Origin of the sequence: Marinobacter sp. KM021, from assembly GCF_050707965.1 — a bacterium.
In the GTDB taxonomy this organism is placed as follows: domain Bacteria; phylum Pseudomonadota; class Gammaproteobacteria; order Pseudomonadales; family Oleiphilaceae; genus Marinobacter; species Marinobacter shengliensis.
In genome coordinates, this window is the sequence record NZ_CP136129.1 from 3,323,914 (window position 1) to 3,381,584 (window position 57,671).

Annotated in this window: 54 protein-coding genes (2 of these 54 only partly in view); 35 read left to right on the top strand and 19 right to left on the bottom strand. The window is 59.3% G+C overall.

All coding sequences use genetic code 11. The features are described 5' to 3' along the window. From rpoH to ftsY, 4 genes are all read right to left on the bottom strand, one after another. Positions 1-437: the 5' portion of an RNA polymerase sigma factor RpoH gene (gene rpoH, locus RVM24_RS15560; RefSeq protein WP_058090758.1), read on the bottom strand. The gene continues 424 nt to the left of window position 1, outside the view; 437 of the gene's 861 nt are visible here — the first part of the coding sequence; the start codon lies at positions 435-437; its stop codon lies off the left edge, out of view. A 192-nt stretch (positions 438-629) separates the two neighbouring features. Next, a complete protein-coding gene (gene ftsX / locus RVM24_RS15565) occupies positions 630-1,637 on the bottom strand; it encodes a permease-like cell division protein FtsX (protein WP_058090943.1) in 1,008 nt (335 codons plus the stop codon). Next, positions 1,627-2,319 (bottom strand): cell division ATP-binding protein FtsE, encoded by a 693-nt coding sequence (gene ftsE, locus RVM24_RS15570; protein WP_058090759.1) that lies wholly within the window; start codon positions 2,317-2,319, stop codon positions 1,627-1,629. Before ftsE ends, ftsX begins: the two co-directional genes overlap by 11 nt. Positions 2,320-2,347: 28 nt before the next feature. Next, positions 2,348-3,571, bottom strand: a complete 1,224-nt coding sequence (ftsY, locus tag RVM24_RS15575; protein WP_431474334.1) for a signal recognition particle-docking protein FtsY — start codon at positions 3,569-3,571, stop codon at positions 2,348-2,350. Between the two features lie 159 nt (positions 3,572-3,730). Here ftsY and rsmD point away from each other — a divergent pair, with 159 nt between their 5' ends. Beyond that, a complete protein-coding gene (gene rsmD / locus RVM24_RS15580; RefSeq protein WP_431474335.1) occupies positions 3,731-4,363 on the top strand; it encodes a 16S rRNA (guanine(966)-N(2))-methyltransferase RsmD in 633 nt (210 codons plus the stop codon). A gap of 75 nt (positions 4,364-4,438) precedes the next feature. On the opposite strand, the gene RVM24_RS15585 is transcribed toward rsmD, so the two are convergent. Then, complete coding sequence (locus RVM24_RS15585) at positions 4,439-5,617, bottom strand: DesA family fatty acid desaturase (RefSeq protein WP_106696061.1); 1,179 nt, start codon at positions 5,615-5,617, stop codon at positions 4,439-4,441. A gap of 185 nt (positions 5,618-5,802) precedes the next feature. Here RVM24_RS15585 and mutM point away from each other — a divergent pair, with 185 nt between their 5' ends. From mutM to RVM24_RS15615, 6 genes are all read left to right on the top strand, one after another. Continuing rightward, on the top strand, positions 5,803-6,615 hold the full coding sequence (gene mutM / locus RVM24_RS15590) for a bifunctional DNA-formamidopyrimidine glycosylase/DNA-(apurinic or apyrimidinic site) lyase (RefSeq protein WP_106696062.1): 813 nt from the start codon (positions 5,803-5,805) through the stop codon (positions 6,613-6,615). A gap of 105 nt (positions 6,616-6,720) precedes the next feature. Then, entirely contained in the window at positions 6,721-7,053 is a 333-nt protein-coding gene (locus RVM24_RS15595; protein ID WP_072675996.1) for a hypothetical protein, read from the top strand. 88 nt (positions 7,054-7,141) lie between these two features. Then, on the top strand, positions 7,142-7,828 hold the full coding sequence (gene yrfG / locus RVM24_RS15600) for a GMP/IMP nucleotidase (RefSeq protein ID WP_286252462.1): 687 nt from the start codon (positions 7,142-7,144) through the stop codon (positions 7,826-7,828). A gap of 62 nt (positions 7,829-7,890) precedes the next feature. Beyond that, positions 7,891-8,298, top strand: a complete 408-nt coding sequence (hslR, locus tag RVM24_RS15605; RefSeq protein ID WP_058090766.1) for a ribosome-associated heat shock protein Hsp15 — start codon at positions 7,891-7,893, stop codon at positions 8,296-8,298. 97 nt (positions 8,299-8,395) lie between these two features. Next, a complete protein-coding gene (gene hslO, locus RVM24_RS15610; RefSeq protein ID WP_072675993.1) occupies positions 8,396-9,250 on the top strand; it encodes an Hsp33 family molecular chaperone HslO in 855 nt (284 codons plus the stop codon). A 178-nt stretch (positions 9,251-9,428) separates the two neighbouring features. Next, a complete protein-coding gene (locus RVM24_RS15615) occupies positions 9,429-10,964 on the top strand; it encodes a phosphoenolpyruvate carboxykinase (RefSeq protein WP_058090768.1) in 1,536 nt (511 codons plus the stop codon). Between the two features lie 83 nt (positions 10,965-11,047). Here the strand turns inward: RVM24_RS15615 and RVM24_RS15620 are convergent, their stop codons facing one another. Both RVM24_RS15620 and RVM24_RS15625 read right to left on the bottom strand, forming a co-directional pair. Beyond that, on the bottom strand, positions 11,048-13,114 hold the full coding sequence (locus RVM24_RS15620; RefSeq protein ID WP_106696066.1) for a TRAP transporter large permease subunit: 2,067 nt from the start codon (positions 13,112-13,114) through the stop codon (positions 11,048-11,050). A gap of 26 nt (positions 13,115-13,140) precedes the next feature. Then, a complete protein-coding gene (locus RVM24_RS15625) occupies positions 13,141-14,184 on the bottom strand; it encodes a hypothetical protein (protein ID WP_431474336.1) in 1,044 nt (347 codons plus the stop codon). Between the two features lie 273 nt (positions 14,185-14,457). Between RVM24_RS15625 and RVM24_RS15630 the strand changes: the two genes are divergently transcribed. Continuing rightward, complete coding sequence (locus RVM24_RS15630) at positions 14,458-14,730, top strand: HU family DNA-binding protein (protein ID WP_058090771.1); 273 nt, start codon at positions 14,458-14,460, stop codon at positions 14,728-14,730. A gap of 65 nt (positions 14,731-14,795) precedes the next feature. Here the strand turns inward: RVM24_RS15630 and RVM24_RS15635 are convergent, their stop codons facing one another. The 8 genes from RVM24_RS15635 to gshB all read right to left on the bottom strand — a co-directional run bounded on the left by RVM24_RS15635 (position 14,796) and on the right by gshB (position 21,742). Continuing rightward, positions 14,796-15,815 (bottom strand): putative solute-binding protein, encoded by a 1,020-nt coding sequence (locus RVM24_RS15635; RefSeq protein ID WP_374812660.1) that lies wholly within the window; start codon positions 15,813-15,815, stop codon positions 14,796-14,798. 206 nt (positions 15,816-16,021) lie between these two features. Then, positions 16,022-17,317, bottom strand: coding sequence for a dihydroorotase (locus tag RVM24_RS15640; RefSeq protein WP_374812661.1), 1,296 nt, complete (start codon positions 17,315-17,317; stop codon positions 16,022-16,024). Next, entirely contained in the window at positions 17,314-18,333 is a 1,020-nt protein-coding gene (locus tag RVM24_RS15645; protein WP_061331960.1) for an aspartate carbamoyltransferase catalytic subunit, read from the bottom strand. Before RVM24_RS15645 ends, RVM24_RS15640 begins: the two co-directional genes overlap by 4 nt. A 26-nt stretch (positions 18,334-18,359) precedes the next feature. Next, positions 18,360-18,869 carry a bifunctional pyr operon transcriptional regulator/uracil phosphoribosyltransferase PyrR gene (gene pyrR, locus RVM24_RS15650; protein WP_058090775.1) on the bottom strand — a complete coding sequence of 170 codons (510 nt, stop codon included), beginning with the start codon at positions 18,867-18,869 and terminating at the stop codon, positions 18,360-18,362. A gap of 19 nt (positions 18,870-18,888) precedes the next feature. Continuing rightward, positions 18,889-19,320 carry a Holliday junction resolvase RuvX gene (gene ruvX / locus RVM24_RS15655; protein WP_374812663.1) on the bottom strand — a complete coding sequence of 144 codons (432 nt, stop codon included), beginning with the start codon at positions 19,318-19,320 and terminating at the stop codon, positions 18,889-18,891. Further along, a complete protein-coding gene (locus RVM24_RS15660; RefSeq protein ID WP_061331963.1) occupies positions 19,313-19,879 on the bottom strand; it encodes a YqgE/AlgH family protein in 567 nt (188 codons plus the stop codon). The genes ruvX and RVM24_RS15660 overlap by 8 nt, the downstream gene beginning before the upstream one ends. After that, on the bottom strand, positions 19,876-20,742 hold the full coding sequence (locus tag RVM24_RS15665) for an energy transducer TonB (protein WP_286921386.1): 867 nt from the start codon (positions 20,740-20,742) through the stop codon (positions 19,876-19,878). The genes RVM24_RS15660 and RVM24_RS15665 overlap by 4 nt, the downstream gene beginning before the upstream one ends. 46 nt (positions 20,743-20,788) lie before the next feature. Next, a complete protein-coding gene (gene gshB, locus RVM24_RS15670; protein WP_061331965.1) occupies positions 20,789-21,742 on the bottom strand; it encodes a glutathione synthase in 954 nt (317 codons plus the stop codon). A 291-nt stretch (positions 21,743-22,033) separates the two neighbouring features. Here gshB and pilG point away from each other — a divergent pair, with 291 nt between their 5' ends. From pilG to RVM24_RS15730, 12 genes are all read left to right on the top strand, one after another. Then, positions 22,034-22,426, top strand: coding sequence for a twitching motility response regulator PilG (gene pilG, locus RVM24_RS15675; RefSeq protein WP_058090780.1), 393 nt, complete (start codon positions 22,034-22,036; stop codon positions 22,424-22,426). A 32-nt stretch (positions 22,427-22,458) separates the two neighbouring features. Then, complete coding sequence (gene pilH, locus RVM24_RS15680; protein ID WP_011787171.1) at positions 22,459-22,821, top strand: twitching motility response regulator PilH; 363 nt, start codon at positions 22,459-22,461, stop codon at positions 22,819-22,821. 20 nt (positions 22,822-22,841) lie between these two features. Further along, the gene (locus tag RVM24_RS15685) at positions 22,842-23,387 is read left to right on the top strand and encodes a chemotaxis protein CheW (RefSeq protein ID WP_061331966.1); all 546 of its coding nucleotides are present in this window, start codon (positions 22,842-22,844) and stop codon (positions 23,385-23,387) included. Between the two features lie 94 nt (positions 23,388-23,481). Then, positions 23,482-25,557: a methyl-accepting chemotaxis protein gene (locus RVM24_RS15690; protein ID WP_230715101.1), complete on the top strand. Its 2,076-nt coding sequence runs from the start codon at positions 23,482-23,484 to the stop codon at positions 25,555-25,557. 27 nt (positions 25,558-25,584) lie between these two features. Further along, the gene (locus tag RVM24_RS15695) at positions 25,585-26,484 is read left to right on the top strand and encodes a CheR family methyltransferase (protein ID WP_061331967.1); all 900 of its coding nucleotides are present in this window, start codon (positions 25,585-25,587) and stop codon (positions 26,482-26,484) included. A gap of 11 nt (positions 26,485-26,495) precedes the next feature. Continuing rightward, complete coding sequence (locus tag RVM24_RS15700; protein ID WP_431474337.1) at positions 26,496-34,094, top strand: Hpt domain-containing protein; 7,599 nt, start codon at positions 26,496-26,498, stop codon at positions 34,092-34,094. Beyond that, positions 34,094-35,146 carry a chemotaxis protein CheB gene (locus tag RVM24_RS15705; RefSeq protein WP_230715098.1) on the top strand — a complete coding sequence of 351 codons (1,053 nt, stop codon included), beginning with the start codon at positions 34,094-34,096 and terminating at the stop codon, positions 35,144-35,146. Before RVM24_RS15700 ends, RVM24_RS15705 begins: the two co-directional genes overlap by 1 nt. An 11-nt stretch (positions 35,147-35,157) precedes the next feature. Beyond that, positions 35,158-35,619, top strand: a complete 462-nt coding sequence (locus tag RVM24_RS15710) for a chemotaxis protein CheW (RefSeq protein WP_061331970.1) — start codon at positions 35,158-35,160, stop codon at positions 35,617-35,619. Positions 35,620-35,693: 74 nt separating this feature from the next. Next, positions 35,694-36,185 (top strand): Fur family transcriptional regulator, encoded by a 492-nt coding sequence (locus RVM24_RS15715; protein ID WP_286921390.1) that lies wholly within the window; start codon positions 35,694-35,696, stop codon positions 36,183-36,185. Continuing rightward, complete coding sequence (gene znuC / locus RVM24_RS15720; RefSeq protein ID WP_431474338.1) at positions 36,178-36,951, top strand: zinc ABC transporter ATP-binding protein ZnuC; 774 nt, start codon at positions 36,178-36,180, stop codon at positions 36,949-36,951. Before RVM24_RS15715 ends, znuC begins: the two co-directional genes overlap by 8 nt. Beyond that, a complete protein-coding gene (locus RVM24_RS15725) occupies positions 36,938-37,750 on the top strand; it encodes an iron chelate uptake ABC transporter family permease subunit (RefSeq protein ID WP_286921391.1) in 813 nt (270 codons plus the stop codon). Before znuC ends, RVM24_RS15725 begins: the two co-directional genes overlap by 14 nt. A gap of 82 nt (positions 37,751-37,832) precedes the next feature. Continuing rightward, positions 37,833-38,849, top strand: coding sequence for a PAS domain-containing protein (locus RVM24_RS15730; RefSeq protein ID WP_431474339.1), 1,017 nt, complete (start codon positions 37,833-37,835; stop codon positions 38,847-38,849). Here RVM24_RS15730 and RVM24_RS15735 read toward each other — a convergent pair. Further along, entirely contained in the window at positions 38,837-39,919 is a 1,083-nt protein-coding gene (locus tag RVM24_RS15735; RefSeq protein ID WP_058090791.1) for a patatin-like phospholipase family protein, read from the bottom strand. The two genes, RVM24_RS15730 and RVM24_RS15735, sit on opposite strands and share 13 nt — an antisense overlap. Positions 39,920-40,058: 139 nt before the next feature. Here RVM24_RS15735 and RVM24_RS15740 point away from each other — a divergent pair, with 139 nt between their 5' ends. Beyond that, positions 40,059-41,138, top strand: a complete 1,080-nt coding sequence (locus tag RVM24_RS15740; RefSeq protein WP_227510153.1) for a GGDEF domain-containing protein — start codon at positions 40,059-40,061, stop codon at positions 41,136-41,138. Positions 41,139-41,144: 6 nt separating this feature from the next. Here RVM24_RS15740 and RVM24_RS15745 read toward each other — a convergent pair whose 3' ends face one another. Next, positions 41,145-42,065: an alpha/beta fold hydrolase gene (locus RVM24_RS15745; protein ID WP_230715096.1), complete on the bottom strand. Its 921-nt coding sequence runs from the start codon at positions 42,063-42,065 to the stop codon at positions 41,145-41,147. A gap of 178 nt (positions 42,066-42,243) precedes the next feature. Between RVM24_RS15745 and folE the strand changes: the two genes are divergently transcribed. From folE to RVM24_RS15800, 11 genes are all read left to right on the top strand, one after another. Then, positions 42,244-42,813 carry a GTP cyclohydrolase I FolE gene (gene folE, locus RVM24_RS15750; RefSeq protein ID WP_058090792.1) on the top strand — a complete coding sequence of 190 codons (570 nt, stop codon included), beginning with the start codon at positions 42,244-42,246 and terminating at the stop codon, positions 42,811-42,813. Between the two features lie 25 nt (positions 42,814-42,838). Continuing rightward, entirely contained in the window at positions 42,839-43,213 is a 375-nt protein-coding gene (gene folX, locus RVM24_RS15755; RefSeq protein WP_230715094.1) for a dihydroneopterin triphosphate 2'-epimerase, read from the top strand. Between the two features lie 19 nt (positions 43,214-43,232). Then, positions 43,233-43,670, top strand: a complete 438-nt coding sequence (locus tag RVM24_RS15760) for a CoA-binding protein (RefSeq protein ID WP_072675971.1) — start codon at positions 43,233-43,235, stop codon at positions 43,668-43,670. Between the two features lie 151 nt (positions 43,671-43,821). Then, the gene (locus RVM24_RS15765; RefSeq protein ID WP_431474340.1) at positions 43,822-46,089 is read left to right on the top strand and encodes a bifunctional diguanylate cyclase/phosphodiesterase; all 2,268 of its coding nucleotides are present in this window, start codon (positions 43,822-43,824) and stop codon (positions 46,087-46,089) included. Positions 46,090-46,142: 53 nt separating this feature from the next. After that, on the top strand, positions 46,143-46,463 hold the full coding sequence (locus tag RVM24_RS15770; protein ID WP_106696083.1) for a hypothetical protein: 321 nt from the start codon (positions 46,143-46,145) through the stop codon (positions 46,461-46,463). Positions 46,464-46,710: 247 nt separating this feature from the next. Further along, the gene (locus RVM24_RS15775) at positions 46,711-47,151 is read left to right on the top strand and encodes a MerR family transcriptional regulator (RefSeq protein ID WP_431474341.1); all 441 of its coding nucleotides are present in this window, start codon (positions 46,711-46,713) and stop codon (positions 47,149-47,151) included. Next, the gene (locus RVM24_RS15780) at positions 47,148-49,736 is read left to right on the top strand and encodes a heavy metal translocating P-type ATPase (protein ID WP_431474342.1); all 2,589 of its coding nucleotides are present in this window, start codon (positions 47,148-47,150) and stop codon (positions 49,734-49,736) included. Before RVM24_RS15775 ends, RVM24_RS15780 begins: the two co-directional genes overlap by 4 nt. A 132-nt stretch (positions 49,737-49,868) precedes the next feature. Next, positions 49,869-50,318: a DUF411 domain-containing protein gene (locus tag RVM24_RS15785; protein ID WP_058090796.1), complete on the top strand. Its 450-nt coding sequence runs from the start codon at positions 49,869-49,871 to the stop codon at positions 50,316-50,318. Between the two features lie 157 nt (positions 50,319-50,475). Then, entirely contained in the window at positions 50,476-50,721 is a 246-nt protein-coding gene (locus RVM24_RS15790) for a hypothetical protein (RefSeq protein ID WP_431474343.1), read from the top strand. 72 nt (positions 50,722-50,793) lie between these two features. Continuing rightward, on the top strand, positions 50,794-52,779 hold the full coding sequence (locus tag RVM24_RS15795; RefSeq protein ID WP_431474344.1) for a ribonuclease R family protein: 1,986 nt from the start codon (positions 50,794-50,796) through the stop codon (positions 52,777-52,779). Positions 52,780-52,840: 61 nt separating this feature from the next. Next, a complete protein-coding gene (locus RVM24_RS15800; RefSeq protein WP_061331983.1) occupies positions 52,841-53,044 on the top strand; it encodes a hypothetical protein in 204 nt (67 codons plus the stop codon). Between the two features lie 10 nt (positions 53,045-53,054). On the opposite strand, the gene RVM24_RS15805 is transcribed toward RVM24_RS15800, so the two are convergent. Continuing rightward, positions 53,055-53,954 carry an acyltransferase gene (locus RVM24_RS15805; protein ID WP_431474345.1) on the bottom strand — a complete coding sequence of 300 codons (900 nt, stop codon included), beginning with the start codon at positions 53,952-53,954 and terminating at the stop codon, positions 53,055-53,057. 180 nt (positions 53,955-54,134) lie between these two features. On the opposite strand from RVM24_RS15805, the gene RVM24_RS15810 reads away from it, so the two are divergent. Further along, positions 54,135-55,286, top strand: coding sequence for an alpha/beta fold hydrolase (locus tag RVM24_RS15810; protein WP_431474346.1), 1,152 nt, complete (start codon positions 54,135-54,137; stop codon positions 55,284-55,286). Positions 55,287-55,420: 134 nt separating this feature from the next. On the opposite strand, the gene RVM24_RS15815 is transcribed toward RVM24_RS15810, so the two are convergent. Then, on the bottom strand, positions 55,421-56,098 hold the full coding sequence (locus RVM24_RS15815; protein WP_431474347.1) for a haloacid dehalogenase type II: 678 nt from the start codon (positions 56,096-56,098) through the stop codon (positions 55,421-55,423). Positions 56,099-56,237: 139 nt separating this feature from the next. Between RVM24_RS15815 and RVM24_RS15820 the strand changes: the two genes are divergently transcribed. Next, positions 56,238-57,149 carry a LysR family transcriptional regulator gene (locus RVM24_RS15820; protein ID WP_138436064.1) on the top strand — a complete coding sequence of 304 codons (912 nt, stop codon included), beginning with the start codon at positions 56,238-56,240 and terminating at the stop codon, positions 57,147-57,149. A 228-nt stretch (positions 57,150-57,377) separates the two neighbouring features. Next, on the top strand, positions 57,378-57,671 hold the start of the coding sequence (locus RVM24_RS15825) for a multidrug effflux MFS transporter (protein WP_431474348.1). Its footprint extends 927 nt past the window's final position; only the first 294 of its 1,221 coding nucleotides appear in the window; it begins with the start codon at positions 57,378-57,380; its stop codon lies beyond the right edge, outside the window.

Genomic DNA, 57,671 nt, shown 5'->3' on the forward strand with positions numbered 1-57,671 from the left:
TTCTTCTTCTGACTGCGAAGGTTGAAGAACAGCTTACGCTGAGCCTTGGTAGTAGCGACCTTCACAATACGCCAGTTGCGCAGAATGAACTCATGGATCTCGGCCTTTATCCAGTGCACCGCAAACGACACCAGACGCACGCCATACTCAGGATTGAAGCGCTTGACGGCCTTCATCAGGCCCACGTTACCTTCCTGGATCAAATCCGCCTGAGCCAGGCCGTAGCCGGAATAGCTCCGGGCAATATGAATCACAAATCGCAGGTGCGACAGCACCAGCTGGCGGGCGGCTTCCACATCGCCATCATAGTGCAGGCGCTCAGCAAGCTCCCGCTCCTCATCCACGGAAAGCACCGGAATGCGACTTGCCGCCTGAATATAAGACTCAAGGTTGGCACCCGGAACCAGTCTGTCAGCCAGCTGTAAACTCGTACCCATGTATTAACCTCCGAACCTGACAGCCATTAAATATAACAACTAAAACTTAGACCGCCAAGAACTTGATTAGTTCCCGAACTTTCCAGTAAAACGTTACAAAACAACAACCTGAAAAGTCCACTGTGGCTTTTCTGACCCTTAAGCTACGCCAGAACAAACTCTCTCTTCAATACGGTTTTCCCGATACCGGGATCACCCGCCGGCAATATCACCCGGCTCAATGTCATCCAGATGGCGCTTTACCGCGAGCCAAGCGCCTAGCCAGCCTAGCAGCATTGCGATGATAATCAATGCCAATGCACCGTCAAAGCCCGGCCCCTGCAGCGAGAATTCGCTGCGGTAAAGGCCTGCCAGCCGCTCAATGGGCCCGTTCAGCCACCACAAGGAAACCTGGATCAACAACCAGGCAACCACCCCACCTCCAAGGCCAAACCAGGCCCCGGTGTACAGAAACGGCCGGCGGACAAAGGCATCGGTGCCGCCCACCAGCTTGGCTACCAGAATTTCATCCCGCCGGTTTTCAATCGCCAGGCGCACGGTATTGCCAATCACCAGAATGACCGCCGAGCCAAGCAACAGCGCCAGGGCCCAGACCGCCCGGGCCAGAATGTCGGTCATGGCATTGAGCCGCTGCAGCCAGCCAAGATCCACCTGCACCTGCTCAATGCCATCCATTCCATCAACAAACCGCACCAGGGCCTGCACGCCATCAGCGGAGCGGGCGCTGTCCTGGGGGGTAATCAAAAGGGTATGAGGCAGCGGATTGTCATCCAGGAAATCCAGGGCATCGTCCAGGCCGGACGATGCGCGAAACTCCTCCAGGGCCTGGTCCCGATCCACCAGCTGAACCGACAGGACCCGGCCATCGCCCCGGACCTCCTCCGCCAGTTCCCCGGCTTGCTCCAAAGAGACATCCATGGCCAGGTAGGCAGTAATCCTGGCACTGCTCTCCCAGCCGGCACTCACGCCCTGCAAACTGCCCAACAGCAGCAACAGTGCGACGGGCAAGGCGAGCGCCACGCCCATCACGGTCCAGGTCATCATACTGGCCACCGGTGTTTGCCAAAGACGCCGGGCGGAATCCCGGGCCACCTTCCGGTGATGCTCCAGATAGCTACGGGCCTGGGCGTTCACCGGAGACTTCCCCCGATTGGCAGCCCCGCGCCGGTTATCCTGCTTGTGCCGGGGTTCAGTAGCCACTGGCACCTCCCGCTGCCGGGGCATGCCCACCGGCGATCAGCTGGCCATGATCCAGGGTCAGCTTTCGCCGTCCCATCTCATTGATCAGGGCAATGTCGTGGGTGGCAATCAGTACGGTCACGCCCACCTGGCTGAACTCGGTAAACAAATGCATGATATCTGCAGACAGCTCCGGATCCAGGTTACCGGTCGGCTCATCCGCCAACAACACAGGCGGTTTGTTAACCACGGCCCTGGCAATGCCAACACGTTGTTGCTCACCGCCGGATAACTGCAGCGGGTTCATTTTCTCCTTGTTCAGCAGCCCCACCTTATCCAACGCCGCCCGCACCCGACGGCCGATGTCATTGGGCGAGGCGCCCATCACCTCCAATGGCATCGCGACGTTATCGAATACAGTGCGATCAAACAGTAGCTGGTGATTCTGGAACACCACGCCGATATGCCGGCGGATGTAGGGGATCTGGCGCCGTGGCAAACTATTCAGGCGTTGGCCACCGACGATCAGCTCACCGGCCGTGGGGCGCTCCATGACCATGATCAGCTTTAGCAGGGTACTTTTGCCCGCGCCGGAGTGCCCGGTCAGAAACGCCAGTTCCCCCCGGTCCAGGTGAAAATTCACCTGGCGCAAAGCGGTGTGATCGCTGTCATAGCGTTTGGTAACTTGGCGAAACTCGATCATTTCGGGCGCGGGCTCCGTAGCCGGTGCTTCAGTCGTCGAACAGGGCGTCGACAAAGGTTTCCGCATCAAAACTGCGCAGGTCTTCGGCCTGCTCGCCCACACCGATAAAGCGGATAGGCAGCTGCAGCTGGCGGGCAATGGCAAATACAATACCGCCTTTTGCGGTGCCGTCCAGTTTCGTCAGGGTAATACCGCTGACGCCCACCGCCTGCTGGAAGACCTGGGCCTGGCTCAAGGCATTCTGGCCGGTACCGGCGTCCAGCACCAGCATCACTTCGTGGGGCGCCGATTCATCGAGCTTTTTCATCACACGGACAACCTTGGTCAATTCGTTCATCAGGTTGTCTTTGTTCTGCAGGCGACCGGCGGTGTCGGCAATCACCACATCGGTACCCCGGGCCTGGGCGGACTGGATAGCGTCAAAAATCACCGAAGCACTGTCGGCACCGGTATGCTGGGCCACCACCGGCACGTTATTGCGCTCTCCCCACACCTGCAACTGCTCCACCGCGGCCGCACGGAAGGTATCACCGGCCGCAAGCATGACGGATTTGCCCTCCGCCTGGAACTTCCGGGTGAGCTTGCCAATGGTGGTGGTCTTGCCGACGCCGTTCACGCCCACCATCAGGATGACGTAAGGCTTGTTGTCGGTGTGGATATCCAGCGGCTTGGTGACGTCCTTCAGCAGGCCATGCAGCTCGTCACGCAAGGCCTTACGCAGGGCCGCACCGTCCTTGAGTTGGTTGCGCTCAAGTTTGTCGGTGAGCGACTCAATGATCTCGGAAGTGGCGGTAACGCCCACATCGGCCATCAACAGGGTGGTTTCGATTTCCTCCAGCAAGTCTTCATCGATCTTCTTGCCCACCGAGAACAGGTCTGCCAGGCCGCCGGTCAGGCTGGCGCGGGTTTTACCGAGGCCCTTCCTGATTCGCTCAAAAACACTGACTTGGGCTTCCGGCTCGGGAGCCGGTTCTGGCTCCTGGGCTAACTCGGCCGCCGGCACTTCCTTGGCCGGCTCTGCCTCCGCAGCGGCTGCCTCGGGTTGCGCCTCGGCCACCGGCGCTTCTTGCGCGGCTTCCGGTTCTTCCCGGGCTGGTTCTGGTTCCGCGGGAGCCGGGCCCCGAGCTACCTCAGGTTTACGCTGAACCACCGCTTTCGGCCGGGGGGCACGCTTACGGTTACCGGCGATATCCAGTACAAAGAACAGAACTAGAAGGGCCAACAGGCCGATTGAAATCCACTCTGCCGTCATAGTCTTACCATCAGTCTGAAAGGGGCGGGCGAAAATAAAGCGCACATTCTAACAGACCTGCAGGCCTAAGTGAGGGGCTGGCCCATTATCCCCTGCCGGCTGCTTTCCGGTAACATAATCGCCCACAATTCAACCTGTTCAGAACTCCGGAGCACTACCATGGCCAGACGCAAACCGGCAAACCGCAAAACCGGCCCGACGCCTGCGGCGCGCGCGCTCTCCAGCGGTACCGGGGAGCTGCGTATTATCGGCGGCGACTGGCGCAGCCGAAAACTGAGATTTCCGGATGCCGGCGGTGTTCGCCCCAGCCCTGCACGTACCCGCGAAACCCTGTTTAACTGGCTCAACTTCCAGATTGCCGGCAGCGATTGTCTGGACCTGTTTGCCGGCTCCGGGGCCCTGGGCCTGGAGGCGCTTTCCCGCGGTGCTGCCAGCACCACGCTGGTCGACCATACCCCGGCACTGGCCAGCGCCCTGCGAGACAATCTCCGGTTATTGAAATCTGACAAGGGAGTGGTGGTGTGTCAGGACGCAGAAAGTTTTCTGGCCAATCGGCAGCGCCCACCCTTCGACATCGTTTTCATGGACCCACCGTTCCGACAGGACTGGCTGGAACGATTATTTCCGCTTCTGGAATCCGGCCAATGGATCAAACCGGGTGGCTGGGTGTACGTGGAACATGAGAGCGAACGGGCAACACCGCCGGTGCCCACCGGCTGGTTGCTACATCGGCAGAAAACCGCGGGCCAGGTGACCTACAGCCTGTACCGGGTTAACCCGGAAACGGATTAGTGCTGTCGCGATAAAACAAAAAAGCCAGATGAGCGAATCCATCTGGCTTTTTTGGTACCTCAACGGCGGGGCGCGTCAGGCAACCGGACGCAGGGAGTAGGCCCGCAGGTGCGCCGCGAACTCTTCCAGGTAGCGAATGCCGCTGGCTTCCGCCTCTTTGCACCATTCCATCAGCGCCTGCAGTTTTTCCTGGGGTTTCAGCCCGCGCTGACGCCACAACCGTTGCAGTTCGTGGCTCTTCTCGTAGATTTGGCGCAGGATTTCGTGGCGCTCCAGTACCGTTTCCAGCTGTTCTTTGTCCTTGGGCTTGATCAGCGTAGCTTCTCGGGATAACAGCTGCTTCAGCTTCCGGTAGCGGGGACGAATTTCGTCGTCCATCAGTGAACGCTGCTGGCGCAAGACCGGCTCCATGACCCGCTTGCGGTACTGACGCATGATGTCGAAACGGCTGTTGGTGATGGCCTGAACGGTTTCCACATCCATCTCCTGCTTGCCCGGAACGTAATGAGCAATCGGCCGGTAGCCCTTGGGCTTGGCAAGACCAAACAACTGGAACAGGCGAATATAGCCCCAGCCGATATCCACTTCGTACCAACGGCGGGACAGCTTGGCGGAATTCGGATAGGTGTGATGGTTGTTGTGGAGTTCTTCGCCGCCGATCAGGATGCCCCAGGGCGAGATATTGCGGGCATTATCGGCACATTCGAAATTGCGGTAACCCAGATAATGGCCAACGCCATTGACCACGCCTGCGGCCCATACCGGGATCCACATCATCTGTACCGCCCAGATCCAGATCCCGTGGACGCCAAACAGTGCCAGATTGAGTACCGCCATCAGCATGATGCCCAGCATCTTGTATCGGCTATAGACGTTGCGCTCGATCCAGTCCTCCGGGGTGCGCTGCCCATAGCGCTCGAGGGTTTCCGGGGTGGCCGCCTCGGCGTAAAGCTCTGCGCCTTCCAGCAGGACCTTGCGGATACCCAGGACCACCGGGCTATGGGGGTCTTCCTCGGTTTCACACTTGGCGTGGTGTTTGCGGTGGATCGCGGTCCACTCTTTGGTGTTCTGCGCAGTGGTCATCCACAGCCAGAAGCGAAAAAAGTGCTTGAGCACCGGATGCAGATCCAGGGCGTTATGGGCCGAGTGACGGTGTAGATAGAGCGTAACACTGACAATGGTGATATGGGTGAGCACCAGGGTGACCGCTATCAACTGCCATACCGAGAGGTCAAGGAGACCGTTAAACCACATAAATTATCCTCAAGAATTCATCAACTTCGAAAGGCGATACTGCGGAGGGAGATTCGCAAACACTCGAAGGGAATATGCTTGACCAACTTTAGCGTACAGCTGTACGCGTCAACAACACCGTTTGGTGGCTTTTTTGTTACTGTTTACACTTATGGCCCCAGAATACGTTTGCCAGCGGAGGCTTCGTGCCCGAATTACCCGAAGTAGAAACCACTCGTCAGGGCATTGCGCCCCACTGTGAAGGCCAGAAGATAAACGGGGTAGTGATTCGTAATGCCCGGCTGCGCTGGCCGATTCCCGAGGATTTACCGGAGCGCCTGCAGGGTCAGGTTATCCGGTCCGTAGACCGCCGGGCGAAATATCTGTTCCTGCACCTGGATGGCGGCACTGTTATTGTACACTTGGGCATGTCCGGCAGCCTGCGGGTGATCACCGACGGCAGCCCGGCCGCCGCCCATGACCACGTTGATGTCTGTCTCGCCAACGGCCGCACCCTGCGCTTCAATGATCCCCGGCGCTTTGGCTGCTGGCTGTGGTCCGACGACTGCACCCTGCACCCACTGATACGGGATCTTGGCCCGGAACCGCTGTCGCCGGAATTTGGTGGTGCCTGGCTGTTCCGGCTGTCCCGGGGCAAACAGAGCCCGATCAAATCCTTCATCATGGACAATCATGTGGTGGTCGGGGTTGGCAACATCTACGCCAACGAAGCACTGTTCAAAGCCGGCATACACCCGAAACGGAAGGCGGGCCGGATCAGCCTGGACCGCTATCACCGGCTGGCTGAAGCCATAAAGGAAACCCTGAGCGCAGCCATCCTGATGGGCGGCACCACCTTGCGGGATTTCGTTAACAGCGACGGCAAGCCGGGTTATTTTGCCCAGTCATTGCTGGTATATGGGCATGGTGGCGCCCCCTGCCCGGAATGTAACACCGTACTGAAGGAAATCCGGATGAACAATCGCTCCACCGTGTACTGCCCTCGTTGCCAACGCTGAAACTGCAAACCAACATCACACAACTCACACAATACAAACAAAAACCGTTTGAAATTCAGGCAATATGATTCATAGTTAACAGAGAATTAACAGGAGAGAATCGTCATGACCCGCAAGATTTCCCGCACTCTGGTTGCAACGGTGGCAGCCTGTCTGCTGGCTTTTTCATCTTTGGGCCACGCCAGAGCGGTCGATGAGAGCCCCTCGGCGCTGGCCATGACGGCCGATGCGGTTCTGCTGCGACCTGCCCTACTGGCCACCACCATTGTTGGCAGTGCCGTCTATCTGGTATCTCTGCCATTCTCCGCCCTCGGCGGCAACGCCGGTGAGGCTGGCGAAGTGCTGGTTGTTGGCCCTGCCAAGGCTACCTTCGTTCGCTGCCTGGGCTGCTCGCGCACCGGCCGCAAGCCAGAAACGGTTGAACAAGCTGCTGACTGAGCCTACTCCGGCGATCAGTAGAATCCCGGCTTGCCAGCCGCCGGAATCTGAGGCAGCCTGAAGGAAACCCTTCAGGCTGTTTTTGTTTATGGTGGATTGGTCAACCCTCGATACCGTGTTCCTGGATATGGATGGAACACTGCTGGATCTTCACTTCGACTCGCACTTCTGGCTCGAGCACTTGCCCAGACGTTACGCCGAACAGTACGACCTGCATCCCCAACAGGCGAAAGAGACCCTGGTGGCCATGATCATGGCGGAACGGGGGTCACTGAACTGGTACTGCACCGACTACTGGAGCGAACGGCTCTCGGTGAATATCAACCAGCTGAAGGCGGAAGTCAGTGATCGCATCGGCTACCGCCCCCACGTGCCCGACTTTCTGTCTTCGTTGCGCCAAGCCGGCCTGCGCTCGGTCATTGTGACCAACTGCCACCCGGACCCCCTGGCACTGAAACTGGAGCGCACCGGCCTGGACCAACATGTGGATGCCATCGTTTCCAGCCATGAATTCGGCAAACCCAAGGAAGATCGGGATTTCTGGCGAGACCTCGGCAGAAAAGTCCCGTACCGGCAAGACAAAACCCTGATGGTGGACGACAGTTTTCCCGTGCTGGAGAGTGCCCGCCAGGCAGGCATCGGCCAATGCCTGGCCATTCTTGAGCCCGACAGCACCCAGGCACCCAATGCACAGCACCCTGAGATCCCCGGCATTCGCCATTTTGATGAAGTGCTGCCATCACTGCGTTCGCAACAGCCCCTGCCATCCCGATGACGAGCCGGTTATAATCTGGTTAACACAAAGCCCGACGGCAGGTGCCAACCCGGTGAGGAGATATGACGGCAACCAGCGCTGACGAACAAAAGGTACGGCTCGACAAATGGCTCTGGGCCGCGCGCTTCTACAAGACCCGTTCCCTGGCGAAAGAAGCCATCGAAGGCGGCAAGGTGCACTACAATAGCCAGCGAACAAAGCCCGGCAAGATTGTCGAAGCTGGCGCCAGGGTTACCTTGCGCCTGGGCTGGCAGGAAAAAATCGTGATCGTGGATGAAATAAGCGACCGGCGCAGGGGTGCTCCAGAGGCCCAGAAGCTTTACCACGAAACCAGTGACAGCGTGAAAAAACGCGAAGAACTGGCCTGGCAGCGCAAGACCATGCAGGCAGCCCAATTACCACCCGCCCGCCGGCCGAGCAAGAAAGACCGCCGGGATATTCAGCGGTTCCGGGACCAGAACGGCCTGTAAAACCGGATCACACCACAGCTCGTAAAGAGTACGCCCGCCTCAATTACCCTCCGCGCGGGCAGTACCATCAACCCCACAGACAGCGTCAGGAGACACCATGGCATCCCGAGATCAATTCCAGCGTTTTATTTTCGAACACAGCCAGGTTCGGGGTGCCTGGGTTCAACTGGGTAACAGTTTCAGTGACATCAGCACCCAGGCCCCTTACCCCGAATCCGTTCGCCGTTTACTGGGCGAATCGCTGGTGGCCAGCGTGTTGATGAGCAGCAGCCTGAAGTTCAAGGGTACCCTGTCCTTGCAGGCGGCCGGCGAAGGCTCGTTGCGCACACTGATGGCCGAATGCAGCCACGACCGCCATATCCGGGGCCTTGCCCGCCATGACGATCAGGCCGTTACCGGCGATACCCTGAACGAACTTCTGGGAACCGGCCGCATGGCCATCACCATCACCCCGGACCAGGGCCAACGTTATCAGGGCGTGGTGCCCAGGGAAGCCGATACTCTGGCCGGCTGTCTGGAAGAGTATTTCGAGCGGTCCGAGCAGATTGCCACCAGCCTGTTCCTGTTCGCCAACGAAGACACCGCCGCCGGCCTGATGCTGCAGCGGTTGCCGGGCCATACCGAAGAAGACGATGATTTGTGGAACCGGGTCAATCACCTGGCGCGCACTGTCGAGGCCGAAGAGTTGCTGACGCTCGACAGCGAAACCCTGCTGCACCGGCTGTTCCACGAGGAAACCGTGCGGCTGTTCGATCCCGAACCGGTGGCCTTTCGCTGCAGCTGCTCCAGGGAGCGCACCCTCGCCGCCCTCGAGGCCATCGGCAAAGACGAGTGTTACAGCATCCTCGACGAGCAGGGCAGCATCAACATGGACTGCCAGTTCTGTCACGCAAACTATCGCTTCAATAGAAATGACATTGATCACCTTTTCACCGGTCATACGTTACACTAAGCAGTCACTCAACTTGCCCGGAAGCCGCATCTGGCGCGGCTTTCAGGGCAGTCGTTTTTTACCGGCGTCTCTGGCATAATAGCGCGCCTGAATTGACCCGATTGTTCAGATTTCCGTCAATTTTTTTTCGGGGGGACGGCCTGAGCAATCACGAAGACATCCCGAGGGCGAGGTCGAAGTGAGCAACACTTATAATGATCTGAGTACAGCAAGACTGGTTGAAGTGGCACTGGCCAGAAATGAAGGACAACTGGCAGCCAACGGTTCCCTGGTGGTCACCACCGGCGAACGTACCGGCCGGTCTCCCATGGACCGTTTTATCGTCGAGGAGCCCAGCACCGCTGACGACATCCATTGGGGCCCGATCAACCGCCCGTTCGACGCCGACAAGTTCGACGCCCTCTGGGATCGTGTTGAAGCCTACATTGCTGAAAAAGACAGTTTTGTCTCCCACGTTCACGTCGGCTCTGACCCCGAACACTACCTGCCGGTCAAAATGACCACGGAAACCGCCTGGCAGAACCTGTTTGGCCGCAACCTGTTTATCCGCCCGGATGACTACAACCCGGCCGACAAGCAGGAATGGCAGATCCTCAACGCCGCCAACTTCGAGTGTGTGCCCGAGCGTGACGGCACCAACTCCAATGGCTGCGTGATCATCAACTTTGCCAAGCGCAAAGTATTGCTGGCAGGCATGCACTACGCCGGCGAAATGAAAAAAGCCATGTTCTCTGTACAGAACTTCCTGCTGCCAGAGAAAGACGTACTGCCGATGCACTGCTCCGCCAACGTCAGCGAGAACGGCGAAACCTGCCTGTTCTTCGGCCTGTCCGGTACCGGCAAGACCACCCTGTCTGCCGATCCGCACCGTTTCCTGATCGGTGACGACGAGCACGGCTGGGGCCCCGGCACGGTATTCAACATTGAGGGTGGCTGCTACGCCAAATGCATCGACCTGAGCCAGAAGAACGAGCCGATCATCTGGGATGCCATCCGTTTTGGCGCCATCGTTGAAAACGTGATGATCGATCCGGAAACCCGTGAGCCGGATTACACCGATGTTTCCCTCACCGAAAACTCCCGCTGCGCCTACCCGCTGGAGCACGTGGAGAAGCGGGTTCTGGAGAACCGCGCCGGCGAGCCGTCGCACATTATCTTCCTGACCTGTGATATGACTGGCGTTCTGCCCCCGGTCTCCATCCTGAGCCGTGAAGCGGCCGCTTACCACTTCCTGAGTGGTTACACCGCACTGGTTGGTTCAACCGAGATGGGCTCTTCGTCCAAGCTGAAGTCCACCTTCTCAACCTGCTTTGGCGCCCCCTTCTTCCCGCGTCCGGCCGGCGTATACGCCGAGCTGCTGATGAAGCGGATCGACGAGTTCGGCAGCAAGGTATTCCTGGTCAACACTGGCTGGACCGGCGGCCCCTATGGCGAAGGCAAGCGTTTCAGCATTCCGACCACGCGCGCCATCATTGCCGCCATCCAGAATGGCGATCTGGATGACGTGGAAACCGAGCATCTGGACGCCCTGAACCTGGACGTGCCCAAGCACATCCCTGGTGTCGACACCGAACTGCTGAACCCACGCAACACCTGGACCAGCCCGGAATACTATGACGGCAAGGCCCAGGAGCTGATTGCCCAGTTCGTGGAAAACTTCAAGAAGTTCGATGTGGCAGACGCCATCGTCGAGGCCGGCCCGAAACTGAGCTGAGCCTGCCCCAACAAAAAAGCGCCCTGCGAGAGCACGGCGCTTTTTTTGTTGTCTGATACTGGCAGGGGCCGAAGCCCCTCGGGTCAGGTGGCGTAGAACAACAGCGGCACGAAGGCCACCAGCAGCAGGGAAATACCCATGGCAATCAGCGGCATGATGATACGCTCATGGCGCTGGTAGAAGGTGCCACCTTCACGCTGGGCAGCCAGCACCTCGGCCTCACCCACCACCTGACGGGTCAGCAGGTGATTGAGTGCCACCGGTGGGCTCAGGTAACCCAGTTCGAAGGCCACCAGCGTCACCATCCAGAAGTGGATCGGGTGAATACCACTGGAATAGGCAATGGTGGCTACGGTAGCAGTGACCAGAATCACGGCACCGAAAGCATCCATGATCATACCCAGGATTACCAGGATGACCACCATCAGCAACATGGCAGACCAGGCGCTATCGAAGGCCTGCGGGAAGGCTTCCATGATGTGGGAACGCTCGATGACACCACCAATGCTGACTGACAGGCCAAGGAGCAACAGCAGTGCTCCGATTTCAGCGGTGGTATCGTTGGTTGCGCCACGAATACTGCGCTCGAGGCCCGGATGGCGAGCCTGCCCTGGTTCCGGGCTGGTCCGCTTCTTCAGACTGACATGCTCATAGACCAGAATCGCCAGCATGATCACCGGCAGCAACCGTGGCGCGGAGAACTCATCCATCTTCACGTCCAGGGCGAACCGATACACCAGAACAACACCGGCGATCACCAGGGCGTAGGGCAGCAGTGGCCGGAGTGCCCGGAACGAGGCCGGGAAAGCCTGAGCGGTCGGCGCCAGGTCGAATTTGCTCTGCCGGTTGACCGACATCGCCACCAGACCAAACATGGTCGCGGTCAGGACAAATACCCAGATACCCCAACCGAACAATTCGTCGGTCGTCACTTCCCGGTTCAGGTAGGCGATCACCACCACCAGCAGGCATGGCCTCAGAACCACGCCCAACGAACCGGACATGGCCGTGGCGGCCAAGGCGAGGTGCCGTCTCGCGCCCGCGGCCCGCAGTTCGCTGTAAATCACGGCGCCGGCTGCGATGACAAAGATCCCGGAAGCACCGGTATAAGCCGTCGGCACAGCGGCCACCAATACAGCAACAACCGCCAGCATTTCCGGGGGCATGCGCCAGGGCCGGAATACGTTGAACACGAGGGTCGCCAGACGGGTCTGCTTGAGCATCATGCCTACCCAAACGTACAGCCCAACGTTCAGGAACATGTCCGCCAGCTCCATCATCTTACCCAGGTAGATACCAATACCCGAGGAGTGGCCGATCATCGCAAAATAAGTGCCGGAGATCAGGCACATGACGGTATACAATGGCACCGCAAGGAAGGCCTGCCCGAGCCGACCACCCTCCTGTAGATTGGAGGGCACCCGAAACAGCCGATACAGGCTAGCCAGGGTGAGACAGGCAAAACCGACAATCCACAGATTGTGGAGCATCAGCTCCTCACCGGAAACCGCAGTACTGCTACCCAGGCTGGATTGACGGAAGATGGCACTGGAGCCCAACAGCATGGCGTTGGCAATGGTCTGCAGGGTATGGGAAACGATGTAATCGAGCCTGGTTTCCATCGCCCGCATGGCGATGTGGTGTCGGGTCAGGGTTGCGGTAACCGCACACAGCATCACCAGAATGACCAGGATATAACGCTGGCCCGCCAGGCCGAAGGCGATCAGATCAGCCACGAACAATTCCACCGCACGATAGGCTTTCACCCCGGGCGTCAATTGATCCTGCAGCTCAAGATAGCTGGCATGGGCCGCCTGACACTCACCGACTGATCGCTCGATGGCCAGCCGGACATCCGCCGGATTCTTTTCATGTGCACCAAGCAAAGCCGCCATGGGGTCATCGTCTGGAGCCCCTGCCGCCATTTCCTCCGCAACCGCAGCTTCAATATCCCGGTCCGGGTTGCACTCCGGTTGCACCGGATCCATGCGGAGTTTGTAGTATCCACTCCAGAGCTGCTCACCACCGCGCAGCATCTGGTTATGGATATCACTGCTGGTCGAGAACAACACCACAGCCAGCAGCAACAGACACGCCGGCAAGGAAGAGAACCATTCCAGCCCAGAACGTTGCAGACCACCCTTAGTCATAAAACCTACCCTGGAATTTGAAGGAGTTACAGCAGATCATCCAGATCCATGGTTTCGACCGGCGCCCGCTGATCATCCCAGAAGCTGCCGAATTGACCGATGGGGGTTCGGTGGCCGGTGTTCTCGACCCACAAACGATCAGAAATGGCCACCAGCATGTTGCTGGCCATGGCATCAACAAACCGCCACTGGTCGCTGGACGAGTCATTCTTCAACGATTCGGCGTGGTCCCGGATCACCGATTTGATCAAGGCTTCGTCGTTCTTGTTTACTGCGGCGATCGCGTGGAAAACGTGGCCGAGCCTGACGCCCGCCTCTTCGCCCTGCTTGCTGGCGATAGCCAGTCGTTCAAAGGCGTCTTCACCTTCCGGCTGGGTGCCCGGAATCATGGCCCAGACCGTTGCCCGCAGCCCCATCGGCGCGCCCCACCATTTCTTGTTGTCCAGGCACTGGGTCGCCCGGCCAACCACTGAACCGGTATTGAATGGCACACCAATTGAGGACGATGCCTGTATCTGGGCATTCAATGCCTGCAACCCGGACAACAAGCCGGCCAGGTAAATGAACTCATCCAGATCGTCTTTGAATTTGGGGCATTCGCCGCCGTCCGGGTCACCGTAATGGGCGTGGTGATGCTGCCAGCCCTTCAGGTATCGTTTCGCTGCCTGGGTATGGGCCCGTTTCTGCCGGATCATCGCATCCTGGGCCTCACCGGCGTTCATGGAATACATTGCCCGCGCCGCAGCCAGCTCATGCTCCCTGGCCTGCTCCTCCGCACAACCGCCCGCCGAGAGGTACAGCATAACCGCAAGCTGGTCCGGTTCGCGGGTCACGCGGCCAAACGACATCAGCAGGGGGGCAGTGGCCTGACTCATGGAGCAACCCATGGCCAGGTCATCGGATTCCAGCAGGTAAGGCACCGTGTGATTGCGTGAGAACCCTTGCATCACATCACCGGTGGTTTTGTAGATCATGTGATTGACGGCACCACAACCGGTGAGCACCAGGCTGGCACCAACAGCGGTCACCAGCCCACGAATTCCGGAACCGGCTTTGCGGAAATCATTCATAGCATCAACACCCTTTTATTCTTGTGTTATTCAGAAAACGTCAGCGCCTGGCGCCGCCAAAATCGTTTTGTTACATCCTGTAACCGGCCATGCATTATGACCAAACCGGGCTCCGGTTTATGAGACCAACCCCGCAAATGACGCCTGCGGCCACAGTTCGTAACCGAACAGGGTTTGCACATTTCGGCCAAAGCCACTATAGATTGCTTCAACCGCTGGGCGTGCCTTGCGGTCAACTAAAATAATCAGAACGAAATCAAACAGGAGTATCCGATGCGCAAACCAGAGCTTGCCGCCGCCATTGCCGATAAAACCGGCCTGACCCGGGAAAAAGCCAGCGAAGTTATCAACGCCTTTACCGATCAGCTGTCTGCGGCAGCGGCCCGGGGTGAAGACACCACGCTCATTGGCTTCGGCACTTTCAGCATTCGCTCCCGCGAGGCTCGCACAGGCCGCAACCCGCAAACCGGCGCCACCATCCAGATCCCCGCCAGCAAGACCGTCGGCTTCAAGGCCGGCAAGGCCCTGAAAGACGCGATCCGTTAACCGGATCCGGCCCGCCAACCGGCGGGCCAGCTTCTACCCGACAGGCGTAGCAACGCCCTTCAGACTTAAGACGCACACTCCGAACGCGAACCGTCCACCCTGCAACGAATGGCACGCATCAGTTTGATCGCACGCTCGTCATACACGCCATCCTCCAGCAGAGACAGCCTCACCTGACGCAGCATCCGGTCGTACTCAACCACATCTTCACGGGGCGGGTGCATCCATACCTCTGCCGGAATGCCAGCTTCTGCCTCGGCGATGATCTCGTAGGCCTGATCAATCCGCTTGATCGATTCATCACGCACCATCTGGCCCGCATCATCCGGGAACCGGTCACGATGGATAATGACCTGGAAATTCATGTAAGCCAGGGCGTACTTGAACACGCCGCCCTTGGTGTTCACGCCTTTGTACAATTCCAGTGGCTGATAGGCCACTGCCGGGGCGTAGGCCAGGTCCACGCTGCCATTGTTGAACTTGCCGGCAAAGTTGGCGGAATTGGAGCCCACCACTGACGCACCTACATGACGAACCATGCGCACCGACGCATTGTCATAGTCCAGGGTGGCGATGCGCTTACCCTGAAGCTTTTCAACCGAGTCGACGTTGCGATCACGGGTGTGCAGGTAGATGGCACCACCAGGGAATACACCGGCCACCTCGTAGGGCCCTTCAACCAGGAACTGGCGCGCCTGGGGTTGGCTCAGGGTGTTGTACAACAGGCGCATTTCCTGCTCGCCAGGGACGGCACCCATGGCCTCCAGACTGCCGGTAAATTTGTTGAACTCCCGGGCACGGGTGCCCGTGAGCAGCACTGCGTCGCACTGGCCCGCCTTGAAGTCCTCGGCGGCAACCTTTTCATCGGTGTAAGCCCGCAGGTTCAGCCTGATGCCTCGCTGCATGGCGACCGGCTGGAACTCTTTGGTAATGGCAAACAGGGGGCCGTTGGCGCCCACGGGATCAAACACGCAAAAGCTGCGCTCGAGAATCTCGGTTTCGGCTGTCGCCAGAGCAGGGGAAACCAGGGTGGCGCACAATGCAGCCGCCATGGCAATACGGCGGGATAAACTGACTGATTTCACGGGATGACTCCTGAATTATTATTGTCGGACACCGGCACAGCAGGCCGCCGGCATATTCCGTCGTCCTTTCGATGACCATAAGTGGCCGAGCCATAGAATACGTTGGCTCAGGTGCCTCTCTTCAAGAGTTTTTCAGCAAAAACAGGGTAATCTGTGATGGCGTCGACAGAGGTTGGCCAACCTCTGCCGCATTTTCAGCAGTGTTACTACTGCCAGGCGGTCCGTCCGCCAACCAGCGTCAGCTTCATTAACCCCGGCAGCTCACATCCGAAACGGGGGGCATGGTGTCCGGCTGACACCAGGGTAGATGGGGACGGTACCCAATGGCCTTTGGGGTCGAAAATGCACAGGTCTGCCGCCACACCCTCAGCCAGCGCCCATTCCCGGCCCAAAACCCGGGATGGACCAAGGGTCAGTGCAGACAGCAGGTCAGGCATCTCAAGTTCACCAGACGCCACCAGCCCCAACCCCAGGGACAACACGCTCTCGATGCTGGACAGGCCAGGCTCGGTGGCGGGCAGTGGCGCCTGCTTGGCGGCGCTGTCGTGGGGCTGGTGCTGGCTGACGATGGCATCAATCACACCCTCGCGAACGCCGGCCAGCAGCGCCTGGCGATCAGTCTCGGAACGCAGCGGCGGGCGCACATGAAAACGGCTGTCAAAGCCCGCCAGTGCGTCTTCCGTATATACCAACTGATGCATGGCGACATCGGCAGTCACCTGGATGCCCCGTTTCCGGGCCTCCGCCAGCATCTCGACGCTGCGGCCACAGGACAACTGGCTCAGGTGCAGTCGTACCCCGGTCTCCTCCGCCAGCAACAGCATTTCCATGACCGCAGCCGTCTCCGCTACTTCCGGGATGCCCAGCAGGCCCAGGCGAGTCGCCACCTGACCATCGTGAGCGTAGCCGTCCGCAGCCAGGGCCTGGTTCTCAGGACTGAACATCACTGTCAGGTCGAAGGTCTGGGCATAGGCCATACACCGGCGCAGGATACGGGCATTGCGCACGCCACGGGAACCGTTACCCACTGCCACGCAACCGGCGTTTTTCAGGCCGGCCATGTCGCTGAGCAAATCGCCCTCCAGGCCACGGGTAATGGCTCCCACAGGCAATACATTCACCACACCACGGGTAGCGGCCCCCTCGCGAATCAGATGGGTCACGGCGCTGGAATCATTGACCGGAGAGGTTTCCGGGCTGGCGCAAACCGTGGTGAAACCACCGTGGGCGGCTGCCCGGGTTTCCGAGGCAATATTGCCCTTCTGACCATTACCGGGTTCCCGGAGGTTGCAACACAAGTCCACAAACCCCGGGGAAATCACACAGCCACTGGCGTCAACACTCCGGGCTGCATCAGCCTGCTGCGCCTCAGAGCCGACAGCGGCAATCTTTCCGTCGCGAACCAACAGCCCGGGATTGTCGGTCAATTGCCCATGAGCATCGAACAGGGTGCCACCGGTAATCACCAGGCTGGTGCTGTTATCTTGCTGGCTGCCACTCATGCCCGATGTCCCTCGCTGTCTGTCTGTTTTTGCTGTCGCTCTGCCATTTGCCCACCCATCGCCATGGACATGACCGCCATCCGGATGGCAATACCATTGGTTACCTGGTTCAAGATCACCGATTGAGGACCATCCGCCACCGCCGATTCAATCTCGACACCCCGGTTGATCGGGCCCGGGTGCATCACAATGCAGTCCGGCCTGGCCAGCGCCAGCTTCTCCTGATTCAAGCCATACAGGCGGTAGAATTCCCGTTCGCTGGGCAGCAGTGCCCCTTCCATACGCTCCTTTTGCAGCCTCAGCATGATCACTACGTCCAAGTCTTTCATGCCGCGGGCCATGTCATATTCCACGGTGCAGCCAAGATCTTCCACATCCCTGGGCAACAGGGTACCGGGGGCAATCACCCGCACCTCTTCTGCGCCCAGTTCGTTCAGGGCCCGGATCTGGGAACGGGCAACCCGGGAGTGTAATACGTCTCCGACAATGGCCACTTTCAGGCCTTCAAAACGCCCCTTGTGCTGGCGAATGGTGAGCATGTCGAGCATCGCCTGGGTGGGGTGGGCATGCCTGCCATCGCCCGCATTGATGATGGCCACGCCCGGGGTCACGCTTTCGGCGATAAAGTGCGGCGCCCCGCTCTGGGAATGCCGCACCACGAACATGTCGCTGGCCATGGCCTCCAGGTTAAGCAGGGTGTCTGACAGGGATTCCCCTTTGGAGGTGGCCGACGTGTTGATGTCCAGGTTCAGCACATCGGCAGACAGCCGCTTGGCGGCCAGCTCAAAGGTACTGCGGGTGCGGGTACTGGATTCGAAGAACAGGTTAACGACGGTCCGGCCCCGCAACAGCGGCACCTTCTTGATGCTGCGCTCACCCACTTCGATAAAGGAATCGGCGGTATCCAGAATGTCGGTCAGCAGCTCCCGGCCCAGGCCGTCCAAAGTGAGAAAATGCCGCAACTGACCATCCCGGGTCAGCTGCAAGTGGTTCGGGGAGGGATCGTTTGCGGTCATGGCTCGCCTGTCGTCAATTGGGGGTGTTACTGCCCGGAGTCCTGAAGTTCGATGCGCAACGGCTCGGGGCCGCGCAACTTGACGCGCTGATGCGCTTCCAGCGCCAGGGAGTGGCCGACCACATCGGGCTGAATCGGCAGCTCCCGGGCACCCAGATCAATCAAGGTGGCCAGTATGATACTGGCAGGACGACCGTAATCGAAGATCTCATTCATCGCGGCTCGAATGGTTCGCCCACTCATGATCACATCATCAATCAGGATGATGTCACGGCCTTCGGTGTCAAAAGGCAGGCTGGAGGGCTTCACTTTCGGGTTCAGGCCAATGCGACTGAAGTCGTCCCGATAGAAGGAGATATCCAGTTCACCAAACGGCTGTTCTATACCCAGGCGCTTGCCAATGACATCGGCCAGCCAGACGCCACCGGTGCGAATGCCAATCAACACAGGGTTGTCGATACCACGTTGCTCAAGAATCCGGCGTAACCCGGTTTCCAGTTCATCCAGCAACTGGTTGATATCCATCAATGCGGTCATCAGAGCCTCATCAGTCAGATCAGCCGGCCTGTTCCCGGCACCAGGTTTCCAATATCAGTACTGCGGCACGGTCATCCACCCCATGGCGACCAAAATCACGGCTGCCACCGGCAGCCATCACATCGCCCTTGGCTTCAAAGCTGGTCAGTCGCTCATCCACCATCTCTACCGGCACATGAAAACGACCGTGCAGGCGCTTGCCAAATTTGCGGGCCCGGGCACACATGTCGTTCTCGGTATCATCCATATTCAGCGGTAACCCGACCAGTACGACATCCGGCTGCCATTCCGCCAGAAGTTTCTCGACCTGCTGCCAGTCCGGGATACCGTCCCTCGCCGGGATCATGGCCAGGGGCTGGCCGGTGCCGAGCAGTTCCTGACCGGAAGCGACACCGATGCGACGGGTTCCGAAATCAAAGGCCAGCAGCCGACGGTTACCTTGATCAGGCATGGCCCACCGAATCACTGAGCTGGTTCAGATCGACACCAATCAACCTGAGTACCGCTTCATAACGCTGGCTGACCGGTGTCCGGAACAGGATATCGGTGCTCGCCGGGCAGGTCAGCCAGGCGTTGCTGCCGAGTTCTTCTTCCAACTGCCCTTCACCCCAGCCTGAGTAACCCAGAGCCACCAGAAACTCATCCGGTCCCTCATCGCGACCAATACTTTCCAGAATATCCCGGGAGGTGGTGAGCAGAACGTCATCGGTCACCAGTGCCGTACTTTGCCATTGCTGGCCAGGCGAGTGGAGCACAAAACCCCGTTCCGGCTGCACCGGGCCACCGGTGAACACCGGCAGGTCCAACTCACCGCCATGCATGTCCAGCTGCTCGAGGATTTCTCCCAGGTGGATATCCAGAGGCTGATTGATCATCAGCCCCAGGGCCCCTTCTTCGGAATGCTCACAGAGGTAAATAACACCGCCATGGAAACGGGGGTCGGCGAGCCACGGTGACGCCACCAGAAAGTGATGCCTGAGATTACCGTCGGTTTGCTTGGACGCTGTCATCCGGATGTAAGCCCCCGCTGCTGGAACGACCAGGTACGTATGATCTCCAGTTCGTCCACTTCCTGCTGCATCTCTTCCGGGAAGGGTGCAAAGGGCGCGGCCATGCGCACAATGCGAATGGCGGCATCATCAAGTACCGTGCTGCCGGACGACTGGAGTATCGCCACTTCCTTGATTGTGCCATCTTTGCGCAGAGAAACCAGCATACGCAGATTTCCGTAGATTCCGGCCTGCCTCGCTTCAGTCGGATAATTGATGTTGCCCACCCGGGTAACCTTGTTTACCCAGTTCTGAACGTACCAGGCATTGCTTGACCTGAGGGTGGAGGCCGCCGTCACCCGCATGACCCTTGGCTTGCGAGCATAGGCTTGCTGCTGGGCATCAAACCGGGCTTCCAGGCTGGCAATTTCCAGGCTCCGCTCCATCAGGCTTTTGCGCTCACTGCGTGGCAACGGTTCCGGCTCAGGCTCTGACCGGTCTTCGGGCTGCTCTACCTGCCGGCTCGCCGTCGTTTCGGTCTGAACCACCGCACGCTCTTCCCGGGGTTGCGGTTGTGTGGTGGTCTGGGGCTCAGGCTGCACCTGGGCCATTTCGGGCTGGCTGATTTCGGCTGGTTCCGGCGTGGTCATCTCCATGGCCTCTTCTTCCGTGCCACTGCCCCGCTGGCTGGTCTGGGCCAGAAAATCCGCCTCATCCGGAGCCTGCTCATCATCAAACTGCGAGAGCGTAATCTCCATGGTCTGGGCAGACGAACGGGGAGACTCCGGAGCAAAGGTAATGCCCAGAACCACAATGGCATGCACCGCCAGCGCCATGAACAGCGTGAAGGACAACCGGTCGAAATCGCTTACCTGAACTGCCATTACCTTTCCTGATAGTTTATCTGCACGTGCCTGGAGGAAGCCTGACTCAGCTCCGGCCCAGGCGCCGATCAATGGCATCCATCAGCATGCCGGCAATGTCGATGCCAAAGGCCGCATCCAGCTCGCGGATACAGGTTGGGCTGGTGACATTGATTTCGGTGAGGTAATCGCCGATCACATCCAGCCCGACAAACATCAGCCCTTTTTCCTTGATCACCGGCGCTACGCGGGCACAGATTTCCCGATCCCGCGCGGTCAGTTCGCGCCCCTCTCCACGCCCCCCGGCCGCCAGGTTGCCGCGATTTTCACCCTGGGATGGAATTCGCGCAAGGGCGTAAGGCACCGGCTCGCCCTCAATCAGCAGAATCCGCTTGTCGCCGTCGGTGATTTCCGGAATGAATTTCTGCGCCATCGCCTGGTGGGCGCCATGGTTGGTCAGGGTTTCAATGATCACCCCAAGGTTCGCATCGTTTTCCCTGACCCGGAAAATCGACCGGCCGCCCATGCCATCCACGGGTTTCATGATGATGTCGCCATGCTCAGCATAGAACTCCCGGAAACGCTGGGAGGAACGGGTGACGATCAACGGCGGCGTGAGGTCCTCGAACTGGGTGGCAAACAGCTTCTCGTTGCAATCCCGCAGCGTGGCCGCCGGATTGACCACCAGCGCACCCTGTTGCTCAGCAGCCCCCAATATATAAGTGGCCATCAGGAACTCGCGATCCACCGGAGGATCCTTGCGCATCAGAATCACATCCAGATCACCCAGGGCCCGATCCTGGCTGGCGCCATAGCTGAACCAGTTTTCCGGGTCCATATGCACGGTGAGATCGCGGGTGTGGGCACGGGCCTGGCCACCCGCCAGATACAGATCGTGCTGTTCCATATACTCGATCTGCCAACCGCGTTTCTGCGCCGCCAGTAACATGGCCAGCGAACTGTCTTTCTTGAAGCTGATGTCTTCGATAGGATCCATCACGATCCCGAGCCGGACTGTCATCAGAGTCTCCTGGAATTTCGATGTGAAAACACGAACCGGTCAGCAGAGCGAACCAGCGATAAAGTGCTATGCTGGAAATGGTATTGTACCCGAGCCTTGATTGCACCCGGTGAAATCCACAGTTAAATCCGTGACGGCACAGGCAGAAGTACATTTGGTCACAAACTAATACTTTTTATCCGGCCATCGATACTCTATAAATGAGCGGGGTTTATAGAACAACCTTAAGGTTTGTGTTAAAACCCCCGTTTGAAAATAACGACAGTCGCTAGAGCGCAAGGCAGTTGGACAATGGATGACAACTTCGAGAATCTGAAGATTATGGTGATTGACGACAGCAAAACCATTCGTCGCACCGCAGAAACCCTTCTCAAAAAGGTCGGTTGTGAGGTCATCACCGCCACTGACGGCTTTGACGCTCTGGCCAAGATTGCCGATTCCCAGCCGGACATCATTTTTGTTGATATCATGATGCCCCGACTGGATGGCTACCAGACCTGCGCACTTATCAAGAACAATTCCTCTTTCAAAAAGACGCCGGTTATCATGCTCTCGAGCAAGGACGGCCTTTTCGACAAGGCAAAAGGTCGCATCGTTGGCTCGGACCAGTATCTGACCAAACCGTTCAGCAAGGATGAGCTGCTCAATACTATTCGCCAGTACATTCCACAGGCGCAACAGTAAACCTGCTGACACCAGTAATTATCGAGGAAAACATGGCCCGCATTCTGATTGTTGACGACTCGCCAACAGAAGTTAAAAAGATTTCCACTATCCTGGAAAAACACAAGCACGAAGTGCTGACCGCCGACAACGGTGCGGACGGCGTGGCCAAAGCCCGCGCAGAAACCCCGGACCTGGTTCTGATGGACGTGGTCATGCCTGGCCTCAATGGCTTTCAGGCCACCCGCCAGCTGACCCGCGCGCCAGAAACTGCGTCCATTCCGGTTGTGATTGTCACCACCAAGGATCAGGAAACCGACCGCGTGTGGGGAACCCGCCAGGGCGCCAAGGGTTACCTGGTCAAGCCGGTTAACGAAGATGACCTGATCAAAACAATCAACAGCCTGATTGCCTGATCCCTAACCGTGGAGTAAGCATGTCCGCCCAGGCCGCCCCTTTCGCCGTTCTGACGGATATCGCCCAGCGCAGCCGGTCATTAGCCGCCGGCCTTCCGGAACAACAGGAAGCCGTTGAACTCTGGAACGGCATCGGTTTTGTTCTGGCGGGTGAGCGCTATGTCGCACCCATGGGTGAAGTCACCGAAATCCTGCACGTCCCCCGGTTTACTCATATCCCGGGGGTTCGCTCGTTTTTGATGGGTGCTGCCAATGTTCGCGGCCGCCTTCTGCCCCTGGTTGATCTCGCTGGCTTCTTCGATGTTCCCCGATCCTCCCGCAGTATGCGCGAGCGTCGGGTTCTGGTCATTGAGGAAGGCGACGTATTCAGCGGCCTGGTGGTCGATTCCGTGCTGGGCATGCAGTACTTTGCAAAAGACAGTTTCAGGGCGACTCCCGAGGGAGTACCCGACAGCATTCGTCCGTTCGTAACCGGTGGTTATGAGCGCAACGAGGAGGTCTGGAAAGTGTTCTCTGCCGCCGATCTGGTGGAAGATGAGCGTTTTCTCGATGTCGCACAGTGGTAAGGGTGTGAGCACTGGCAGGAACATCACCCTGACCGTCTGAAACCCGTTACAAAAACTTGCCATTTCCAGAAAGAAAGAGGCCGGGAGCCAGAAAATGAAAAACAGAGCCGGAAGACTCAGCATGGGACAGGGGGGCAACAGACTGGTTGCCGGCCTGATCGCTGCGCTGATTGCACTCACCGTCCTGCTCGTTGTGGTCCTGTTCATTATTAACAGGGATAGCCAGAACGACCAGGAATACATCGCCAACACCGCCGAAATGCGGGTGCTCTCCCAGGAGATCGCGAAGAACGCCACCGAGGCCGCCGGCGGTACCGCCGAAGCCTTTGACCAGCTTCGTCGCTCCCGGGATGACTTCCAGCAGCTCTGGTCATTCGTCTCAGAAGGTAATCCGGCCACCGGCCTGCCTGCCAGTGAAATGGCCCAGCAGAGTGGCGTTCAGCAGAACTGGAACACGGTTCGGGACAACGCCGACAGCATCCTGTCTACCCGGGATGCGGTACTTGGCCTGCACGAAGTAGCCCGGACCCTGAACGAAACCATTCCCCAGTTGCAGGTGGAGTACGATGACATCGTACAGATCCTGCTGGACAACAACGCTCCGGCGGAGCAGATCGCCCTGGCCCAGCGCCAGTCGCTGCTGGCAGAGCGTATCGTGCGTTCTGTCAACAACGTACTGTCCGGTGACGAAGACGCGGTTATCGCCGCTGACCGTTTCGGCCGTGACGCCAGCCTGTTTGGCCGGGTACTGGACGGTCAGCTTAACGGCAACCCCGCCATGGGCATCTCCAGGGTAGCCGATGAAGACGCCATCTACGGCCTGGAGGCGGTAGACGAGCTGTTCGAATTCGTTTCCCAGAACGTTGATGCGATCCTTGAAGCCTCTCCCGACCTCTTCAAGGTTCGTACCGCTGCCAGTGACATCTTCCAGAACTCCGAGATCCTGCTGTCTGAGCTCTCCGTTCTGGCCGACGGTTTTGCCCGTCAGTCCAGCTCCCGCTTCATCAGCCCGACCCTGGCCTTCTTCCTGCTGGCAGCCATGGTGGCGATCGTGGTCATCATCGGTGTGGCTCTGTATCGCGATGCCCAGGCTCGACTGTCTGCGACTCAGGAGCAGAATGAACAGAACCAGAACGCGATCCTGCGACTGCTGGACGAACTCGCCGACCTGGCGGATGGTGACCTGACCACCGAGGCCACGGTAACCGAGGACTTCACCGGCGCCATCGCGGACTCCATCAACTACGCGATCGACCAGATGCGTGGGCTGGTACAGGCGATTCGTGGCACGGCGGTACGGGTAGCGTCAGCCGCCCAGGAAACCCAGGCCACGGCCATGCACCTGGCCGATGCTTCCGAGCACCAGGCCCAGGAAATTGCCGGCGCCTCTGCCGCGGTGAACGAGATGGCGGTGTCCATCGACCAGGTATCCTCGAACGCCGCCGAATCCTCTGCGGTTGCGGAGCGGTCAGTTGCGATCGCGAAGAAAGGCGCGGAAGTGGTGCAGAACACCATCCGCGGCATGGACAACATCCGCGAGCAGATTCAGGAAACCTCCAAGCGGATCAAGCGTCTGGGTGAATCTTCCCAGGAAATCGGCGACATCGTATCGCTGATCAACGACATCGCCGACCAGACCAACATCCTGTCCCTGAACGCCGCCATCCAGGCCTCCATGGCCGGTGACGCTGGCCGGGGCTTCGCGGTGGTTGCGGACGAAGTTCAGCGCCTGGCGGAACGCTCCTCTGCGGCAACCAAGCAGATTGAAGCGCTGGTTAAGACGATCCAGTCGGATACCAACGAAGCGGTAATCTCCATGGAGCACACCACCGCCGAGGTGGTCCGGGGTGCCCGACTGGCCCAGGACGCGGGTATCGCCCTCGAGGAAATCGAGAATGTATCCATGTCTCTGGCGGAACTGATCCAGAACATCTCCAACGCGGCCCGCCAGCAGTCGTCCTCTGCGGCGCACATTTCCAACACGATGAACGTCATCCAGGAAATCACCTCGCAGACCTCGTCCGGTACCAACGCAACCGCGAAGTCTATCGGTAACCTGGCCGAGATGGCGTCTGAACTGCGGTCCTCCGTTGCCGGCTTCACCCTGCCAGACGAAGAGCTTGCAGATCAGGAGCAAGAGGAAGACAACGACGTTCCGGTGGTCAGCTGATCACCGGCCCGGGGCGAATGACGGTTTATGGCTCAGATGCATAACCAACTGTCACCCGCCGAAGGCATTTGGGCACTGCGCCGACTCCCGGATATGGATGAGGCGCAGTTCAGCCAGTGGCAGACCCTGCTGGAGCATCGCACCGGCATCACCCTGACGGCCGAACGCCGTTCGTTCCTGGAAACCAATCTGGGTATACGAATGCGGGAAATCGGCTGCAGCAGCTATCAGGCCTATTACGAGAAAATCGTTAACGGCCCGGATGCCGTCAGGGAATGGGCAACACTGGTTGATCGTCTGACGGTTCAGGAAACCCGGTTTTTCCGGGACCCTGACGCCTTCCGGCTGGTTGCAGACTATGTTCTGACCCGCCCCCGGGAACAGTTCAGAAAACGTGCCCTGGAAGCCTGGAGTGTTGGCTGTTCAACCGGCGAAGAGCCCTACACCCTGGCGATGATCCTCAATGAATGCATGGGGCAGTTGGCACTGCAGCCCCTGTTTGGCGTCACTGGCTCTGACATCAGCCTGCCCGCCATCGAAAAGGCACGCCAGGGCCAGTTCAATGCCCGCAAATTGCTGGGCATGGACGAAGACATGAAAGCCCGGTATTTCCGTCCATCAGAACGGAATACCGTTGAGATTGTGAACAGCATCCGTGACCGCGTCTGTTTTACCAGGCTCAATGTCCTGGACCTGGACAAGGCACCGATGCACGGCATGAACATTATCTTCTGCCAGAACCTGCTGATTTACTTCCGCCGCTGGCGCCGGCGGGAAATTGTCAAACGGCTAGCAGAGCGTCTGGCACCGGGGGGGTTACTGGTGCTTGGCCAGGGTGAACTGACCGACTGGCAGCCACCGGGCCTGCAGAGGCTTCCCTCGGAACATGTGCTGGCGTGGATCAAACGTCAGTCCGACGAAGAATAACCGGAGTGGTTATGGGCAATCACCATGACAGTATCGCCCTCGACTGGGTTCGGGGCGAAATACAGGACACGCTGACCCAGGGCCAGCATGCACTTGAAGCGTACGTCGATAATCGTGACGATACCGCGCGCCTGCGCTTCTGCCTGAACTACCTCCATCAGGTACACGGTACCCTGCAGATGGTGGAACTCTACGGTGCAGCCTTGCTGACCGAAGAGATGGAAAAGCTGACCCAGGCCATCCTGAACGAAACCGTCACCAATGTTGACGAAGCCGTTGATGTCCTCATGCAGGCCATCCTGCAGCTGCCCCAGTACCTCGAACACCTCGGCAGCAGTCGTGACGATTTTCCGATGGTGTTGCTGCCGCTACTGAACGATCTCCGGGCCGCCCGGGGCGAAGCCCTGCTGTCAGACACCTCACTGTTCAAGCCGGATCTCAGCCCATCCCGGATCCGGGTAAGCAGCAAAGTCTCCGAACGACTGCATGACCCCAAGGTTCTCGGCCATCTGCGCAAGCTGCGGCAGATGTACCAGTTTGCCCTTGCCGGCGTGGTCCGGGAGGCCGACCTGGCCGCCCATTTCGATTACATGCAAAAGGTCATCCAGCGCCTGATCCGCCTGTGCCAGAAAACACCCCGCGGTGAACTCTGGAAAGCCGCCAGCGCCTTTGTCGAGACCCTTCGGGCCAACGTGAACCCGGTCAATACCGCAGTTAAATCCCTGTTACGGGAACTGGACGCCGAGATTCGACGGCTGACCGACGAGCACGCCGATATTCTGCAGCAACCAGTACCGGAAGCCCTGTTCAAGCACCTGCTGTATTACGTGGCCCGGGCCCGTGACCTGGACAGCCCGCAGGTCAATGCACTCCGGGACGCCTATCAGCTAACCAGCGCGTTGCCATCCGAAGACGACGTTGACGCTGCCCGCACTCGCGTGTCCGGCCCGGGCCGCGATGCCATTCATTCTGTTGTCAGCGCCCTGAACGAGGAGCTGGCCCGCCTGAAAGATCAGCTCGATCTGTTCGTGCGCGCCGAACTGCGTCAGAACACCGAGCTTGACGAGCTACTACCGGGCCTTCGCCAGGTTGCCAACACCCTGGCCGTTCTGGGCCTCGGCATTCCCCGCAAGGTGGTGACCGAACAGGTTGAACTGGTCGAAAAACTGTGTGGCCAGGCCGAGCCCGCCGACGATGGCACGCTGATGGACATCGCCGGGGCACTGCTCTATGTCGAAGCCAGCCTTGCCGGCCTGGACAGTGACCGGCGGACTGACGTTGAGTCGGGCAGCCAGGATGGCGAACGCCCCAACATGGGCAGTCTCGAGTTGGGCGACGCCAGTGAAGCCCTGCTCCGGGAGTCGCGCAACACCCTCGAGCAGGTCAAGTCGGCCATCGTCAACTTCATTGCCTCGCAATGGGATACCCGCGAAATCGACCATGTTCCCGGCCTGTTGCACAGCATCCGCGGCGGGCTGAGCCTGGTACCCCTGGATCGCGTGGCAGACATGCTGGCCTCGGCCGAGCGTTACGTTTCCGATGTCCTGCTGAGCAACAAACAGGTGCCTGACTGGAAACAGCTGGACACCCTGGCCGATGCCGTCACCAGTATCGAGTACTATCTGGAGCGCCTGGCGGAAGGCATCAGCGATAACGACTCCATTCTGAGAGTGGCCGAAGACAGCCTGGCAGGGCTGGGTTTCCCGGTAGGACAGGAGCCAACCTGGAACCTCGACCAGCAGGCGTCCGAACCCACCTCCGTGCCGACTGTGGAAGTTCAGGAGCCGGGCGAGACGCCAGATGTGGCCAAGGCATCGGATGACGAGCTGGTCGATGACGAAATTCTGGGCATTTTCGTGGAGGAGGCCGAAGAGGTTCTCCAGACCATCCATGAATTCTACCCCCGCCTGCGCCAGAGCCACGACGATCGTGAGGCACTGACCGAAGTGCGCCGGGCGTTCCATACGCTTAAAGGCAGTGGCCGTCTGGTAGGGGCTTCCAGTATCGGCGAACTGGCCTGGTCGGTAGAGAACCTGCTGAACCGGGTGATCGATCAGACCATCAAGCCCGGTGACGACCTGTTTGCGCTGGTCGACGAAGTTAACAGCCGAATTCCATCACTGATTAACGAATTCAGGGATGGCCACAGCAGCGGTGACGTTGCCGAATTGATCGAGCGGGCCGAAGCCCTGGCCACTACTCGCCGGGCCGAGGCAGACGAAGCCCCCGCACCAGCAGAGCAGCCTGAGACCAGTTCTGTTCCCGAATCTGCGCAACCGGATGAGTCTCTGTCGGAAGAGATTGCACAGCCGGCCGCCACCGACGCCGGTGACAGTGATGACCTGATCGACGATGAGATTCTGGAAATCTTCATCGAAGAAGCCGGGGAAGTGCTCGACACCATCTGCGAATACCTGCCGATGCTGTTGCGCCAGCACGACGACCGCACCGCCCTGGCGGAAGTGCGCCGCGCCTACCACACCCTGAAGGGCAGTGGCCGGATGGTGGGTGCCGAGGTGATCGGCGAACTGGCCTGGTCTGTGGAAAACATGCTCAACCGGGTTATCGACGGCAGCATTTTCATGAACGACGACGTAGCCCAACTTGTACAGGACGTGACCGATGCCGTCCCGGCGCTGGTGTCTGACTTCGAGCAACGTCGCCCCGCCAGCGTCGATACCTCGGTCATGCAGGCCCGGGCAACCGCCCTGGCCAACGGCGAGATTCCGGACGCCACCTCCATGCCCCCGGCGGAAGCCGAGATAGGTGATGAAGGCCAGACAGCCCAGGATACCGGTCTGGAACACGCCGAGCCGGAATTCGATGCGGTCGCCGGTGAACCAGATCAGGACGTCGATCCCGTTCTTCTTGAGATTTTCGAGAACGAGACCGAAACCCATCTGCAAACCCTCAAGGATTATCTGGTCGCAGCCGGTGACAAGACTTCGGCTGCCTACACCGATGACCTTTCCCGGGCCCTCCACACCCTCAAGGGCAGCGCCCATACCGCCGGTATCGGCCCGATTGCCGAGGTTATTACGCCGCTGGAACGCTTTGTTAAAGAGTCCAGGGCCCAGAACAAACGTGCGGACCGGGACGTTCTGGAGCTGATCGAACAGGCCAGCCGCTATCTGACCGAGGGCCTGGCCCAACTCAGGAGCAACCCGCAAGGGTCGCTCGAGGGTACCGATGAATACCTGGCAAGACTGCAACAGATCAGCCAGCAAACCCTGCTTTCACATGCCATGTCTGACGACCAGCAGCAGTCTGAGCAGGCGCCGACGCAACTGGTTCAGCTGTTCCTCGGTGAAGGTCTGGACATTGTTCTGGACGCAGAATCGATCCTCGACGACTGGGCACAGCACCCGGAGCGCACAGACTCACTGGCCACCTTGCGTGAGGAACTGGAACAACTGACCCGGGGAGCCTCGGATGCCGGTCTGACAGACGTAGCCAACCTGGCCGCTGCCCTGACCCGCACCTACACCGCGGTCGCAGAAAACCAGCTGACACCGGGCGACGACTTCTTCGCCACTGTTCGCCCAGCCCAGGAACAACTGATCAACCTGATGGATCAAGTGGCTGCCGGTCTCGCCACCGAACCCAGCGACGGTTTGATCGAAGAGCTCGACGAACTGGCCAGCGCATCATCGCAAGCCAGTCAGGAACCAAGCGAATTCGACCAGCAGTTCACCGAGGATCTGGAAGAAATCGACCTCAGCCTCGAACTGGAAGAGCTGGACCAGGGCGCGCCCGAATCCACCGGGAGCGAGCAGCCACCGCTGCCGGAACTGTCCTCGGATGACAGCGATATTGACGAGGAACTGGCGGAAATCTTCCTCGAGGAAGCCCGCGACCTGATCAACAGCACCGCCGATGCCTTGCAGAGCTGGAGCGAAGATACCGGCAACCTGGACATCCTGCGACTGCTGCAGCGTGACCTGCATACCCTCAAGGGCGGAGCACGGCTTGCCGACATCCCCTCGGTAGGCGACCTGTCCCATGAACTTGAAAACCTGTTCGAGGGGCTGACCGAGCAGAAGTTTGCCGTCACCGACACACTGTCTGATCTGCTGTTCCGCTGCCATGACCGTCTGGCAGGCATGGTAGAAGCCCTGGAAACCCAGGAGCCACCACGGCCGGCACCGGATCTTATTGCCGAGATCCACGCCTACATCGATACCGCGCGGGGCTCACGGCCGGTCACCGACGTCAGCCTCTCTGACACCGCAGAGGTGTCCGAAGACCAGGAGCTGCCGCTGCCGGAGGCCGACGAGGCACCCGAAGAGACCACTGCGGAAGACGAATTACAGGCCACAGACCTTTCACACCTTGATCCTGAGTTGGTAGGCATTTTCCTCGAGGAAGCCTATGACCTGATCAACTCCACCGGCAGTTCGTTACATGCCTGGAGCGAAGATCCATCGGATCGTGAAGTTGCCGCTGTCCTGCAACGGGAAGTACACACCCTCAAGGGTGGCGCCCGCATGGCCGGTGTCGACGCCATCGGTGACCTGACTCACGTGCTGGAAGACCTTTTCGAGAAAGTGGCGGAAGGCCAGCTCGACGCCAGCGGCGAAATGACCGACCTGCTGTTTGCCTGCCACGATCGTCTGGCTCAGATGGTTGAACAGGTCGCCACCCAGAAGCCCTGCCCGCCGGCCGATGAATTGGTTCAGCAGGTGGAAGCGATTCTGCGGGGCGAGACCCCGGCGCCAGTACAAACCTTACCTGCCGAAGAGGTGAAGGAGACGGAAGAGCCAGGCGCCGAGGACCGGAGCCCTGAAGCCATCGCCGAGCCCGGCACTGATAACCATGAAGATCCTACAGGTGCGCTGGCAGCAGCCTCCGACGACGACCTGATCGGCATTTTCCTGGACGAAGGCCTGGAGATCCACGAAGCCATCACCGAATGCCTCGACCAGTGGCGTGAAGAACCGGACGAACTGGCCGGCATCACCCGATTGCAGCAGGAACTGCATACCCTCAAGGGTGGCGCCCGCCTGTCTGATGTCGACCCGATTGCCGACCTTGCCGAGGCCTGGTCGGACGCGCTGGATACGCTGGTCTCCGGTGGTAACGATCAGCAAGGTCTGCTGACGCTCAGCGACCGGGCCCTGGCTAGCCTCAAGTCCATGCTCGATACCATTGAAGCAGGCCAGAAACCGAAGCCTGCCAGCGACCTGATTGCCGACTTCCAGGCCGCCGGCCAGGTTTCCGACGACCTGGCGGAGGCCCCGGAGGCATCCACCGAGGCCGACTCGGAAGTGGTCGATCCGGAAGTGTTGGAGATCTTCCTGGAGGAAGCCGGCGAGATCATGGACCAGCTTGAGCAGCTGCTGGATGACTGGCGCAAAGAGCCGGCCAACCATCATTTCAACCAGGAAGCGCAGCGCGCCCTGCACACCCTCAAGGGTGGTGCCCGGTTGTCGCAACTTAGCGAACTGGGTGACAAAGCCCACGCTTTTGAAACCCGCTTGATTGATTTGGGTGGAAACGCTCCGGACGACAGCCAGTGGCAGGCGATTACCGAAGACCACGACGCTATTATTGGTTTGGTGTCGGCTATCCGCACTCGCTTTGAGTCGGGTGCACCGGTTATTGCACCGTCACAGACACAGCCCGATTCAACGCAGCCAGAGCCGGCATCTGAGCCGCCAGACGAGGTACCGGCCCCGCAACCAGAAACGCCCGCCAAACCGACCCCGGAGCAGCCCAAGCCAGCAAAAGCAGCGGCCAAGATCCGTAACAAGGCGGCCGAAGCCCAGCGAGCGGCCCAGGAAACCATCCGGGTGTCTGCGCCATTGCTGGACGAACTGGTTAACCTGGCCGGCGAGACCAGTATTACCCGGGGCCGCCTGGAGCAGCAGACCAGCGATTTCAGCCACACCCTGGATGAAATGGCCGCCACCATCGAACGTTTGCGTGAACAGCTGCGCCGGATGGATATCGAGACAGAGGCCCAGATTCTGTTCCGGGCGGAACAGGAACACGGCCCAGACTACGGCGACGACTTCGATCCGCTGGAGATGGACCGTTACTCATCCATCCAGCAGCTGTCCCGGGCACTGTCCGAGTCATCCTCTGACCTTGCCGACCTGAGGGAAACCCTGGCCGACCGGGTACGGGATACCGAAACTCTGCTGGTACAGCAGTCCCGGATCAACACGGAACTCCAGGAGGGTCTGATGAAGACCCGGATGATTCCGTTCGCCTCGATGGTGCCACGCCTGCGCCGTATCGTGCGCCAGATCAGCGGCGAGCTGGGCAAGAAAGTGGACTTTGATGTTCGCAACGCCGAAGGCGAAATGGACCGCAATATTCTGGAGCGCATGATCGCGCCCCTGGAACACATGCTGCGTAACGCCCTGGACCACGGCATTGAAACTCCGGAAGAACGCAAGAAAGCCGGCAAGCCCGCCACCGGTGAAGTTGTCCTGTCGCTGACCCGTGAAGGCGGCGATGTGGTACTGCGTATGATGGACGACGGCAAGGGCATTCCTGCCGACGTGATCCGCGACAAAGCCGTCCGTCAGGGGCTGATGCGGGCCGATGAAGAGCTGTCAGAGCGGGAAATCCTGCAGTTTATCCTGCAGCCCGGCTTCTCCACCGCCCAACAAGTTACCCAGATCTCTGGCCGTGGTGTGGGTATGGATGTGGTCGGCAGCGAGATCAAGCAACTGGGCGGCAGCCTGGATATTGACTCGGCCCTGGGCCGCGGCACCACCTTTACCGTGCGCCTGCCGTTTACCGTGTCGGTCAACCGCGCCCTGATGGTAGCTACCGGCGAAGACTTCTATGCCATCCCGCTCAACACCATTGAAGGTATCGTGCGGGTCAGCACCTACGAGCTGGAAGAGTATTACAAGCCGGATGCCCCCATGTACGAATACGCCGGCCAGCAATACCGCCTGCAGTATCTGGGCAGCCTGCTTAACAGCGATCACCATCCGAAACTGCAGGGCCAGGCATTGCCGTTACCGGTGATTCTGGTGCGCGGGGCTGAACAGCCCATGGCCTTGCAGGTGGACCACCTGATGGGCAGCCGGGAAATCGTTGTTAAATCCCTGGGGCCGCAGTTCAGTACCGTGCGCGGTGTGTCCGGTGCCACCATTCTGGGTGACGGTAACGTGGTGGTGATTCTTGACCTGCCAGCGATGATCCGTTCCGACATTCTGTCTGAACGGCAGCGCCTGGCCAACCTCGAGAAAGCCCGGGAAACCAGCCGCTACGAAGAGAAGATCACCACGGTTATGGTGGTGGACGACTCGGTAACCGTGCGCAAGGTTACCTCCCGCTTGCTGGAACGAAACGGCATGGAAGTCATCACCGCGAAGGACGGTCTGGATGCAGTGGCCCAGCTTCAGGATCATCGCCCGGACATCATTTTGCTGGACATCGAAATGCCCCGGATGGATGGTTTCGAGGTGGCCAGTTTCGTGCGCCACGACGACAACCTGAAGGAAACACCGATCTGCATGATCACCTCCCGAACCGGAGAGAAACACCGCGAACGGGCACTGTCGATCGGGGTCAACGAGTATCTGGGCAAGCCGTTCCAGGAAGCCGAACTGCTTGACACCATCAAGCGGTTGACCGGGAATCAGTGATGGCCGGCCAATCTGGCCGGCCCGGGGTCGGGATTGTTTCCGATGTGGTCCTGCAACGCCACCGGTTGCAGGCCGCCACCGGTAAATTCGGCCTGGAAGTGTCATTTTCCGGCGATCCGTCCCGACTGATGGACTATCCGGAATTCCCGGATGCATGCCTGTGGCTGGTCACCCTGGAAGACGAGGCTGACCATCCAGCGCTGTTTGATCATTTGCTGGAAAATACCGACGCCCCGGTACTTTTCGGGGTTGATCAGGCGCCTAAACCCGGCAGTACTGACTATTTCCGTTGGGAACGACGGCTGGTGGACAAGCTGGAACAACAACTTGGCCACCTGGAGACACTGGACACCGCCAGTGATCTGGAAGAATTGGTGGAGACCACACCGGCGCCTCATTCGGCACCGGAACTGCCTCATTGGATTGCTCCGGCAGCGCCAGGCTCATTGGCCGAGGATGTCTGGGTGCTGGGCGCTTCCCTGGGCGGACCCGCTGCCGTCAAAACGTTTCTGGACAATCTGCCACCAGGGTTGCCGGTGGGTTTTGTGTACGCTCAACATATTGATGGCAACTTCACTGAGGTACTGACCCGGGTTCTGGGCCGGCATGCCCACTACCAGCTCAAACGGGCGGAAGAAGGCTACCGGGTAAGAAACGGTGATGTGGTGCTGATGCCCGTTGAACGGGAATGGACGTTCGACACCCAGGGCCAACTGACAGAACGCAACACGCCTTGGCCTGGACCCTATGGCCCGTCCATCGACCAGGTCTTGCTTAACGTTGCCGATTACTACGGCAAGCGTTGCCATGCCATCCTGTTTTCCGGCATGGGCAATGATGGCGCCATCGCAGCGCCCATGCTCAAAGCCTACGGCAGCCGCATCTGGGTGCAGGAAAGCAAGAGTTGCGGTAACAGTTCGATGCCGGATTCGGTCGCCGCTACCGGCTGCAGCAGCTTCTGCGGCACACCGGAGCAACTGGCGAAGGAACTGGTGAAAACCATTGAGAACAACTGCCTGCTCAAAAACCGGCAGAAACGGGATTCCGCCTGAGGTAACACGTCATGAAAGAGAACAGCCAGTCCCTCTCCTGTGTCATGATTCCGGTCAGCGACCGGCAACTATTGCTACCCAACGTGTCGATCGCGGAAGTGGTGGATTTTAACAGTACCGACGCCGGCGCCAGTACCCCGGAATGGCTGGTGGGCTTCCTGGACTGGCGCGGCCTGACACTGCCAGTCATATCCTATGACGCAGCCAACGGCGGAACCCTGACCGTACCCGGAGACAACCGGGGCAGAATCATTGTGCTCAACACCATCGGTGACAGCCATCAGCAGGCCCCGTTCATGGCGCTGGTCACCCAGGGCATTCCCAGCCAGGCCCGACTGGTGGAAGAGCAGATCCGAAAACTGGACGGCGAAGCTGGACCGGCCGATCTCATGCAGGTGGAAGTCGACGGCGAAGCCGCCTGGATTCCCAACCTCGAGTACCTGGAGTCACTGGCGATAACCGCCAGGCACTGATGACCACCCGGTCACAGCCGTAGCAGTACTGCCTGCAAATGTTATAATGTTGCAAACTTTGCAGGATCCAGACTATGCCGGAACGCGCGCTTCCTTATCGCCCGCACAACCACGAGGCCTGTGTCAGCCAGGCCCTGGCGGATGCCCGGGCCATTTGCCGACAACAGAATGCCCGCCTCACCCCCATCCGTGAGCGGGTTCTGGAATTGATCTGGCAATCTCACAAGCCTCTCGGGGCCTACGACATTCTCGCCATGCTGGGCACCGAGGGCCATAACGCCGCCCCACCCACCGTGTACCGGGCCCTGGATTTCCTGTTGCAATACGGTCTGGTGCACCGGATTGCCTCCCTGAACGCATTTACCGGCTGCACCCATGCCGGTGAACACCACCGGGGCACTTTCCTGATCTGCCGAGAATGCGGAAACGTACTTGAGCTGGACGCACCGGACGTCACTCGCGCGGTAGAAACCGCGGCGGCTGACGTAGCCTTCCGGCCCGAAGAAATCACCATGGAAGTGGCCGGTCGTTGCCCCCGGTGCCAGGGAGAACCCGGCCATGCCTGATGCCCTGGTGCGCCTGCATCAGCTGACCGTACAGTTCGACGACCGCCCGGTGGTGGACCGTGTTGAGATGGCGGTTCGCAGGGGCGACATCATCACCATTATCGGTCCCAATGGTGCCGGGAAGACCACCCTGATCAAAGCCGTTCTGGGTATCCAGAAGCCCAGCTCTGGCAAGGTCTCGCTGGCCAACAGCCTGGTCATTGGCTATGTGCCCCAGCACCTGTCACTGGAAGCGACCCTGCCCCTGAGCGTACGCCGGTTCATGCTGTTGAGCGGCCGCTCCGACGCAGAATGCGAAGCCGCGCTGGAGCGCACCGGTGTCCGGCACCTGCTGGATGCCTCGGTGCATCACCTGTCAGGCGGCGAAAAACAGCGTTTGTTGCTGGCTCGGGCACTGGCACGGCGACCGGACCTTCTGGTGCTGGACGAACCCGCCCAGGGTGTGGATATCAACGGCCAGGCGGCCCTGTATGACCTGATCCGCCAACTCCGTGATGAGCTGAATTGCGGTGTGATCATGATTTCCCACGACTTGCACCTGGTCATGGCCGCCACCGACAAGGTCATATGCCTGAACCAGCACGTGTGTTGCAGCGGTTACCCGGCCGACATTTCTCACGACCCCGCGTTCATCGAGACCTTTGGCCACCAGGTGGCAGAATCTCTCGCAGTCTATCATCACAATCACAACCACCGTCATAACCTGCACGGTGACATTGTGACCAGCACAGACGTTCAGGGAGCCTGTGACCATGAGCATCATTGATTCTGTGCTCGGGGATTTTTTCTGGCGGGCACTGCTGGGTGGACTGGGTGTTGCCCTGGTGGCCGGCCCCCTGGGCTGCTTCGTAGTCTGGCGGCGAATGGCGTATTTTGGCGACACCCTGGCCCATTCCGCGTTACTTGGCATCACCCTGAGTTTCCTGATCAGCGTTCCAATGAACCTGGGCGTCGTCATCACCTGCGTCACCATCGCCGTCGCTCTGGTGTTGCTCTCGCGCACCCGGGCTTTGGCCACCGACACCTTGCTGGGCATTCTCGCCCACAGCGCCCTGGCCATCGGCCTGGTCTCCCTGAGCTTCATGCCGGATGTGCGGGTTGACCTGACTGGCCTGCTGTTCGGTGACCTGCTGGCCATGAGCCGCCAGGACCTGCTTTGGATCTACGGCGGCGCGGCTTTCGTGTTGACACTGCTGGCGATGCTCTGGCGCGGGCTGTTGATGAGCACCATCCACGAGGAGCTGGCCCGGGTGGAGGGAATACCTGTGGAGCGTTTGCGGTTGGCGCTGATGCTGATGTTCTCCCTGGTGATTGCCGTGGCGATGAAGATTGTCGGGGTCCTGCTGATTACCGCCCTGTTGATCATTCCTGCGGCCACCGCCAGGCGCCTGGCCAAAAATCCAGAACACATGATGGCACTGGCGGTGGTGTTCGGCTTTATCGCCGTGACCGGCGGCCTGACGCTGTCCTGGCACCTGGATTCTCCAGCCGGGCCGTCGGTGGTAGTGACCGCCTTCCTGGCTTTTCTGCTGGTGTACGGTACCGCCCGGAACGCCAGCCGATAACTGCTTCCGTCTTTCGAAAGTGCCGGAGCTGGTCTAGAGTAATCTGGACACACTTTCCGTAACAGCTCCAGAGGCTTTCAGCATGGATAGCGACCTCTCTGACATCCCTTATCCGGGCCCGCGCCGGCCTGGCCTCTGGCCGGGGCTCTGGGGTCCGGCCGTCATTCTGGTCTGCGGCGTCATTCTGAGCCTCCTGACGGCCCGCCTCGCCTCAGACATGGCTCATCAGCTTGCCCACCAGCGTTATCAGGCCCTGCATCAATCCCTGGTCAGCCAGGTTGTCATCCATCTTGCCCGGCTATCGCAGGAAGACGAACAGCTTCAAGAGCTCCGGGCTTCCCTGGCAACCGGACTTCAGGATGGCATCAGTCTCAGGATCGATACCCTGGAACGCCACACCAAGAAACCACTGATACAGCTGGGCAGCTCACGCCATCCGGCCGGTAATGACGCCCTGAGAACCGAGTTGCAGACCAACGGCCGGCACTGGATGGTGACCACCTGGCCGGATACCCGGATGCTGGTGTCGCCGGCCCGGCGTGTGGGGTGGCTCGTTGGCGCCAGTGGCGGGGTGATTACCGCCGTGGCAACGCTGCTCGCCCTCGCCCTATGCCGGCAGGCTGCACGGAAAGACGACAACGGTCATCGGTTGGCCAGGCTGAACAGGATCGCTGACCAACGGATCACCAACTTGCAGGTCGAGAAGAACGTGCTGCGCCAGGCACTGAATGACAGCGAATCCCGCAGTCGGGACCTGGTCGCGCTGTCGGGAGCCATTGTCAGCGAACTGGATGAACAGGGGCAGATAGGATTCGTATCGGCACAGGTAGCGGATGTGCTGGGACTGGCGCCGTCAGACCTTGTCAACCGGCCGTTCAGCGAACTGGTCGCCGAGCCCGACCGTGCACGCTTCGACCAGTGCCTGGCCGCAGCCCGGCAAGAGGCCACCCTGGCCAGGGTAGATGTGAATCTGTTGCACCGCAGCGCCGAGCGGACGGTCCCGGCGGTGGTGCGGGTGATGGTACTGAAGGACCCGATCCACGGAGTCACAGGCTTCAGACTGAGCGCACTCAAGATTGCCAATGGCTACAATGGCTGAACCTGATCCAGCAGGCGCCCGCTCTCCACAAGTTCGAGGAACTCGTCCCCCAGCCGGTCACTCTCGGCAATGGATGCGCGCCAGGATCGTTCACGGCCTGAGTCGTCGCCAAGGTACTTCTCGAAGTCTTTCCGGTCTGGCAGTTTGCGGTCCGGCAGGCTGTCCAGATACGCCCGGGACGGGGAGACCAGCAGCACATCCTGTAATCGGGTGGCATCGCCCCGGCGCCACGGCAAGGTCTTGTCAAACCAACCCGGCACTACCTTATCGGTAAAGTGCGGGTACAGGATGATGCCCGGTTGCTCGTAGGGCAGATCCAGGTGGTAGTCCAGCAGCCCGCCATCCCGGTAGACGCCATCCGGGGCTCCGGGAATATTCCGAACACCGGACATAACCAGCGGAATCGAAGCGGAGGCCAGTAGCGCAGGCAGCAGATTGTCTGCGGACAGCGCCACTTCATGGCTGGGAAAATCCACCAGTTTGGACACCGGCGTCCTGATACGGGCATCATGCACGATACCCCGCTCCATGAATCGGCCAAGGTGGCGACGACTGACCATGTTGGCGCTGATTGCACTCATCAGGCCCAGACCCAGGCGGCCCCTGGCGTCGTGTTCCAGCAAGCCCAGGCTGCGCACAACCACCACATTAAGCCGGTACCAGGGGTGGTTGAGGATGAACTCCTCCCGACCGCCCAGCAACTCTTCCAGAAACAGAACGCTTTTTCGAGATACCTCGGCGGCACTGACCCCCTTGGCAAAACGCTGGCTGGTATAGAGTTCCGCCAGCCTGGCCAGTTGGCCTTTCGGATCGTTGGATGAGGCAATCGCCGCGAACCGCCAGCTGCCGATGGACGAGCCGATCAGCACCCGCTCTTGCGGTGCCCGGGGCAACCAGTCACCGAAGATGGCCTTGTCCAGACCGCTGATTCCCAGGGCTTTCGGGCCACCGGCGGCGCCGGGTATCACGTGGACGTCCGCCGGTGTTAACGGCTTGTCCCTCAGGCGCTGAAGGGCCCGTCGCCCAGCCCGGATGGTCAGCGCCGGTGTTCGGATCTGGATTGCGGTCATCACGTGTTCCTGCTTACGGTTCTGGTCAAAGTCCCGGGAGTTTATCGAAACCTGCAGTGGCCAGCCAATAACTCCGTGCTAGACTTGAGCCATCAGTGTTTCAGGGAAGTATGCCAGCCATGAGCTGCAGGAGTAGGCTGTGAACCTTTTTGCCTCGCCGGATACCATGGCGACCAATCCAACCCTTGCAGTATTGGGTTTCAAACGTCAGCTGGTGTACCACCTGCATATCTGGGCCTTTATCGCCGTGGCACCTCTGGTGATGGTGCAATGGCAACACGGTAACTTTCTGCTGTCTGCCCTTTTGATTCTGTTCTGTGTCAACGCAGCCCTGGTAATCCTGTTCCTGCGGTTGCGCAGTGTCTATTTCCTGAAAGGGCGCCTGTTTCCGATTCTGGCCGTGGTCTGCGCGGCCTACTCGACATCCATTAACGGTCACGCCGGTCTTTACTGGGCCTATCCGGCGGCTATCGCACTGTTTTTCCTGTTACCGCTGAAAGAAGCCATTGTCTGCAACATCATTTTTGTCAGCGTCATGGCCGTGGTGTCATTCCTTCAGTTTCCCGAAGCCGATTTCTGGCGGATCACCTTCTCCCTGGGGCTGAGTTGCCTGTTTGCCATGATCTTCGCCTGGCTGGTGGGCCGGCTCCAACAGGAGCTGACCCGGCTGGCCACGACTGACCCGCTCACCGGCTGCCTGAACCGGTCTCAGCTGGCCGACATTCTGAACAGCCAGATTCAGCTGCGGGAGCGCTATGAGAGGGTGTCCAGCCTGGTGCTGATTGATCTGGATTATTTCAAGACCATTAATGACCGCTGGGGGCACCTGGCCGGTGACCGGGTGCTTAAGGAAATGACCATCCGGCTGCGTAAGCGACTTCGGGAAAGTGATCAGCTGTTCCGCATTGGCGGCGAAGAGTTCATGGTGGTGTTGCCGGAAACCCGCCAGAAAGATGCCGACACCCTGGCCCATCAGTTACTGACCAGCATCAGTGCCAGGCCGTTCCTGGATGACATAAAGCTGACCGCCAGTGCCAGCGTGGCGGAAGTGTGCCGCGGCGAGACCTGGTCGGTTTGGCTGAACCGTGCGGATCAGGCGCTGTACGACGCCAAGGCAAAGGGCCGCAATCAGGTGGTCAATGCGGCCCGGCCTTCCAATGAATCAGCCCACGCTGCGGGGCCGTCGACCCCGGCCGGCGATACCAGCGCTGTAGTTTGAACAAGGTCAGGACTCAAGCCCGGTGCGGAAATCCCGGTAAGCACTGAATACATCCCAGGGCGATTCAAAGTGCGGGTAGTGGCCGATATTCCTCAGGCTGATGACGTCCGGGTTCCGGATCAATTCCCGGTAGCGCCGCACCGTGGCCGCGCCCGAGACCGGGTCCGCAGCGCCGGAGATCAGGCGCATTGGCTGCCGGGCGTTCTGCAAGGCCCCCACCCAGCGATTACGATGGCAACGACGTTCTTCCATAAACTGAATCAGTTCATGCAGAATTCCACGGCCATTGTTGTATGTAAGAAGATGCCAGAAATCTTCCAGATCCTGCTGGGCCGGAGGATTCCGGTCACCAAACAGCCGGCGGAAATTCCGTTCGAAGCTACCCCGGGTAAGCCCACGGCTGATCAGCCCACCCAGGGGACTCTTCAGGACTTTCTGGATAAACAGCGGGCTGTGCACCTCAGGGAACAGGCCTCCGTTGAGTAAACACACGCTGTTGATTGCGAAGGGCAATGATCCTTCCTGGTCTCTGGCCAGCAGTTCCTGTGCCACCGAAGAGCCATAATCGTGGGCGAACAGGTGCACCGAATCCAGTCCCAGGCCTTCGATCCAGCCCTGGATCAGATCCGCCTGGTCCTCAATGCTGTAAACATAGTTGCGGGGCTTGTCGGAAAACCCGAAGCCTAGCATATCGACAGCCAGCAGTTGGTGGCCAGACGCCAGCATCGGCCATAACCGGCTCCAGTCCCAGCTGGCGGTCGGAAACCCGTGCAGAAGCACCAGCGGCGAGCCTTTTCCAGCCATGCGACTGAAGATGGCATGGCCATCGTAGCTGAACCATTTACCGGCCTGCTGCCACGCCTCGAGGGTATAGGTATCCTGGCGGCTTTCTGCCCTGATTTGTGAACCGGGTATCACCTGCTCCATTTGTTCGTCCCGATCTACCTGAGGAACCTCCACTTTAGTCCAAAGCCGTACTGGCTGCCAGATCACTAAACGCTGCCCGTGAACTGGTCCATAATGGGCAAACCGGCGTAAACCGTGGAGATGGCCTGAAAATTCCCTTAAGCTTGCGCCCTTTATCAGACACAAACCGGAAACGATTATGACCTTACCTCTGGACGACCTTGCTGGTCATTACCGCGCCATCATTGAAGGCCTCGGCGAAAATGCCGACCGCGAAGGTCTTCAGGACACTCCGATGCGGGCCGCCAAGGCCATGCAGTTCCTGACCCGGGGTTACCAGCAGGATCTTGCTGACCTGGTCAACAATGCTGTGTTTGAATCCGCCATGGATGAAATGGTGGTGGTCCAGGACATCGAGCTGTACAGCATGTGTGAACACCATATGCTGCCGTTCATCGGCAAATGCCACATCGCCTATCTGCCCCAGGGCAGGGTACTGGGCCTGTCCAAGTTTGCTCGCATTGTGGATATGTATGCCCGCCGCCTGCAGATTCAGGAGAACCTGACCCGCCAGATCGCGGAAGCGGTGGAAAGCGTTACCAATGCCAAAGGTGTCGCCGTGGTTATCGAGGCCCAGCACATGTGCATGATGATGCGGGGCGTGGAGAAACAGAACTCCCGGATGAAAACCTCGATGATGCTGGGACAGTTCCGGAAATCACAGGCCACACGCACCGAATTTCTTACCCTGATTGGCAACAATCGCTGAACCAGACGCCGAAAACGGAGGCATCATGACAACCATGACTGGTGATCACCTGGCCACGGTCAGGATCAAGAACCTTCTGCTCCGTGCCTACATTAGCATCAAGGAAGAAGAGATCAACAACCAGCAGGATGTGGTGATCAACGTCACCCTTCGCTACGATGCCTCCGCCGCCATTGACCGGAACGAAATCTCCGCTGCCCTGAATTACCGCACCATCACCAAGCAAATCATCGGGCATGTGGACGGCAACAGTTTTGCTCTACTGGAACGGCTGACCCACGAAGTTCTCGAAATTGTGATGGAACATCAGGCCGTGCAGTGGGCACAGGTAGAAATCGACAAGCCGCACGCGTTACGCTATGCGGAATCGGTCTCTGTCTGCCTTGAGGCCCATCGTTAATTCTTCGAGGTCTGCCCCGATGCCCAGCAATGCCCCTGACCAGATCCGGGATATTCTCGAATCTGTGCGTACCATTGCGTTGGTTGGTGCCAGCGAGAAACCCAACCGCCCCTCCCACGAAGTGATGGAATACCTGCAGCGCCAGGGCTACCGTGTGATCCCGGTAAATCCGCGCCTGGCCGGCCAGCAAGTGCTCGGTGAGACAGTGTATGCTGACCTGGCATCACTCCCGGAACCCGTAGACATGGCTGAGCTGTTCCTGGCCCCGGAACGCACCGATGCTGTGATCGACCAGGCTATTAAACAGAAGATTCCGGTACTCTGGCTGCAGATTGGCGTGATTAATGAGTCCGGTGCTGCCCGCGCCGAAGCCGCCGGGCTGAGGGTGGTCATGGACCGCTGTCCGAAACAGGAGATCCCGAAGCTTGGTATTGGGCCCATCGTCGAACAGGCCTGATTCCGTGTACCTGCAATCACCGCTGCTCCAACCCGCTTCCGGCGTACCAGACCCATTGGGGCATGGCCAAACAGGATAACTATGGCTCATAATCAAGCGCGATTGGCCGTTAAACCTGTTCAGCCTGTCTTTTAACGATCTGGAGTACACTGTGGCAAAACCCGAAACCGGTACCAGCCTTGTTGTCCGATGGCTTATGAGCCCGGTGTTTGTGCTGGTCATCTTTCTGGTTTTTCTCGCCATTGCCGCCGGCCTTCGGGAAGGGCTTATCCAGCAGGATAACCGACAGATCGAAGCCAACCTCCGTAATGAAGCCCGTGCGTTGACTGATAACCTGGAGCGGGAGTTTCTGGTGCACGTTCAGGCCATCGGGCGCATGGCCTATCGGCTTTATGTCGAGCCCGAGATGCCGGAATCGCAATGGCGCGTGGACGCACGCAACTACCTGGAAGATTTTGGGGTATACCAGGCCATCGAGTGGATTGATTCCAACTACATCATCCGATGGCTGGAACCGCTGGCTGGCAATCAGGACGTGGTGGGTTATAACGTGGCGTTCAACGACCAGCGCCGCGAAGCACTGGATAAAGCAGCAGCCACCGGTGATTATGATCTGTCCGGTATCATCGATCTTCGCCAGGGCGGCAAGGGCATGGTGATTTATTACCCCGTGGGCGCCGGAGACGCCAATAACGGCTACATGGCCGGTGTGTTCAGGATGGAAGTTCTCACCGAGCAGTTACTGACCCGCCGGGTACTGGAACACTTTCAGATTGAAATCCAGGATTCAGGAGAACCTGCCTACGTTCTTAACTCAGACACAGAGATTGCCCGGAGCTTCAGCTTCACCCTGCCCGTGCAGTTCCCCACTCTGGATTGGACCCTGACGTTACGCCCCAATCAATCCTGGGTAGACAGCCAGCGCAGTTCCTGGCCGATGCTCACCTTCGCAAGCCTTGTGTTTATGGGCCTGCTGACCAGCCTGACCACCCTGCTCGTCCAGCTGATCCTCAAGCGCAATCAGGCGCTTTTGAAAACCCGCCGGGAGCTGGAACGTGAGATTGACCAGCGTATCGCCATGCAGGTTGACCTCGAGCGACTGGAATCCACCGATACCCTCACTGGCCTGGCCAATCGCCGGTTTTTCATGGAGGACCTGGCCCACACTCTTAACATCGCCGACCGGCAAATGCGCCAGGTGGGGCTGGTCATGATTGACCTGGACCGGTTCCAGATGCTCAACGATTCCCTCGGCCATCAGTTTGGCGACGAACTGCTGATCAAGGTCTCTGAGCGGCTGAACAGCCTGAGCAATGAGCGGATTCTGGTGGCCTACTCAGGCGGCGACGAGTTCATGATCTGCCAGCAACACGTGGACGACATTGACGATGTGATTCACCTGCTTGGCCAGATCAAGCAGTGCTTTGCCGAACCGTTCGAGGTTCAGTGTGATGCCCACAGCATTACCGCCACCATGGGTGTCGCCGTGTATCCCCAGAGCGGACTGGACGCCGACACCCTGCTCCGGAATGCCGATATTGCCCTTTACCGTGCCAAGGAGCAGGGCCGCAATACTTACCAGTTCTACACCGAAGGCATGCAGGACCGTGAGGTGATGCGCCTGGAGCTGGACAAGGATCTGAGCCAGGCCCTGGCCAACGACGAGTTTGTGCTGTTTTATCAACCCCAGCTGAACCTGCAAACCGGTGAGATCAACAGTGTGGAAGCCCTGATCCGCTGGCAGCACCCCCGCCGAGGGCTTTTGGCACCCATCGAGTTCATCCCCCTGGCGGAAGAAAGCGGTCGGATTACCGAGATTGGCCGCTGGGTGGTGCTTGCCGCCTGTCGCCAGCTCGCCAATTGGCGCGGCACGGCTTGCGAGCAACTCAGGATCGCAGTGAATCTTTCGGGCCGGGAGCTGGATGATGAATCATTGGTGGAACATGTACGGGATGCCCTGCTATCGGAAGAAGTGGACCCGAGCATGCTGGAAGTGGAGCTGACGGAAGAGATCTTCATCCAGAACATTGAACACAACCTGAATCAGTTGTCGCGTCTGCATCAGCTGGGGGTTCACCTGGCCATTGATGATTTCGGCGTGGGCTATTCGTCTCTCGGCTATTTGCGGGATTTCCCGGTAGATCTGCTGAAAATTGACCGGTCGTTTATCACCGATGTGACCGAGCGCCATGACGACGCGGTCATCACTCGGGCCGTGATCAATCTTGCCCACAACCTCGGCATTCAGGTGGTGGCCGAGGGCGTGGAAACCGAGGAGCAACTGAATTTCCTGAAAGCGCACCGTTGCAATCTGGCCCAGGGTTATCTGATCAGCCGGCCGATTCCAGCGGAAGACCTGGAGACAGCGTTGGCGGAAGGCATCCTGTTTACCGGTCAATCGATCAATTCGGGTTTGTAATGGCGGTTTCTGATCCCCAAACTTCTCTGTAACTTTTTCTTTGAGTGATGTTTATGTCTGCCAGATATCTGACTCCGGAGCAGGATGCCAGGCTGCGCCGCTGGGAGCGCTGGAACCGGAATTATTTCATGTTTGCGTTTGTGGCGCTGACGGTGGTGTTGGTGTTCAGTAGTCAGTTGGGGATTTCCAGTGGTGATGAGTGGGGGTCTCTGGGGGTGCTGCTGGCTTTGCTGGTGGTGCCGATTATTGTGTTGCAGTTGCGGCTGCAGTGTCCCGCCTGTGGGGTGAAGATTGGCTGGCAGGCTAAGCTGATGGCGCCTGATCAGTGCAAGTCTTGTGGTGTGTTTCTTCGCTCTAAGAATTCTTCTTCCTGATATCCTGCCTGAAAACCTTTGACCTGTGAGTTGGTCACAGGTTTTAGTCTATTGTCTGGGTTGTGGAGTCCGCCGTGCCGATGCGGGATAGGGCTTCCGAAAACCGCTGCAAGTACGTCCGTGTACGCTTGCTCTCCGCCATCCATGGCTACGAGCATTTTCGGAAGCCCTATCCCGCACCGTCACTTCGTTAAGCTGGTGCGTGGATTCCTGTCATCCAACAATCACTCTGTGATGGGCAGCACCTATGAAAGTCAAAGAGATCGCCACCGCCGCCGGGGTGAACCCCGATACCGTCCGGTTCTACACCCGGGAGGGTCTGTTACAACCCACCCGCAACCCGGACAACAACTACCAGCAGTACGATGCCGAAGACCTGCGCCGGTTGCGGTTTGCCCGGAAGGCGCGGCAGTTGGGGTTTTCGTTGCCGGAGATTCGGCAGATTCTGGCCCGGGCGGATGATCAGCATTCGCCGTGCCCGATGGTTCGGGACGTGTTTCAGCAGCGGTTAGTGGTGGTTGAACGGGAAATTGCGGAGTTGCAGCAATTGCGCAAGCGGATGATTTCGGCGCTGGCTGCCTGGCAGGAGATGCCGGACGGAACGCCGGATGGGCATACCATTTGTCGGTTGATTGAGCACTGGGACGATCCCTCTGCTGAGTCATGTTGCGAGGAGTCAACATCATGAGTGATACAACTAAGTTGAAGCCGGCGCTGTCGATTTCGGGAGCTTCGTGCCAGGGCTGTGCGAAGAAGATTCGTGCGGCGCTGGAGCCGTTGACCGGCAGTACCGAGCTGGTTGGGGTGGATATCGAGGCGCAAACGGTGGCGTTGCCTGACGGGGTGGATCTGGCCGAGGCGGCGCGGGTGGTAACCGAGGCAGGATATCCGGCGGAGCCTGCGGCGAATTCAGAGCCTGCGCCTTGTTGCGCTTCGAAAACAGCCACTTCGCACAACCGCGCATCCGGCGCTGACCAAGGGCCCGCCGAGGCGGCCGCTGAACCTGGTCAGGCAACCGAATCAGCGAAAGATGATCAAATTACGCTCTCGGTTTCCGGGGCAACCTGCGCATCGTGCGTTGCCAGTATCGAGAAGGCGCTGTTGTCGGTGCCCGGGGTAACCCATGCCCATATGAATCTGGCGGACAACACGGCGACCGCCAATGGCACAGGGGAGCCGGATGCGTTGATCAAGGCTGTGGAAAGTGCAGGTTACGGCGCAAGCGTAATTGAGGATGCCGACGCCGCCGATGATCGCCGGCAAGCGGAGGATAAAAAGCAGTACAAAGTGCTGCTGGTGAAGATGGCCATCAGTCTGGGCCTCGGCTTGGTGTTGATGGTCTGGGGTATGGGTTTCGACACCATGATGGTGACGGAGGCCAATCAGCTTACCTGGATCAATTTCGGCGTTCTGACCCTGGGTGTGATGATCGCTACCGGTGGGCATTTCTTCACCGGGGCCTGGAAGGCCTTCAAACACCATAACGCCAACATGGACACCTTGATTGCCCTGGGTACCGGTACCGCCTGGCTGTATTCCATGGTGGTGTCGAGCGTGCCGGAGCTGCTGCCGGAGATGGCGCGGCATGTGTATTTTGAAGCTTCCGCCATGATCATCGGCCTGATCAATCTGGGTCAGGCCTTGGAGTTACGGGCCAAGGGCAAAACCTCTGAGGCGGTGCGGCGGTTGCTGGACCTGCGGGCCAAGACCGCCCGGGTGATTCGCAACGGCGAGGAGCAGGACCTTCCCGTTGAGCAGGTTCGCAAAGGCGACCACATCCGTGTTCGACCCGGTGAAAAACTGCCGGTGGATGGTGTCATTATCGAAGGCAGCACCCGCATCGACGAAAGCATGCTGACTGGCGAACCCATGCCGGTGAGCAAGGCGAAGGATGATGAGGTGTCAGCCGGTACCCTGAACACCCATGGTTCGATCATTTACGAAGCTACCCGGGTCGGCAGCGAGACGGCGCTGGCGCAGATCATCAAGCTGGTGAAAAAAGCCCAGGGCTCGAAACCGGCCATTGGCCGGCTGGCCGACAAGATTTCCTCGGTGTTCGTGCCCACGGTCATGCTGGTTGCCATCGGCGCGGCACTGGTCTGGTACAACGTGGGGCCGGAGCCGGCGGTGGTTCATATGATGATAGCGGCCACCACGGTTCTGATCATTGCCTGCCCCTGTGCTTTGGGCCTGGCCACGCCGATGTCGGTGATGGTGGGCGTCGGCAAGGCTGCCGAGTATGGCGCGCTGATTCGCCAAGGGGATGCGTTGCAGACCGCCGGCAAGATCGATCTGGTGATTCTGGACAAGACCGGCACCATCACCGAAGGCCACCCGGCCGTCACGCGGATGACCGCCGTTGATGATAACGATACCACCCTGTTGGCACTGGCAGCCGGGCTGGAGCGCCACTCCGAACACCCTCTGGCAGAGGCCATATTGAACCGGGCCAACGAAAATGACGTAGAGCCTGAAACAGTGACGGACTTTGAAGCGCTCAACGGTATGGGCGTGCAAGGCCAGTTCGATGGCCAGGCGGTCCGTCTGGGCAACCGGCGCTGGCTGGAGGCCGAAGGCATCGACGTGACAAATCTGGACTCGGCCGCCAACACCATTACCGAGGAGGCCGGCACGCCGTTGTTTCTGGCACTGGGCGCCAAGGTGCTGGGCGTTATCGGGGTGGCCGATGCCATCAAGCCGGATTCCGAAGCCGCCATCCGCCGCCTGCATGACGCAGGCATCAAGGTGATGATGGTCACCGGGGACGTTGATGCCACCGCCAAGGCCATCGCCGCCAAAACCGGTATTGATAACTACCGGGCCGAAGTACTGCCCGAGAACAAGGCCGAAGTGGTCAGCGAAATGCGCGGCAAAGGCTACACCGTGGCCATGGTAGGCGATGGCATCAATGACGCCCCGGCACTGGCGGCCGCAGATGTCGGTTTTGCCATTGGCACCGGCACCGATGTCGCCATTGAAAGCGCAGCCATAACCCTGATGCGCGGCTCCCTGCACGGCGTGCCGGATGCCATCGAGATTTCCCGGGCAACCGTCACCAACATCAAACAGAACCTGTTCGGAGCGTTTGTATACAACACAATGGGTATTCCCGTGGCCGCCGGCCTGCTCTACCCTGTGTGGGGCATCCTGATGAGTCCGATTCTGGCGGGTGCCGCCATGTCGTTGTCGTCGGTGACGGTGGTATCCAATGCCAACCGGCTGCGCCTGTTCAAAAGCAGCCACACCCCGGCAAGGCAAGAGGAGCGGAACTGATGGAGACTATTCTGGTCAACGCAGCAGGGCTGGCCCTGATGGCCGCCGTGGTTTGGTGGTTCTGGTTATCCGGCAACAAATCCGGGCAGAACCAATAATCCTGTTTACACACGCATTACCGAGGTAACCGCCATGAAAAAACACACCTTAGCCCTTGGCCTGGTGGCCGCCCTGGGGTTCAGCACCACGGCCGTCGCCGGCGGAGCCGCCCAAAGCATTCACGTGTATAAATCGCCCACCTGCGGTTGCTGTGGCGACTGGATCGACCACCTGGAAGAAAACGGGTTCGACGTCACCGCCACCGACACCGATGACATGGGCAAGATCAAGGCCGACGCCGGCCTGATTCCAGGCCTGGGCAGCTGCCACACCGCCTTTGTGGGTGACTATGTGGTGGAAGGCCATGTGCCGGCGGATGATATCAAACGCCTATTGAGCGAGGCCCCGAAAGCCACCGGCATCAGTGTTCCGGGTATGCCCATAGGCTCGCCCGGCATGGAGATGGGTGATCGCAAGGACCACTACAAGGTCATCCTGTTTAACAAGGAAGGTCAGACCCGGGTGTTTGCCGAGCACAACTGACCGTTTTGCGCTCAGGCCAGGATATCCGTGCACAGCCAGCCCGGCTGTGCACCCGTGAGGCTAGCGGGTCTGTCTGTTTTTTCTACACTGTCGTTCCGGGCTGTTCTATTATGGATGTCAGTGTTGGAAACAAAACAAATACTCGCAGGGATTCAGCTTGAGCCTTAAAACCCGCCTACTCGGCCTCGCATCGTTACTGATCATTCTCGCGGCGTCTGCCTCCTGGCTGGCCTACCGGGAGTTGTCAGAAGACATCATCGAACGCTGGGGCAAGCAGGTTACTGAAATTCAGGTGCGTTACGACAGCGCCCGACTGTTGCAGTCCCTGGAACGGGCCAAGCGGGGAGGGCGTAACCGGGTTCGCATCCACGCTGCTCCCGGCGAGGAGACACACCCGGCCTGACAGATCTGACTCCCACCTGCATAACCGTTATACTCCGCTGCATCATCCATTTTACAGCCAGGTCTTTTCTCCATGCTCAATGCCGACGCTCTCAATCAGTTGCGCCAGCTGAAAACCGATATCAAGCAGAACAAGGTGGTCTTCCCGGGCACGGTCAAACCTACCAACGGGCGCTTCGGCTTTGTGGCCCTGGATGAGGGGCGGGATGTGTTCCTGCCACCGGAAGAAATGCAGAAAGTGCTGCCCGGAGATCGGGTGAACGTCACCGAGCAGGAAGTGGAAAAAGGCAAAACCCAGGGCGTGGTGGACGAGCTTCTGGAATCGCACCTGACCACCTTTGTTGGCCGCTACCTGATCAAGGGCAAGGGCCACTTTGTGGCACCGGAAACCCCGGGCATCAACCGCTGGATCTTCATTCCACCGAAAGAGCGCATGGGTGCCGAGCCCGACGACTTTATCTACTGCCAGATCCATCGCCACCCGTTCAAGGATGGAAAAGGCCAGGCAAAAGTCCTGCGAGTCATTGGCAAGGCAGGCCAACCGGGCATCGAACGGGCGTTCACCCTGGCCAATTTCGACCTCGCCGATGCCTGGCCGGACGAGGTTCAGAAACAAGCCGATGCCCTGAGCGAAGAATCCGTCGCGACCCATACCGACGGCAGGGAAGACCGTACCGAGCAACCCTATGTGACCATCGACAGCCCAGGCACCCAGGACATGGACGATGCCCTGATGGCCACGCCCAACGCCACTGGCTGGACGCTGTCCATTGCCATTGCCGACCCGACGGCGATGATCGAACCGGGCAGCCCGGCTGAGGAAGAAGCCTTCAACCGGGCCACCGCTATCTATTTCCCGGGCGAGCCGCTGCCCATGCTGCCTGACAGCATCAGCACACGGTTGTGCTCGCTCATGCCGGATGTGCCCAGGCTGGCTCTGGTGTGTGACCTGCAGGTGAATAACGACGGCAGCCTGGGCGATTACAGCTTCCGGCAGGCGACAATCCGCTCCAAGGGCAAGCTGAGCTACGAACTGGTCTCCCACCTGATCGAAGGCCGGGAAGACGACGAGATCAAGGCTTTACCAGACGAGGTCGCCAACAGCCTGGACCAGCTGCATCAGGCCGCCACCGCCCTGCGTAAATGGCGCGCCGAACACGCGCTGCTGAGCCAGGACCGGCCGGAATTCCGCCTGCGCCTGGACGAGAATAAGCGTATCCGGGTGATTGAACCCTCGGTGCAGAACGAAGCCCACCGGCTGGTGGAGGAATGCATGGTGGCCGCAAACCGCTGTGCCGCAGACTTCCTGACCCAGCAGGGCAAAGGCCTGTTTATCCAGCACCCGGGCCTGCGGGACGACCGCGCCGACAACATCCGGAAATTGCTCGAAAGCCATGCGCCACACCTGGCCGAGCACGACGCCAGCACCGCCGAAGGCTTCAAGGCGCTGATGAAACACAGCGATCAGCCACAGGCCGAGGTACCGGTGAAAGCCATCCTGTCCCGCCAGCTGGCCCGGGCGGAGCTGGGCTTTGATGCCGCGCCCCATCAGGGCATGGGGCTGGACGCCTACACCACCTTCACCTCACCGCTGCGCAAATTCTCGGACTTTTACGTGCACCGGTTGATCAAAGCGGCGCTCTGGAACACCCCGATCAAACCCCTGAACAGCCAGCAACTGGAAGCCCTGCAAGCCACCCAGTTCCGCGCCCGCCAGGCCGCCAACACTCTGGAAACCTGGCTCAAGGCCGACTACGCCAAGACCCTGCCGGAAGACCCCATGGAAGGCACCATCAGCCGCACCATGCCCTCCGGTTTCTTCGTGCGCCTGGACAGCAACGGGCTGGAAGGCTTTGTCAGCTGCAAGGACCTGGAGGGCAAGTACGGCTTTGATCCGGTCACCCTGCGCCTGGTGCACAACAAGAATGGCCGTATCTTCCAGCTGGAGCAGCGGGTTACCGTCAGCTTCGCCGGGGTGGACGACGAGCGCCGGCAGATCAACTTCAAGCTGCTTGAGGCTGAAGAGATTGTCCGTGGTGATGGCACCGACAACGGTTGAAAAACCGAAAATTCAGGCGCACCGTACTCCTTAGGAAACAGCCTTTGACGGGAGGTGCACCATGACCATCAGCCCCCAGGAATTTCTGAAGAAATACGGCTTCGACAAAGAAGAGGAAGAGCGTGATCACAGTCTGCGTGAAAACGCGCTGGATCACGCCAAACACCTGAAGCGTCCCCATGCCGGGACGCCTCACGATTGGGAAGAATGGGAGCGCTACAAGCGCGAACATCCGGATGAGGTGGAAGACGAAGACGAGTCCTGACCCGTTTCGTTCACTTGCCCGCAGTCAGCGCCTGAGTCAGGCGCTGATCCTTGCTTTGCCATAACTCTCCCAACCATTCCTTCACATTCCGACGATGTTCGGCATCGCTGGAATAGTCTCGACCTTTCAAGTGCTCCGGAATCAGCTGGGTGTTGATATCCAGCTGGACCTCCGGCACACGGCCACACATGAAATCCCAGAAAGTGGGTGCACCGTTGGGGTAGGCAATGGTCACGTCCACCAGGGTGTCGATGGAATCGCCCATGGCATCCAGTACAAAGGCCACGCCACCGGCTTTCGGCAGCAACAGGTTCTGGTAGGGGGATTTCTGCTTGTCGTGTTTGGCTTTGGTAAAGCGGGTGCCTTCGACAAAGTTCATCACACTCACCGGGGTGTAGCGGAATTTTTCGCAGGCCTTGCGGGTGGCTTTCAGGTCTTCACCGCGTTTTTCCGGGTGCTTGATCAGGTATTCCCGGGTGTAGCGTTTCATAAACGGGAAATCCAGTCCCCACCAGGCCAGACCAATCACTGGCACCCAGATCAGCTGCTGTTTCAGGAAAAATTTGAGAAACGGCGCCCGACGGTTGAATACCCGCTGCATGGCAAAGATATCCACCCAGCTCTGGTGGTTGCTAAGCACCAGGTACCAGCTTTCCCGTTTCAGGTTGTCTGCACCGGTCACCTGCCAGCGGGTGCTGTGGGTCAGTTTCATCCAGCCCGTATTGCAAGCCACCCAGGACTCCGAGATCCAGATGATGACCTTGGTGCACAGCACCCGGAACCCCTTGTGCGGGATGATCAGTTTCAGCACCGCCGGAATATAGAGCAGCAGGCACCAGAACAGGGTGTTGAGGCCCAGCAGAATGGAGTTGAGCACGCCAATGATCGGGGCAGGCAAGAAACTGAGCATGGGGATCCTGTTTTCATTGTAGTTACGGGAAGGCCGTTATCATAACAATGAGATACAGGATTGGGCAGTGGCCTGAAGTGACCATTATGCCGGCCAGATGTGACGGTTTTGCCATGGTACCCGAGCAACCGCCCGCCTATCCTGTCGGGAACAGTGACTGAAGCACCAACGGAAACACACATGCTTAACCCCGTGAAAGCTGCCCTCAACCTGACCTCTGACCTGGCTCGCCAGGGCACCCTCTATGCCGGTAACGCCTTTGACCGGGTGTTTCGCGCCGCCAGCCTGGTACAGGCAGGCCAGACCCCGTTTAAAACCCTCTATTCGGACGGATTGGTCAGCCTGCGTTACTACTCGCCACTGAAAGAGGATTTCATTGAGCTGGACGATCTGGTGATTCCGGTGGAGCGGACAACCCATCGCACACCGATTGTGATCATCCCGCCCCTGGCGGTGAACATGCTGATCTACGATCTGTTCCCCCAGCGCAGCCTGGTGCGGTTTCTGCGGGCGAAGGGATTCGAGGTGTATCTGATTGACTGGGGCATTCCCAAGCGGGAGCACACCCATTACAACATGCATACCTATGTGGCGGAATTGCTGCCGGCCTATCTGAACCGGGTGCGGGAGCACAGCGGCGAGCAGGAACTGTCGCTGCACGGCTGGAGTATGGGCGGCATGTTCACGCTGTTTTACTCTGCCCTGAGCAAGGACCAGCACATTCGCAACGCCATCGTGCTGGGCCTGCCGATCGACAGCCATGCCTCCGGTGCCATCGGCTGGATGTACCAGCGCATTGCGGATGTTGCCGGGGTGGTGCGCAAACGCACGGGGTTTCAGTTGCACAGTATGAAGCCACACTGGTTTCACACCCCGGGCTGGGCCAATACCATCGGTTTCAAGCTGACCAATCCGATTGGCAGTGTGATGGGCTACTGGGAGCTGATTGTGCGCCTGGGTGACCGGGAGTTTGTCACCAATCACGCCACCACGTCGGCGTTTCTGGACCGGATGGTGGCTTATCCTGGCGGGGTGATTCAGGATACGGTGGTGCGGGTGTGGATTGATAATCAGCTGGCCAAGGGGCAAATCCAGATCGGTGAGGATTTTGCGCGGCTGGAGAATGTGAATGCCAACTTACTGGCGATTGCCGGCCAGGAAGACACTCTGGCCACGCCGGGGGCGGCGAAGCGGGTGATGGATCATGTCAGCTCTACTGACAAAACCTTTCGGGTGGCGCCGGGCGGGCATATGGGGATTCTTGCGGGGAGCAAGGCGCCCAAGGCCTCTTGGCTGGAGCTGGCGGAGTGGCTGGCGGCTCGGTCTGACTGACTTTTTATCGGAGTATGTCGGCAGGGGTTGGGGAGGGTGCCAAAACGGAAAACGTGGTTTTCCTGATGGTTTTGGCACCCCCTCCCCAACCCCTGCCTTCGCTGACTGTTTGATATGCCTATTGAAAGCTGCTTTCAGGTACTGAGAGCCTTGAGACTCTCGGGAAGTTGAGAAAGACTTTGTATTACCGCAGTTGGCTCTATGCCCCAGTCTTCGAAAACCCGGTTTTCATCCCGCTTTACCCAAATCGCTGACAACCCGGCCGCTCTGGCACCGATCACGTCCCAGGCGTTGCTGGACACCAGGCACAGGGGGCTGTCCCAGGCGCCGGTCGCGCGGCGGGCGTAGGTGTAGACGGCGGGGTCTGGTTTGAAGCTTTTGATGTCGTCCACCGACACCAGGCCATCGAACTGCTCCAGCAGGTTGTTGTGACCGAGCACCTTTTCCAGTGCCGGGTAGCTGCCGTTGGAGAAGGCGAACAGGGGGTATTGGCCCTTCAATGACTGCAGGGCCGGTAAGGCATCCTCAAACGCGGGGAGGGACAAGTAGGCGGCCATGAGTTGGTCTTCCCGCGCCCTGGTCAGCTCCAGCTGATGAACTGCCATGGCATAGCGCAGGGCCTGGCGGGTGCATACGCCAAAATCTTCGTAGACTCGCATCAGGCCCTTCCGGAACGAAAACTCCAGCTGTTTCTCCCGCCAGAGCCCGGCAACCACCGCTGCCTGCTCGCCCGCATCCTGCTCAAGCAGTCGGGGCATGCCCATCGGGTCTACCAAGGTTCCGTATACATCAAACGCCAGGGTGGTTTTCATGTTTGCTCCTGTTCCGGGGAGTGCGCCTCAATATTGAACGATTACTCAATTTAGCCCAACCGGACTTTAGTGGCAAAACCGATCAACCAGGCCCGGCTTCCAGATGACTTGGCTCTTGCGCTCGCCTAAACTGCCAACCATGAAGCCTGTTGATATGTTGAACCTGGACCTGAGATCCCTCGCCACCTTCGTTGCCGTATTGGACGAGGGCGGGGTGTCGCGTGCGGCCGTTCGGTTGGGGGTGACCCAATCGGCGGTAAGCCATACCCTGGAGCGTTTGCGCCAGGCCTTCGGCGATCCCCTGTTTGTGAAATCCGGACGGGGCATTGTGCCGACCGACTATGCCCTGCGCACCGGGCCGCACATCCGTCAGCTACTGGACGACCTGCGCACCCTGCCCTCGGGGCCACCGTTTGAGCCGGCCACGGCGGAGTTTACGTTTACCATTGCGGCCAACGACTACCAGCGGGATCTGTTGCTACCAGGGTTGGTGAAGACACTCAGGGAACAGGCGCCGGGTATTCACCTGCAGGTGATTCCCTCCGGCATTCCCAATGCCGATCTTCTGCGCAAAGAGGCCTGCGATCTGGTGATCAGCCCGTTTGCGCCGGAGACGACGGACATCATGCAGCGGGGCTTGATGGCGGACCGGATGGTGGTGTTTTACGACCAGAACCAACGTGACGCGCCGGCTGACCTGAAGGATTACATGAACGCCGACCATATCACCGTGCTGTTCGCCACCGGCGAAAAGCCCGGGCTGGATAGCACTATGGAAGCAAGAGGTCTGAAACGGCGCAGCATGGTGACGGTCTCCAACTTCTCCGGCCTGCCGGAGTTTCTGCGCGGCACTGACCTTTTGGCCTCCGCACCCGAACGAATGAGCAATCAACTGATGCGGGACTTCGCCTACGTGCCTTTACCCTTTGAATACAACCCCTTCACTCTGCTCATGCTCTGGCACCGACGCCACCAGACAGACCCCGCCCACCGCTGGGTTCGCAATCAGGTGAACTCGGTGGCGGCCACCATGAACGGCTTGCACGATTAATCAATCAATATTGTTCATGTATTGCATGAAAGGTTAAGCCGTTATTTTTCTGGGCCGGCCGTCCTAGACTCCCCCTCCATATGTTCGCTGGTGAGAGTGGGGTAGTGCCTCCCAAAACTGTGCGGAGCCAGGGATGGCGGAGCCCAAGCGTCACATGGATGTGCCGCAAGGAGCGTGTTTTGGGAGGCACTACCCCACTCTCACCCAACTCCGGGGTCAGGAATAACCGTGCTCGCACTCACCAGCATCTGGACCACCATTTTACTCGCCGCCGCGGTCGCCCTCGGGCCGATGGCCATTGATATGTACCTGCCTGCGCTGCCGCAGATTGGGGCTGACTTTAACGCCGGCACCGATCAGGTTCAGTTCACGCTGAGTGTTTATCTTATTGGTTTTGCCCTTGCTCAGCTTGTGTGTGGGCCCTTGGCCGATCGCTTTGGCCGAAAGCCTGTGATGATCGGCGGCATGCTGCTGTTTACCCTTGCAAGCATCGGCTGCGCCCTGGCCAGTAACATTGAAACC

Coding starts and splice junctions, on each gene's coding strand:
- ftsE (WP_058090759.1), bottom strand. CDS start 2,319: ATGATCGAGTTTCGCCAAGTTACCAAACGCTATGACAGCGATCACACC.
- ftsY (WP_431474334.1), bottom strand. CDS start 3,571: ATGACGGCAGAGTGGATTTCAATCGGCCTGTTGGCCCTTCTAGTTCTG.
- rsmD (WP_431474335.1), top strand. CDS start 3,731: ATGGCCAGACGCAAACCGGCAAACCGCAAAACCGGCCCGACGCCTGCG.
- RVM24_RS15585 (WP_106696061.1), bottom strand. CDS start 5,617: ATGTGGTTTAACGGTCTCCTTGACCTCTCGGTATGGCAGTTGATAGCG.
- RVM24_RS15595 (WP_072675996.1), top strand. CDS start 6,721: ATGACCCGCAAGATTTCCCGCACTCTGGTTGCAACGGTGGCAGCCTGT.
- yrfG (WP_286252462.1), top strand. CDS start 7,142: ATGGTGGATTGGTCAACCCTCGATACCGTGTTCCTGGATATGGATGGA.
- hslR (WP_058090766.1), top strand. CDS start 7,891: ATGACGGCAACCAGCGCTGACGAACAAAAGGTACGGCTCGACAAATGG.
- hslO (WP_072675993.1), top strand. CDS start 8,396: ATGGCATCCCGAGATCAATTCCAGCGTTTTATTTTCGAACACAGCCAG.
- RVM24_RS15620 (WP_106696066.1), bottom strand. CDS start 13,114: ATGACTAAGGGTGGTCTGCAACGTTCTGGGCTGGAATGGTTCTCTTCC.
- RVM24_RS15625 (WP_431474336.1), bottom strand. CDS start 14,184: ATGAATGATTTCCGCAAAGCCGGTTCCGGAATTCGTGGGCTGGTGACC.
- RVM24_RS15630 (WP_058090771.1), top strand. CDS start 14,458: ATGCGCAAACCAGAGCTTGCCGCCGCCATTGCCGATAAAACCGGCCTG.
- RVM24_RS15640 (WP_374812661.1), bottom strand. CDS start 17,317: ATGAGTGGCAGCCAGCAAGATAACAGCACCAGCCTGGTGATTACCGGT.
- RVM24_RS15645 (WP_061331960.1), bottom strand. CDS start 18,333: ATGACCGCAAACGATCCCTCCCCGAACCACTTGCAGCTGACCCGGGAT.
- pyrR (WP_058090775.1), bottom strand. CDS start 18,869: ATGACCGCATTGATGGATATCAACCAGTTGCTGGATGAACTGGAAACC.
- ruvX (WP_374812663.1), bottom strand. CDS start 19,320: ATGCCTGATCAAGGTAACCGTCGGCTGCTGGCCTTTGATTTCGGAACC.
- RVM24_RS15660 (WP_061331963.1), bottom strand. CDS start 19,879: ATGACAGCGTCCAAGCAAACCGACGGTAATCTCAGGCATCACTTTCTG.
- RVM24_RS15665 (WP_286921386.1), bottom strand. CDS start 20,742: ATGGCAGTTCAGGTAAGCGATTTCGACCGGTTGTCCTTCACGCTGTTC.
- gshB (WP_061331965.1), bottom strand. CDS start 21,742: ATGACAGTCCGGCTCGGGATCGTGATGGATCCTATCGAAGACATCAGC.
- pilG (WP_058090780.1), top strand. CDS start 22,034: ATGGATGACAACTTCGAGAATCTGAAGATTATGGTGATTGACGACAGC.
- pilH (WP_011787171.1), top strand. CDS start 22,459: ATGGCCCGCATTCTGATTGTTGACGACTCGCCAACAGAAGTTAAAAAG.
- RVM24_RS15685 (WP_061331966.1), top strand. CDS start 22,842: ATGTCCGCCCAGGCCGCCCCTTTCGCCGTTCTGACGGATATCGCCCAG.
- RVM24_RS15690 (WP_230715101.1), top strand. CDS start 23,482: ATGAAAAACAGAGCCGGAAGACTCAGCATGGGACAGGGGGGCAACAGA.
- RVM24_RS15695 (WP_061331967.1), top strand. CDS start 25,585: ATGGCTCAGATGCATAACCAACTGTCACCCGCCGAAGGCATTTGGGCA.
- RVM24_RS15700 (WP_431474337.1), top strand. CDS start 26,496: ATGGGCAATCACCATGACAGTATCGCCCTCGACTGGGTTCGGGGCGAA.
- RVM24_RS15705 (WP_230715098.1), top strand. CDS start 34,094: ATGGCCGGCCAATCTGGCCGGCCCGGGGTCGGGATTGTTTCCGATGTG.
- RVM24_RS15710 (WP_061331970.1), top strand. CDS start 35,158: ATGAAAGAGAACAGCCAGTCCCTCTCCTGTGTCATGATTCCGGTCAGC.
- RVM24_RS15715 (WP_286921390.1), top strand. CDS start 35,694: ATGCCGGAACGCGCGCTTCCTTATCGCCCGCACAACCACGAGGCCTGT.
- znuC (WP_431474338.1), top strand. CDS start 36,178: ATGCCTGATGCCCTGGTGCGCCTGCATCAGCTGACCGTACAGTTCGAC.
- RVM24_RS15725 (WP_286921391.1), top strand. CDS start 36,938: ATGAGCATCATTGATTCTGTGCTCGGGGATTTTTTCTGGCGGGCACTG.
- RVM24_RS15730 (WP_431474339.1), top strand. CDS start 37,833: ATGGATAGCGACCTCTCTGACATCCCTTATCCGGGCCCGCGCCGGCCT.
- RVM24_RS15735 (WP_058090791.1), bottom strand. CDS start 39,919: ATGACCGCAATCCAGATCCGAACACCGGCGCTGACCATCCGGGCTGGG.
- RVM24_RS15745 (WP_230715096.1), bottom strand. CDS start 42,065: ATGGAGCAGGTGATACCCGGTTCACAAATCAGGGCAGAAAGCCGCCAG.
- folE (WP_058090792.1), top strand. CDS start 42,244: ATGACCTTACCTCTGGACGACCTTGCTGGTCATTACCGCGCCATCATT.
- folX (WP_230715094.1), top strand. CDS start 42,839: ATGACAACCATGACTGGTGATCACCTGGCCACGGTCAGGATCAAGAAC.
- RVM24_RS15760 (WP_072675971.1), top strand. CDS start 43,233: ATGCCCAGCAATGCCCCTGACCAGATCCGGGATATTCTCGAATCTGTG.
- RVM24_RS15770 (WP_106696083.1), top strand. CDS start 46,143: ATGTCTGCCAGATATCTGACTCCGGAGCAGGATGCCAGGCTGCGCCGC.
- RVM24_RS15775 (WP_431474341.1), top strand. CDS start 46,711: ATGAAAGTCAAAGAGATCGCCACCGCCGCCGGGGTGAACCCCGATACC.
- RVM24_RS15780 (WP_431474342.1), top strand. CDS start 47,148: ATGAGTGATACAACTAAGTTGAAGCCGGCGCTGTCGATTTCGGGAGCT.
- RVM24_RS15785 (WP_058090796.1), top strand. CDS start 49,869: ATGAAAAAACACACCTTAGCCCTTGGCCTGGTGGCCGCCCTGGGGTTC.
- RVM24_RS15795 (WP_431474344.1), top strand. CDS start 50,794: ATGCTCAATGCCGACGCTCTCAATCAGTTGCGCCAGCTGAAAACCGAT.
- RVM24_RS15800 (WP_061331983.1), top strand. CDS start 52,841: ATGACCATCAGCCCCCAGGAATTTCTGAAGAAATACGGCTTCGACAAA.
- RVM24_RS15805 (WP_431474345.1), bottom strand. CDS start 53,954: ATGCTCAGTTTCTTGCCTGCCCCGATCATTGGCGTGCTCAACTCCATT.
- RVM24_RS15810 (WP_431474346.1), top strand. CDS start 54,135: ATGCTTAACCCCGTGAAAGCTGCCCTCAACCTGACCTCTGACCTGGCT.
- RVM24_RS15815 (WP_431474347.1), bottom strand. CDS start 56,098: ATGAAAACCACCCTGGCGTTTGATGTATACGGAACCTTGGTAGACCCG.
- RVM24_RS15820 (WP_138436064.1), top strand. CDS start 56,238: ATGAAGCCTGTTGATATGTTGAACCTGGACCTGAGATCCCTCGCCACC.